This window comes from Gordonia crocea (assembly GCF_009932435.1).
In the GTDB taxonomy this organism is placed as follows: domain Bacteria; phylum Actinomycetota; class Actinomycetes; order Mycobacteriales; family Mycobacteriaceae; genus Gordonia; species Gordonia crocea.
In genome coordinates this window covers 1014542-1072212 of record NZ_BJOU01000001.1, presented here as the reverse complement: position 1 = coordinate 1072212, position 57671 = coordinate 1014542, and the positions used below count along the sequence as shown (strand labels likewise).

50 protein-coding genes, 1 tRNA gene and 1 pseudogene (2 of these 52 running past the window's edge) are annotated in these 57671 nt (G+C 68.9%); 13 read left to right on the top strand and 39 right to left on the bottom strand.

The window, feature by feature from the left end:
• The 4 genes from nbrcactino_RS05135 to nbrcactino_RS05120 all read right to left on the bottom strand — a co-directional run.
• Positions 1-266, bottom strand: partial view of a HAMP domain-containing sensor histidine kinase gene (locus tag nbrcactino_RS05135; RefSeq protein ID WP_161927599.1) — the 5' portion only. The gene continues 1153 nt to the left of window position 1, outside the view; the window shows 266 of its 1419 coding nt (coding positions 1-266); the start codon lies at positions 264-266; the stop codon falls past the left edge of the window.
• 62 nt (positions 267-328) lie between these two features.
• Complete coding sequence (locus tag nbrcactino_RS05130) at positions 329-1012, bottom strand: response regulator transcription factor (RefSeq protein WP_161926385.1); 684 nt, start codon at positions 1010-1012, stop codon at positions 329-331.
• Positions 1013-1060: 48 nt separating this feature from the next.
• On the bottom strand, positions 1061-1834 hold the full coding sequence (locus nbrcactino_RS05125; RefSeq protein ID WP_161926384.1) for a hypothetical protein: 774 nt from the start codon (positions 1832-1834) through the stop codon (positions 1061-1063).
• 104 nt (positions 1835-1938) lie between these two features.
• A complete protein-coding gene (locus nbrcactino_RS05120) occupies positions 1939-2823 on the bottom strand; it encodes a DUF2189 domain-containing protein (protein WP_161926383.1) in 885 nt (294 codons plus the stop codon).
• 219 nt (positions 2824-3042) lie between these two features.
• Between nbrcactino_RS05120 and nbrcactino_RS05115 the strand changes: the two genes are divergently transcribed.
• Positions 3043-3816 carry an SDR family oxidoreductase gene (locus tag nbrcactino_RS05115; protein WP_161926382.1) on the top strand — a complete coding sequence of 258 codons (774 nt, stop codon included), beginning with the start codon at positions 3043-3045 and terminating at the stop codon, positions 3814-3816.
• Positions 3817-3888: 72 nt separating this feature from the next.
• Here nbrcactino_RS05115 and rpmF read toward each other — a convergent pair whose 3' ends face one another.
• From rpmF to nbrcactino_RS05100, 3 genes are all read right to left on the bottom strand, one after another.
• Complete coding sequence (gene rpmF / locus nbrcactino_RS05110) at positions 3889-4062, bottom strand: 50S ribosomal protein L32 (RefSeq protein ID WP_161926381.1); 174 nt, start codon at positions 4060-4062, stop codon at positions 3889-3891.
• Between the two features lie 120 nt (positions 4063-4182).
• Positions 4183-4782, bottom strand: coding sequence for a DUF4190 domain-containing protein (locus nbrcactino_RS05105; RefSeq protein ID WP_161926380.1), 600 nt, complete (start codon positions 4780-4782; stop codon positions 4183-4185).
• Positions 4783-4830: 48 nt separating this feature from the next.
• On the bottom strand, positions 4831-5469 hold the full coding sequence (locus nbrcactino_RS05100) for a DUF4190 domain-containing protein (RefSeq protein ID WP_161926379.1): 639 nt from the start codon (positions 5467-5469) through the stop codon (positions 4831-4833).
• Positions 5470-5576: 107 nt separating this feature from the next.
• Between nbrcactino_RS05100 and nbrcactino_RS05095 the strand changes: the two genes are divergently transcribed.
• Both nbrcactino_RS05095 and nbrcactino_RS05090 read left to right on the top strand, forming a co-directional pair.
• Positions 5577-6521, top strand: coding sequence for an AEC family transporter (locus nbrcactino_RS05095; protein WP_161926378.1), 945 nt, complete (start codon positions 5577-5579; stop codon positions 6519-6521).
• A 151-nt stretch (positions 6522-6672) separates the two neighbouring features.
• Positions 6673-7026, top strand: a complete 354-nt coding sequence (locus nbrcactino_RS05090; protein ID WP_161926377.1) for a CD225/dispanin family protein — start codon at positions 6673-6675, stop codon at positions 7024-7026.
• A gap of 119 nt (positions 7027-7145) precedes the next feature.
• On the opposite strand, the gene nbrcactino_RS05085 is transcribed toward nbrcactino_RS05090, so the two are convergent.
• The 12 genes from nbrcactino_RS05085 to nbrcactino_RS05030 form a co-directional block, all read right to left on the bottom strand.
• The gene (locus tag nbrcactino_RS05085; protein ID WP_161926376.1) at positions 7146-9149 is read right to left on the bottom strand and encodes a vWA domain-containing protein; all 2004 of its coding nucleotides are present in this window, start codon (positions 9147-9149) and stop codon (positions 7146-7148) included.
• Positions 9150-9158: 9 nt separating this feature from the next.
• The gene (locus nbrcactino_RS05080) at positions 9159-10583 is read right to left on the bottom strand and encodes a sigma 54-interacting transcriptional regulator (protein WP_161926375.1); all 1425 of its coding nucleotides are present in this window, start codon (positions 10581-10583) and stop codon (positions 9159-9161) included.
• 22 nt (positions 10584-10605) lie between these two features.
• Positions 10606-12165, bottom strand: a complete 1560-nt coding sequence (purH, locus tag nbrcactino_RS05075; RefSeq protein WP_161926374.1) for a bifunctional phosphoribosylaminoimidazolecarboxamide formyltransferase/IMP cyclohydrolase — start codon at positions 12163-12165, stop codon at positions 10606-10608.
• Positions 12162-12764, bottom strand: coding sequence for a phosphoribosylglycinamide formyltransferase (gene purN / locus nbrcactino_RS05070; RefSeq protein WP_161926373.1), 603 nt, complete (start codon positions 12762-12764; stop codon positions 12162-12164). The genes purH and purN overlap by 4 nt, the downstream gene beginning before the upstream one ends.
• 31 nt (positions 12765-12795) lie before the next feature.
• Positions 12796-14202 carry a cell division protein PerM gene (locus tag nbrcactino_RS05065; RefSeq protein ID WP_161926372.1) on the bottom strand — a complete coding sequence of 469 codons (1407 nt, stop codon included), beginning with the start codon at positions 14200-14202 and terminating at the stop codon, positions 12796-12798.
• Between the two features lie 143 nt (positions 14203-14345).
• Positions 14346-15353 carry a hypothetical protein gene (locus nbrcactino_RS05060; RefSeq protein WP_161926371.1) on the bottom strand — a complete coding sequence of 336 codons (1008 nt, stop codon included), beginning with the start codon at positions 15351-15353 and terminating at the stop codon, positions 14346-14348.
• Positions 15354-15474: 121 nt separating this feature from the next.
• A complete protein-coding gene (locus nbrcactino_RS05055) occupies positions 15475-16320 on the bottom strand; it encodes an HpcH/HpaI aldolase/citrate lyase family protein (protein WP_161926370.1) in 846 nt (281 codons plus the stop codon).
• Positions 16321-16364: 44 nt separating this feature from the next.
• Positions 16365-18017 (bottom strand): AMP-binding protein, encoded by a 1653-nt coding sequence (locus nbrcactino_RS05050; RefSeq protein ID WP_161926369.1) that lies wholly within the window; start codon positions 18015-18017, stop codon positions 16365-16367.
• Positions 18010-18522 (bottom strand): MaoC family dehydratase, encoded by a 513-nt coding sequence (locus tag nbrcactino_RS05045; protein WP_161926368.1) that lies wholly within the window; start codon positions 18520-18522, stop codon positions 18010-18012. Before nbrcactino_RS05045 ends, nbrcactino_RS05050 begins: the two co-directional genes overlap by 8 nt.
• The gene (locus tag nbrcactino_RS05040) at positions 18519-19664 is read right to left on the bottom strand and encodes an acyl-CoA dehydrogenase family protein (RefSeq protein WP_161926367.1); all 1146 of its coding nucleotides are present in this window, start codon (positions 19662-19664) and stop codon (positions 18519-18521) included. The genes nbrcactino_RS05045 and nbrcactino_RS05040 overlap by 4 nt, the downstream gene beginning before the upstream one ends.
• Positions 19665-19680: 16 nt before the next feature.
• The gene (locus tag nbrcactino_RS05035; protein ID WP_161926366.1) at positions 19681-21747 is read right to left on the bottom strand and encodes an acetyl/propionyl/methylcrotonyl-CoA carboxylase subunit alpha; all 2067 of its coding nucleotides are present in this window, start codon (positions 21745-21747) and stop codon (positions 19681-19683) included.
• Position 21748: 1 nt separating this feature from the next.
• Positions 21749-23338: a carboxyl transferase domain-containing protein gene (locus nbrcactino_RS05030; protein WP_161926365.1), complete on the bottom strand. Its 1590-nt coding sequence runs from the start codon at positions 23336-23338 to the stop codon at positions 21749-21751.
• Between the two features lie 172 nt (positions 23339-23510).
• Here nbrcactino_RS05030 and nbrcactino_RS05025 point away from each other — a divergent pair, with 172 nt between their 5' ends.
• Positions 23511-27041: an indolepyruvate ferredoxin oxidoreductase family protein gene (locus tag nbrcactino_RS05025; RefSeq protein ID WP_161926364.1), complete on the top strand. Its 3531-nt coding sequence runs from the start codon at positions 23511-23513 to the stop codon at positions 27039-27041.
• Between the two features lies 1 nt (position 27042).
• Here the strand turns inward: nbrcactino_RS05025 and nbrcactino_RS05020 are convergent, their stop codons facing one another.
• The 5 genes from nbrcactino_RS05020 to sucC all read right to left on the bottom strand — a co-directional run bounded on the left by nbrcactino_RS05020 (position 27043) and on the right by sucC (position 32129).
• Positions 27043-27669, bottom strand: a complete 627-nt coding sequence (locus nbrcactino_RS05020) for a TetR/AcrR family transcriptional regulator (RefSeq protein WP_161926363.1) — start codon at positions 27667-27669, stop codon at positions 27043-27045.
• Positions 27663-28286, bottom strand: a complete 624-nt coding sequence (locus nbrcactino_RS05015; protein WP_161926362.1) for a nitroreductase family protein — start codon at positions 28284-28286, stop codon at positions 27663-27665. Before nbrcactino_RS05015 ends, nbrcactino_RS05020 begins: the two co-directional genes overlap by 7 nt.
• A gap of 39 nt (positions 28287-28325) precedes the next feature.
• On the bottom strand, positions 28326-29873 hold the full coding sequence (locus nbrcactino_RS05010; protein ID WP_161926361.1) for a DUF222 domain-containing protein: 1548 nt from the start codon (positions 29871-29873) through the stop codon (positions 28326-28328).
• Positions 29874-30017: 144 nt separating this feature from the next.
• On the bottom strand, positions 30018-30953 hold the full coding sequence (gene sucD / locus nbrcactino_RS05005; RefSeq protein WP_161926360.1) for a succinate--CoA ligase subunit alpha: 936 nt from the start codon (positions 30951-30953) through the stop codon (positions 30018-30020).
• A gap of 12 nt (positions 30954-30965) precedes the next feature.
• The gene (gene sucC / locus nbrcactino_RS05000; RefSeq protein ID WP_161926359.1) at positions 30966-32129 is read right to left on the bottom strand and encodes an ADP-forming succinate--CoA ligase subunit beta; all 1164 of its coding nucleotides are present in this window, start codon (positions 32127-32129) and stop codon (positions 30966-30968) included.
• 286 nt (positions 32130-32415) lie between these two features.
• Here sucC and nbrcactino_RS04995 point away from each other — a divergent pair, with 286 nt between their 5' ends.
• On the top strand, positions 32416-33468 hold the full coding sequence (locus nbrcactino_RS04995) for a M23 family metallopeptidase (RefSeq protein WP_161926358.1): 1053 nt from the start codon (positions 32416-32418) through the stop codon (positions 33466-33468).
• 22 nt (positions 33469-33490) lie between these two features.
• On the opposite strand, the gene nbrcactino_RS04990 is transcribed toward nbrcactino_RS04995, so the two are convergent.
• The 4 genes and pseudogenes from nbrcactino_RS04990 to nbrcactino_RS04975 all read right to left on the bottom strand — a co-directional run bounded on the left by nbrcactino_RS04990 (position 33491) and on the right by nbrcactino_RS04975 (position 38742).
• On the bottom strand, positions 33491-35893 hold the full coding sequence (locus nbrcactino_RS04990) for a UvrD-helicase domain-containing protein (RefSeq protein ID WP_161926357.1): 2403 nt from the start codon (positions 35891-35893) through the stop codon (positions 33491-33493).
• A 36-nt stretch (positions 35894-35929) separates the two neighbouring features.
• Entirely contained in the window at positions 35930-37768 is a 1839-nt protein-coding gene (locus tag nbrcactino_RS04985; RefSeq protein WP_228460685.1) for a hypothetical protein, read from the bottom strand.
• Between the two features lie 40 nt (positions 37769-37808).
• Complete coding sequence (locus nbrcactino_RS04980; RefSeq protein WP_161926356.1) at positions 37809-38198, bottom strand: PPOX class F420-dependent oxidoreductase; 390 nt, start codon at positions 38196-38198, stop codon at positions 37809-37811.
• A gap of 80 nt (positions 38199-38278) precedes the next feature.
• A pseudogene (locus nbrcactino_RS04975) lies at positions 38279-38742 on the bottom strand (MerR family transcriptional regulator).
• 64 nt (positions 38743-38806) lie between these two features.
• Here nbrcactino_RS04975 and nbrcactino_RS04970 point away from each other — a divergent pair.
• From nbrcactino_RS04970 to nbrcactino_RS04960, 3 genes are read left to right on the top strand one after another with little or no spacing between them, the layout of a single operon-like run.
• Positions 38807-39115, top strand: a complete 309-nt coding sequence (locus nbrcactino_RS04970; RefSeq protein WP_161926355.1) for a chorismate mutase — start codon at positions 38807-38809, stop codon at positions 39113-39115.
• Positions 39116-39146: 31 nt separating this feature from the next.
• Positions 39147-40793, top strand: coding sequence for a glucose-6-phosphate isomerase (gene pgi, locus nbrcactino_RS04965; protein WP_161926354.1), 1647 nt, complete (start codon positions 39147-39149; stop codon positions 40791-40793).
• Positions 40793-41452, top strand: coding sequence for a hypothetical protein (locus nbrcactino_RS04960; RefSeq protein WP_186343304.1), 660 nt, complete (start codon positions 40793-40795; stop codon positions 41450-41452). The genes pgi and nbrcactino_RS04960 overlap by 1 nt, the downstream gene beginning before the upstream one ends.
• On the opposite strand, the gene nbrcactino_RS04955 is transcribed toward nbrcactino_RS04960, so the two are convergent.
• Positions 41416-42159, bottom strand: coding sequence for an SDR family oxidoreductase (locus nbrcactino_RS04955; protein WP_161926353.1), 744 nt, complete (start codon positions 42157-42159; stop codon positions 41416-41418). The genes nbrcactino_RS04960 and nbrcactino_RS04955 overlap by 37 nt on opposite strands.
• Before the next feature lie 15 nt (positions 42160-42174).
• On the bottom strand, positions 42175-43053 hold the full coding sequence (locus tag nbrcactino_RS04950; RefSeq protein ID WP_161926352.1) for an Fpg/Nei family DNA glycosylase: 879 nt from the start codon (positions 43051-43053) through the stop codon (positions 42175-42177).
• Here nbrcactino_RS04950 and nbrcactino_RS04945 point away from each other — a divergent pair.
• Positions 43052-43840 carry a 3'(2'),5'-bisphosphate nucleotidase CysQ gene (locus nbrcactino_RS04945; protein WP_161926351.1) on the top strand — a complete coding sequence of 263 codons (789 nt, stop codon included), beginning with the start codon at positions 43052-43054 and terminating at the stop codon, positions 43838-43840. The two genes, nbrcactino_RS04950 and nbrcactino_RS04945, sit on opposite strands and share 2 nt — an antisense overlap.
• Here nbrcactino_RS04945 and cobF read toward each other — a convergent pair.
• The 5 genes from cobF to nbrcactino_RS04920 all read right to left on the bottom strand — a co-directional run bounded on the left by cobF (position 43814) and on the right by nbrcactino_RS04920 (position 48775).
• Positions 43814-44614 (bottom strand): precorrin-6A synthase (deacetylating), encoded by an 801-nt coding sequence (cobF, locus tag nbrcactino_RS04940; protein WP_228460684.1) that lies wholly within the window; start codon positions 44612-44614, stop codon positions 43814-43816. The genes nbrcactino_RS04945 and cobF overlap by 27 nt on opposite strands.
• A gap of 155 nt (positions 44615-44769) precedes the next feature.
• Complete coding sequence (locus nbrcactino_RS04935; protein WP_161926350.1) at positions 44770-46278, bottom strand: LGFP repeat-containing protein; 1509 nt, start codon at positions 46276-46278, stop codon at positions 44770-44772.
• A 247-nt stretch (positions 46279-46525) separates the two neighbouring features.
• Positions 46526-46598, bottom strand: a tRNA-Arg gene (locus nbrcactino_RS04930).
• Between the two features lie 25 nt (positions 46599-46623).
• Entirely contained in the window at positions 46624-48303 is a 1680-nt protein-coding gene (locus nbrcactino_RS04925; protein ID WP_161926349.1) for a VWA domain-containing protein, read from the bottom strand.
• Between the two features lie 28 nt (positions 48304-48331).
• Positions 48332-48775, bottom strand: coding sequence for a type II toxin-antitoxin system Rv0910 family toxin (locus nbrcactino_RS04920; protein ID WP_161926348.1), 444 nt, complete (start codon positions 48773-48775; stop codon positions 48332-48334).
• Here nbrcactino_RS04920 and nbrcactino_RS04915 point away from each other — a divergent pair.
• On the top strand, positions 48774-49340 hold the full coding sequence (locus tag nbrcactino_RS04915) for a DNA-3-methyladenine glycosylase (protein WP_161926347.1): 567 nt from the start codon (positions 48774-48776) through the stop codon (positions 49338-49340). The genes nbrcactino_RS04920 and nbrcactino_RS04915 overlap by 2 nt on opposite strands.
• A 128-nt stretch (positions 49341-49468) precedes the next feature.
• On the opposite strand, the gene nbrcactino_RS04910 is transcribed toward nbrcactino_RS04915, so the two are convergent.
• Positions 49469-51994 (bottom strand): HAD-IC family P-type ATPase, encoded by a 2526-nt coding sequence (locus tag nbrcactino_RS04910; RefSeq protein ID WP_161926346.1) that lies wholly within the window; start codon positions 51992-51994, stop codon positions 49469-49471.
• Positions 51991-53136, bottom strand: coding sequence for an MBL fold metallo-hydrolase (locus nbrcactino_RS04905; RefSeq protein ID WP_228460683.1), 1146 nt, complete (start codon positions 53134-53136; stop codon positions 51991-51993). Before nbrcactino_RS04905 ends, nbrcactino_RS04910 begins: the two co-directional genes overlap by 4 nt.
• An 85-nt stretch (positions 53137-53221) precedes the next feature.
• Here nbrcactino_RS04905 and nbrcactino_RS04900 point away from each other — a divergent pair, with 85 nt between their 5' ends.
• From nbrcactino_RS04900 to nbrcactino_RS04890, 3 genes are read left to right on the top strand one after another with little or no spacing between them, the layout of a single operon-like run.
• Positions 53222-53857 (top strand): TetR/AcrR family transcriptional regulator, encoded by a 636-nt coding sequence (locus nbrcactino_RS04900; RefSeq protein WP_161926344.1) that lies wholly within the window; start codon positions 53222-53224, stop codon positions 53855-53857.
• A 23-nt stretch (positions 53858-53880) separates the two neighbouring features.
• On the top strand, positions 53881-55131 hold the full coding sequence (locus tag nbrcactino_RS04895) for an alanine racemase (RefSeq protein ID WP_161926343.1): 1251 nt from the start codon (positions 53881-53883) through the stop codon (positions 55129-55131).
• The gene (locus nbrcactino_RS04890) at positions 55128-56441 is read left to right on the top strand and encodes a D-arabinono-1,4-lactone oxidase (protein WP_161926342.1); all 1314 of its coding nucleotides are present in this window, start codon (positions 55128-55130) and stop codon (positions 56439-56441) included. The genes nbrcactino_RS04895 and nbrcactino_RS04890 overlap by 4 nt, the downstream gene beginning before the upstream one ends.
• A gap of 19 nt (positions 56442-56460) precedes the next feature.
• Here the strand turns inward: nbrcactino_RS04890 and nbrcactino_RS04885 are convergent, their stop codons facing one another.
• Together nbrcactino_RS04885 and nbrcactino_RS04880 are read right to left on the bottom strand one after the other, a co-directional pair.
• A complete protein-coding gene (locus nbrcactino_RS04885; RefSeq protein WP_161926341.1) occupies positions 56461-56904 on the bottom strand; it encodes a hypothetical protein in 444 nt (147 codons plus the stop codon).
• An 88-nt stretch (positions 56905-56992) separates the two neighbouring features.
• On the bottom strand, positions 56993-57671 hold the 3' portion of the coding sequence (locus tag nbrcactino_RS04880) for an enoyl-CoA hydratase (protein ID WP_161926340.1). 53 nt of this gene lie beyond the right edge of the window; only the last 679 of its 732 coding nucleotides appear in the window; the start codon falls outside the window, past its right edge — the gene reads right to left on this strand; the stop codon is at positions 56993-56995.

Genomic DNA, 57671 nt, shown 5'->3' with positions numbered 1-57671 from the left:
AGGGCCACCGAGATATTCGTCGAGAACACCGCGCCGGACACCACCCGCTGCGGGTCGCCGCGCAACGCGCCGGTGCGCGACAGAGCCAGCATGCCGTCCGCGCGGCTCTCCAGCTGCCGGTCGACCTCGTTGTACATCGCCCGGTAGACGACGAAATAGGCGGCCGCGGCCATCAGCGAGACCGAGACCGCGACGACGGTGGCCGACAACAGGGCGACGCGGGTGGTCAACGACGCCGAGCGGGTCAGCGCGAACGGCTCCCGCATCTCGCGGTGCGCGACTTCCTCCCGGTGGCGCTCCGACCACCGGCGCACATCAGTCCAGAGACTCAGGGCGGTGTCTCCCGCAGCACGTATCCCACCCCGCGCACGGTGTGGATGAGCCGAGCCTCGCCGTCGGCCTCGGTCTTGCGACGCAGGTAGCCGACGTACACCTCGAGGGCGTTGCCCGAGGTGGGAAAGTCGTAGCCCCACACCTCCTCGAGGATCCGGCTGCGGGAAAGCACGCGCCGCGGGTTGGCCATCAACATCTCGAGCAGCGCGAACTCGGTCCGGGTGAGGCTGATCGCACGCTCACCGCGGGTGACGTCGCGGGTCACCGGGTCCAGGCGCAGGTCTTCGAACTCCAGCGCCTCGGAATCCTCCTCGTCGGGGGTCGCCCGGCGCAACAGCGCCCGCAACCGCGCCAGGAGTTCTTCGAGCGCAAACGGCTTGGCCAGGTAGTCGTCGGCACCGGCGTCGAGGCCGGCGACCCGCTCGGAGACCGAGTCCCGCGCGGTGAGGACGAGGATCGGCAGGTCGTCGCCGGCCGACCGCAGGCGCCGACAGACCTCCAGACCGTCCATCCGGGGCATCATGACGTCGAGGAGCAGGACGTCGGGCCGCTGCGCGACCACCTTTTCCAAGGCCTCCAGGCCGTCGCCCGCGGTTTCCACGGCGTAGCCGTTGAAGGTCAGCGACCTGCGCAACGACTCGCGCACCGCACGGTCGTCGTCCACCACCAGAATCCGCATGGTTAATTCTTAGCGCAGTACGCCTGAGATTTGTCGAAGGCCGACCGATCAGACCGCGACCGATTGTCCCGAGAAGCGGCGGTAGGCGAAGACGGTCAACAGTTGCACGAACGGGGTCGCGAGCACGCCTATCACCATGGTGAGGGCGGTCACCACCAGGAAGAGCACGAAAGCGTCGCCGAGATGGCCGCGCACCAGTGAGACGCTCGTCTTCATCGCCTCGATCGCCCCGACGCCTTTGTCCACCACCACCATGACCGCATAGGCGAGGAAGAACGACACGATGATCCCGCCCACGCAGAACACCACCGAGCCGGCGAGGACCGCCAGAGTCTGGAGAAGGACGAGGGCGAAAACGGTCCCGAAGTACCGGGGGCGCAGGAAGGAACTGGTCGTCGTCGGGACGCCGTTGGCGATGTCGATGAGGCCACCGGTGTAAGCGCTGGCGAAATACGCCGAGACGCCGACGTAGGCCAGTATCCCCAATACGAGTAACACGATGCCGACCGCGATTCCCGCGCCTTCGCTGTCACTCGCACTGCCCATCAGGACCACGAATCCGACGATCGTGAACAGCATGGCGACCGTGCTGAGCGCCATCAGCACCAGCACGCCGACGAACAGGCCGGCGACGTTGTCGGTGAACTTGCGCCATGCCCACCGTGCTCCGGTGTCCAGGCTGTACGGCACCGTGTTCGGGTCCACTGGAACCGGCCGGTACCCGCCGGGCGGGGGCGGGAAGGCGCCGGGCGGCGGCGGATACGCACCGGGCGGCGGCGGGAAGGCGCCCGGCGGCGGCGTGGGGATTTGCGGTTCAGTCACGGCGTCGACCCTACGGCGCGCCCGGTCGGCCGGCGACTCGGGTGGGTCGAACAATCAGGCCCCCGCCGAGAACGGCGGGGGCCCGATTGATGATGCGGCGGGTGCTACTGCGTCGCGGGTGCGACGAAGCCACCGGTCAGCTTGCGCCATGCGTAGGCGGTCAGCAGACCGGCCACCGGACCGGCGACCAGCAACCCGATAGCGCAAATCGCGCCACCGATCGCCAAGGCGATGCTGACGACCAACCAGGTCAGGATGGCCGGACCGAAGTTCTCCTTGACCAGGTTGAAGCTCGCCCCGAGACCGGCGGTACCGCTGATATTGCGGTCGACGACGGCGACGACGGTGAAGAACAGGAAGATCGCGGCGATCAGGCCCGGCAAGACGCACAGGGCATAGCCGATACCGATGATGATGCCGCTGAGCAGCGTCGCGATGATCACGTTGCCGACGTTGCGCGGCTGGAAGAACGAGCCGACGCTGACCTGCTGGCCATCGGTGATCTGCAGGATCCCGTTCCAGAAGGACGACAGGACATAGCCCCCCACGACGAGGGTCACGAGGTATCCGATGATCCAGACGGCGAAGGTGCCCGCGCCGAAGCTGACGGTCGTCGTGCCGTAGACCGTCTCCTTGTCGGCGAGTGCGAAACCGATGCCGTAGAAGATGCCGTAGACGACGCCGACGATGATCAGGTAGATCAGCGTGGCGATGATCAACGGTCCGGCGTTCTTACCGAACTTGTTGAACGCCCAGCTGAATCCGTCGCCAATGTTGTACGGCTGGCCCGCTGCCGGGCCCTGCGGGTAAGCACCGCCGGGAGGCGGCGGCGGGTAGGAACCCGGCGCTCCCGGAGGCGGCGGCGGGTAGGCGCCCGGCTGCTGTCCGGCCGCCGGCGGGTACGCGCCCGGCTGCTGTCCGGCCGGCGGGTAGCCCGGCTGGCCCGGGTTGTTCGGTTGCTGGCCCGGATCGATGGGCGGTTGAGTCATTTAAGGGGCTCCCCAAATCGTTTTGATAGATGGAACAGGCAGAAACTACCAATATCGACCCGTCCGCGCACGCCATAAGGCGCAATCGTGATCCCCTTGAATGAAACTCGCGGTGCTCGGTGGTGCGACCCGGTCGCAACTTACCGGCGGGTAATGAGAGAATGGGGCCGGCGCGTCACGCGCCACACGATCCCCGCGCAATCGGAAAGCAGGCAGAGAATGCCATCAATCTTCATCTCCGGCGGAGCCGCCGGAATCGGGTTGGCCACCGCAACGCGCTTTGCGCGCGAAGGCTGGACCGTCGGCGTCTACGACGTCAACACCGAGGCCCTGGAAGCCGTTCGGGCCGAGCATCCCGACTTCATCACCGGCACCCTCGACGTCCGCAAGGCACAAGGCTGGGCCGACGCCCTCGCCGACTTCACGTCGCACACTGACGGCAAGCTCGACGTGCTCGACAACAACGCCGGCATCCTCGTCGGCGGGCGCCTCGACTCGATCACCGCCGAGGCGGTGCAGGCGCAGATCGACATCGACGTCCTCGGCGTCACGCTGGGCGCACAGGCCGCCTTCCCCTACCTCCGGGACACCCCCGGGTCGCACCTGGTCAATATCGCGTCGGCCTCGGCCATTTACGGTCAGCCCGACATCGCCACCTACTCGGCGGCGAAGTTCTACGTCGCCGGGTTGACCGAGGCGCTGGAGTTGGAGTGGCAGCGCGACGACATCCGCGTGGTGGCCATCTGGCCGCTCTGGGCCAAGACCGCGCTCGCCGACGCCGACACCAAGTCGGCGAAGACCCTGGGCATCCGGATCACCCCGGAGGAGATCGCCGACCGGGTGTGGACCTCGGTCCACCCGAATGCCGCGGACAAGTTGATCCACCGCACCCACTACTCGGTGGGCGTGCAGACCACGGTGCTCAACAATGCCAGCAAGGTGGTGCCGAACTTCGTGTCCCGCCTGGTGAACAAGGCGATCGCACAGAACTGATCGCCGGCCGGTTGTACCGACGCCGAAAAGGGGCGCCCGCATCGCGGGCGCCCCTTTTCGGTCTGAGCCGGACTAGCGGCGGTCGATGTCGATCAGGCCGAGCTCGGCGGCCTTCACGAGACGACGGGGAAGCCGCTGCGGCACCCCGTTGACCTTGACTTCCTGCAAAGCCGGGTTGTCCGCCTTCCACTGCGAACGACGGCTGTGGGTGTTGGCCCGCGACATGCGGCGCTTCGGTACGGCCATGGGTCTGCCCTTCTTTCCTTCAAGTTCTCTGGTGTGCGCCTGCGTCCCGGTTCGGCACCGGTGGGCGCGCAACCCGACCAGAATACAGTCCCGGCACCGCCAGGACCAAAACGAGCCCCGCTACACCCCGGCGGCCAAGCCGATGATGAGCATCACCACATAGGCGACGATGATCAGGGTCGTGATGGCGCCGAGCACGATGCCGGCAATCGCCATGCCCCGGTTACTACCGCCGTCCACCCCGTCGCGATTCATGTTGCGCAGGCTCATGATGCCGAGAATCAGGCCGATCGGCCCGGGGATACAGCACATCAGCCCCAGGACCCCGCAGATCAGTGCGGCGACGGCCAAACCGTCGGTTCCCGAGCCGGGTGCCGCGTACGCGGGATACCCGTATGCGTTCGCGTACGGATCGGGCTGCCCGACCGGGTATCCGGGTTGGGGGTATCCCGGCTGTGCGTAGCCGGGCTGCACATACCCCGGTTGCGCGTAACCCGATTGGGGTGCCGGGTACCCCGGTGGCGGAGTGGAGCTGCTCGCCGGATCGACATACCCGGTTTCGGTGCCCGGCACCGACGGAGGGGCCGGTACCTCGGGTGGAACAGGGTCCGTCGGCGGAACCGGGGATGCCGGCTTGTTCAGGTTCACCGACGACCATTCGTCGGCGTCGGAGGCGCCGAACTGGCCTTCGCCCGCGGTTCCGTCGTTCGGTTCAGTCATTGATGTCTCCGGTTTCTGCTTGCGGAATGTGACGTCTGCGCTGTGGGATCAGCCGGAAACCGAGGCAACGATGAGCACCACGATGACCACGATGGACCCGAGCAACTGAAGGCTGCCCAAAACGAGGCCGACGATGGCCATGACTTTGCTACCGCCATCCGACGTGCCTCCCGGAGAGTTGTTGATCTGCTTGAGCGCGACGGCACCGAGAATCAGTGCGATCGTCCCGGTGATGACACCGCTGAAGACGAAACAGATCGTGAGAACGAAACCGACGAGGCCCACGATCAGCGCGGCAATCGCCATGCCGTTGGTCGACGACCTGGTCGGATAGGCGGCGCCGTAGCCCGAGTAGGCCGGTGTCCCGTACGCGGACCCGTAGGCCGCTGCGTATTGGTCCGGAGCGGGGGCATAGGAAGCCGGGGCGCCGTATTGGGCGGGTTGCGGTTCAACGGGCGGGTAGGAGGCCTGCTGCTGCGGACTGCCGGCGGGATACCCCTGGGCCGGGTAGCTCTGCTGATCGGAGTAGTAGACGGCCTCGGCCGGCGTCTGCACAACCCCCGCGGCGGCATCGCCGGGGATCGGCACCGATGCCGTCGCGGCGTCGTCTTTGGTGAGGCTGATCGGCTGTGGCGCGGCGGCCGCAGTGGAGTTCGCCGACTCTTCCGGTGTCTCTGAGGTGGTCACTGGTGTCCTTGTACAGCAGGGTGCATTTCTCAAAAAACTACCGTAAACCGGCATCTGGTGCCGATCGGCGTCGGTTCAACGATCACCGCCGCACTAGGCTGTTCGGAGTGTCCGGCGTCGTTTCAGGTTTCACCGTCATCTTCTTGGTGATCGGTATCGGACTCGCAATCGGGCGCCTCGGCACGTTGGGATCGGGTGCCACCGAGGTCTTGTCGCGATTGGTCTTCTTCGTCTGCACCCCGGCGCTGTTGTTCCACGCCCTGGTCACCAGCGACTTGCGCGCCGTCTTCTCTTCCACGCTGGTGATCGCCGGCGGCACTGCGCTGACCATCGGACTCGTCTATGTCGTCATCGCCCGGCTCTGGTTGCGCCGAGACACCGGCGAACTGGTGATCGGCGCGCTGTCCTCCTCATACGTCAACAGCGTCAACCTCGGCGTGCCGATCGCGATGTACGTCCTCGACGACCGGTCGTTCATCGCTCCTCTGCTGCTGTTCCAGATCCTCATCTACTCGCCCATCGCCTTGGTGGCGCTCGACATGTCGAGTGCGCAAACCTCGGGTCGACGGGTGTGGCGCGACGCCATCGTGGCACCGCTGACCAATCCGATCCTGTTGGGCGGCGTGGCGGGCATGGCGGTATCGGCTCTCGGCTGGCATCCACCGCAGGCGATCCTCGACCCGTTCCGGATGCTCGGCGACGCCTCGGTCCCGTTGGCACTGCTGGTCTTCGGGCTGTCCCTCGCCGCGGGCCGCAGCGGTTCCGCAGATCCGCAGGGGTCCGGCGACCCGCGTCTGGATGTCGCGCTCGCCTCCGTGCTGAAGATGGCGGCCATGCCCGCGCTGGCCTACGCGGTTTCCCGGTGGGGTTTCGGTCTCACCGGGCACCACTTGTTCGCCCAGGTCGTCATCGCCGCATTGCCGACGGCACAGAACGTCTTCGTCTACGCGCTGCGATATCAGCGCGGCCAGACCGTTGCTCGCGATTCGGCTCTGGTGACGACGATTCTGGCGATTCCGCTTATCACAATTATTGCGATTACGCTTGGTTGATCAGACCTTCTTCAGCCGAACGAACGAATAATATGCACGGCCTTGGACTTTGGATATACTCACCGCGTTACACCCTCACCAACATGGAATTGTCAGCGCGGACCCTCCGTGCCCCACGGCCGGGTGTGATCAGACCATAACAGGAGTAAATGTGACTTCCCCCTACGACCCGCAGAACAACCCCGGCGCCACTCCTGGTCAGCCGTTCCCCGGACAGCCGGTTCCCGGACAGTACGGCGCCGCGGGACCGGAGCCCGACAACAACCTCGTCTGGGCGATCCTGTCAACCGTGTTGTGCTGCCTTCCCCTCGGCATTGTTGCCATCATCAAGTCGACCTCGGTGTCCAAACTGTGGGCGCAGGGTGATGTCGCTGGCGCCCAGAAAGCCGCCGAGGACGCTAAGAAGTTCGCCATCTGGGGCGCCATCGCCGGTGTCATCGTCCTGGTCATCCTGGTCATCCTGAACGTCGCACTCGGTCTGGCAGCCAGCAGCAGCGGCTACTGACAGTCCCCGAGCGGGAGATCCAACCTGCCAGATAAGAGCCCTCGCCGCGCACGAGCGCAGCGGGGGCACTTTTCTATTGGCTTGTATTGGCCGACACCTCTCTACCGTTCCTCGTGGAACTAACGCTGACGGCCACGGCCGCGCAGATAGTCGCCGACGACGGCGGCACCGAGGCCGTCGACATCGGGAGCCACCACCCGGCCACCAACGCGGCGGGCGATCCGGTCGATGAACATGGCCAACCCCGGATCCTCGCCCAGACGGAAGATCGTGATCTGCGCACCCATCCGCGACAGGTGGTCGAGCTCAGACACGGTCAGCCCGATGGTCTGCGGATGCGGCGGATAGTAGAAGAACGACTCCCCCGACGGTTCCAGGTGCGCAGTCGGCTCGCCGTCGGTCACGATCAGCACCACCGGAGTCGCGTGCGGGAACCGCCGCAGGTGTCGTTGCGCGAGTAACAACGCGTGATGCAGGTTGGTGCCCTGCTCCATCCGGGGCGACAGCCCGGCCAACTCTCCGACGTCGATGGTGCGGGCCTCGCGGCCGAATGCGATGATCGCCAGCTCGTCGGTGCGGAACCGCGTCGAGATGAGGTGGTTGAGTGCGATCGCGGTCCGCTTCATCGGCGTCCACCGCCCCTCCATCTCCATCGAGAAGGAGGTGTCGACGAGGAGGACGACCGCCGCCTGGCTGCGCGCCTCGGTCTCGGTGATCTCCACGTCGCCGATCTCCAGCCGCACCGGCCGACCGGGACTGAACTCCCCCGCCCCGGCTCCGCGCACGACGGCGTTGGTGATGGTGCGCGGCACATCCCACGGTTCGGTGTCGCCGAAGGCCCACTCCCGGGTGGCTCCGGTCGGTTCGCCGAGGCGGCCCGACAGCCGCGTTTCCCGTTCCCCGCGCCCGGTCAACCGCTCGGCGACGTCGGCGAGCACCGAATGGCCCAATTGGCGCATCGCCTTGGGACTCAGGCGCATCTCGCCGTCGGCGCCCCGCTCGAAGAATCCCTGGTCGCGCAACGCCTGTTCCAACCGCTGCAACGTCCGGGCGTCGACGGCCGCGTCGTCGCCCAGTTGTCGGGCCAGCGCGTCCAGATCGATGTCGGCCAGGTCCGCACCGGCGTACTGCTGGCTCATCGCCTCACTCAACTCGTCGAGCTCGGCCAAGTCGGCCATCGCCGTGGCAGCCTCCCCCAAACCCATGGGGCGCTCGCCGGAGAACTCGCGCGAACCATCCCAGTCCAGGTCTGGGCGGGCCATCTGCAACTGCGAGTCGACCTGGGCCAGCGCGTTCATCAGGTCGGGCGACCCGAAGGCCTGCTGGGAGAGCTGGTCGAGCTCGGCACGCTGCTCGGGCGAGAGCGAGTTGTAGAACTGTTGCGCCGCGGCACTGCGCTTGGCCAACGACTCGACGAGCTCATCGGTGTTGCGCGGGTTCTCCGGGAAGAACTGCCCGTGCTTGGCCATGAAGTCGGCGAAGGCGTCGGTGGTGTCCTCGCCGCGGTTGTGTTTGGCGAGAAGGTCGTTCAGATCCGACAGCATCTCGGTGATCGCCTGGCGATCGTTCTCGTCGGCGCCCTCCAAGGCCGACTTCACCCCGGCGAACCGTTGCTCGAGCAGCTCGCGCCCGAGTAGGTCGCGGATCTTCTCGTAGTCCTGGCGGGCCTGCGGACTGCGCCACTGGTATTGCGCCAACTCGTTGACCGCCGCGGCCGTCGAGGACGGGAGGTTGCCGATCTGCATCTCGGCGAACCGCGCGTCGTCGTCGAGGTCGCGCGCCAACTGCTTGCGCTCCTCGAGGACGGCGCGGTCGAGCAACTCCCGGATTTCGGCGAAGGTGCCGTCGAGGTTGCGCTGCTTCAGAATCTCGTTGCGGCGGCGGTTGATCCGTTCGCGCAGTTCGTCAAGGCCCCGCATGGTGGGCGTGCCCCGCCGCAGCAGTTCGCGCAGCGCCCGCTGCGGCGACGACCCGGCCATGACGTCGGCACCGATCTCGTCGAGCGCCTCGCGCAGGTCCAGCGGTGGCGCCAACGGGTCGGGGCCGCCCTGATACCGGTCGTAGCGCGAGCGGTGGAAGTTCCGCCGGCTGCGCCCCTCGGCGTCGGAAACGGGCTCGGACATCGCTGGTCGCTACCCGTAGACCGTCTGCCCCGCGTCATCGGCTTCCTTGCCGATGCGCCGGGCGAGGAACAGCCCCTCGAGGGCCAGTTCGACGGCGGCCGCGCGCTCCCCGTCGGTGTCGGCGTCGAACCGCGCGGCAATCGCCTCGACCGTCTTGCCGACCGGCTCGTCGGCGGGCAAGGACCCCAACAGGTCGGTGGCGGAGACACGGTCGCCGGTCACCACCGGGTGCCCGTCTTCGAGGGCGACGACCAGCGGTGCGAGATCGATCCCGCCGAAATGCTCGCGCACCGTGTCGGCCACCGACTTGCGCAGCAGGTGGGCGAGGATCTCCAGTTCGCGCCCCTCCTCCCCCGATTCGAACTCGATCTTGCCGCGCAACACCTCGACCACCGACTCCAGGTCGACGACCCGCGCCACCGGGGCCTCCTCGTCGCCGCCCACCACCGCGCTGCGGTGCAGGGCCGCGGCGGCCACCGTCTCGGCACCGGCGATCGCGAACCGCGCGGACACGCCCGACCGCTGGTCGATCGCCGGGTTCTCCCGCGCATAGCGGGTGAAGCGCGCCAGGATCTCCAGCAGGTGGTCCGGGACCGTGGCCAGCAGGTCGGCCTCCTGCTCGATGACGCCGACCTCGTCGTCGAGCTCGAGCGGGTAGTGGGTGCGGATCTCGGCGCCGAACCGGTCCTTGAGCGGGGTGATGATGCGCCCGCGGTTGGTGTAGTCCTCCGGGTTGGCACTGGCCAGCACGAGGACGTCGAGCGGGAGGCGCAGCGAGTAGCCGCGGACCTGGATGTCGCGCTCCTCCATCACGTTGAGCATGGCGACCTGGATCCGCTCGGCCAGGTCGGGCAGCTCGTTGATCGCGACGATGCCGCGGTGCGCGCGCGGGATGAGTCCGAAGTGAATGGTCTCCGGGTCGCCGAGGCTGCGGCCCGCCGCAACCTTCATCGGGTCGATGTCGCCGACCAGGTCGGCCACCGACGTGTCGGGGGTCGCCAGCTTCTCGCTGTAGCGCTCGCTGCGGTGCCGCCACGCGATCGGCAGCTCATCGCCCAGCTCGGCCGCCCGGCGCTTGGACTCCGGGGTGATCGGCTCGAACGGGTGCTCGCCCAGCTCCGAGCCGGCGATGACCGGTGTCCACTCGTCGAGCAGGCCGACGATGGTGCGCAGGATGCGGGTCTTGCCCTGGCCGCGCTCGCCGAGGAGGACGACGTCGTGACCGGCCAGCAGGGACCGCTCGAGTTGCGGAATCACCGTCGACTCGAGGCCGACGATCCCGGGCCAGGGATCCTCGCCGGCCCGCAACGCGGTCAGCAGGTTGTGCCGGATCTCGTCGCGGACGCTGCGCTGGACGTGGTCGGAAGCGCGCAGCTCTCCGACGGTCGCAGCGGCGGGTGGACGGGGTGCGGTGGATTCGTTGGAGGTCGCCACGACTCCACGCTACCCCCAGAAATCAGTGCGCGAAGTGGCGCGCCCCGGTCAGGTAGAGGGTGACCCCGGCCTTCTCCGCGGCGGCGATGACCTCTTCGTCGCGGATCGACCCGCCCGGTTGCACCACCGCACGCACGCCGCCGTCGATCAGGACCTGCAGCCCGTCGGCAAACGGGAAGAAAGCGTCGGAGGCCCCCACCGATCCCGCGGCCCGCGCCCCCGCCCGTTGCACGGCGAGGTGCGCGGAGTCGACGCGGTTCACCTGGCCCATGCCGACGCCCACCGAGGCGCCGTCGACGGCCAGCAGGATCGCGTTGCTCTTGACCGCGCGGCAGGCGCGCCACGCGAACTCCAAGTCCGCGAGGGTGGTGGCGTCGGCCGCCTCGCCGGCGACCAGGCGCCAGTTCGCCGGGTCGTCGCCCTCGGCGTCGAGGACGTCGCGCTGCTGGAGCAACACACCACCGGAGACGGGCCGCAGTTCGGTGCCGGTCTGCGTCGGCGTCTGCGCGATCAGGATGCGCAGATTCTTCTTCTTGGACAGCACCTCGACGGCGCCCTCGGCGTAGGACGGCGCGATGATCACCTCGGTGAAGATCTCGGCAACCTGCTCCGCCATCGCCAGGCTGACCTCGCGGTTGGCCGCGATGACCCCGCCATAGGCGCTGACCGGGTCGCACTCGTGCGCCTTGCGGTGCGCGGCCGCGATGTCCTCGCCGACGGCGATGCCGCACGGGTTCGCGTGTTTGACGATCGCGACCGCGGGGGCGGTGAAGTCGTGCGCGGCGCGCCAGGCGGCGTCCCCGTCGGTGTAGTTGTTGAACGACATCTCCTTGCCGTGCAGCTGGTCCGCCTGCGCGAGACCCGCCGCCCCGGAGTTGTCGGTGTAGAGCGCGGCGGCCTGGTGCGGGTTCTCGCCGTAGCGCAGCACCGCCGACCGGCTCCACGTCGCACCGGCCCAAACCGGGAACTGCGACTCGGTGTCGGGAACGACGACGCTGGTCATCCACGAGGCGACCGCGACGTCGTAGTCGGCGGTGTGCCGGAACGCCTTGGCAGCCAGGGCCTGCCGCTCAACCAAGCTGAAGCCGCCGCCCGACACCGCCGCCCCGATGCCCTCATAGTCGGCGGGGTCGACGACGACGGCAACCGACGGATGGTTCTTGGCCGCCGCCCGCACCATCGACGGGCCGCCGATGTCGATCTGCTCGATGCACTCGTCGGGAGTGGCACCCGAGGCGACCGTCTGGGTGAAGGGGTACAGGTTGACCACCACCAGCTCGAAGGGGGCCACCCCCAGCTCGTCGAGTTGGGCCAGGTGGTCGTCCTTGCGGGTGTCGGCCAGGATCCCGGCGTGCACGCGCGGGTGCAGCGTCTTGACGCGGCCCTCCAGGCATTCCGGGAATCCGGTGAGTTCGGATACCTCGGTCACCGGAACACCGGCGGCGGCAATGGTTTTCGCCGTCGAGCCGGTCGACACGAGTTCCACGCCGGCACCGTGAAGGGCGGTCGCGAGCTCGGTCAGGCCGGTCTTGTCGTACACGCTGACGAGTGCACGGCGGATGGGGCGCTTGGTATCGGTCACGGAATCTGGGCCTTTCGTCCGTCGGTGACCACCCCACGGGTGGCAAGGGCTGTGACGACGTCGGTGAGCAGCACGCGTTCGACCTGCTTGATGCGCTCATGCAACGTTTCTTCGGTGTCGTCGGGCTCGACGGCCACCGGGGTCTGGGCGAGAATCGGGCCGGTGTCCACGCCGCCGTCGACGAGGTGCACCGTCGTACCGGTGACCTTCACGCCGTAGGCGAGGGCGTCGGCCACGCCGTGGGCGCCGGGGAACGCCGGGAGCAGCGCCGGGTGGGAGTTCACCACGCGGCCGGCGAACCGGTCGAGGAAAGCGGGGCCGAGGATCTTCATGAATCCGGCGGTGGCCACCCACTCCGGCGCGAAGGCGGCGGTTTGCTCGGTCAGGGCGCGGTCCCAGGCACCCCGGTCGGGGTAGTCGCCGAGCCGGCAGGTGATGACTGCGATCCCCCGCTGCGCGGCCAACTCGGCCGCCCGGCAGTCGCGGTCGACGGCGACGGCCACCACGTCGAAGGCAGCCGAATCCGCCTCGGCGGCGTCGAGCAGCGCGGTCAGGAGGGAGCCGGTGCCCGAAGCCAGTACGGCAACGGGAACCGTCACCTGATCTCCTCGGACTTCACGATCAGCGATTCTAGTCGGCGGGCAGATCGTCGACGAACATGAGGTCCTCGAGGTCGTCGATGACCGGCGCGTCGTCGTCGGGCCGGTAGAAGACCGGGGTCGGCTCGGCCGGTGCCGCGGCAGGCTTCTCCGCCTTGGTCTCGGCCCCGGTCGCGTCGTCGGTCCCGGCCCCGTCGTCGGCATCGGCCGCCGGTGCGGCGGCAGCGGCAGCGCGCCGGGCCTCTTTGGTCTCGCGCCGCAGTCCGTTGGCCAGCGCGGTGACGACGCCGATCACCGCGACCCAGGCGAAGGCGAGTGCCGCCGCGAGAGGCGCATCGGCACCGGCGCGCCCCAGCTCGCCGACCGATCCGCCGGCCACCGCGGTGGCCACCAGCATCAGCACGGCGACGGTGGCGGCGCTGATCGCGACGCGCCGCACGTTGCGCGCCAGGTCGATGTGCCTGGTCCGCAGTGCCGCCCACACCCCGATGGCCAGCGGTACCGCCAGAGCCGTCGCCCACAGGAAACGGATGGGCGGTGCGCCGGGAACGATCGCCAGAATCGGCAACGCCGGCACCGCACCGGTTTGCGGGTTGAACACGTCGACAATCGCCGTGCCGATCGGCACCGGGGTCCCGAGTAGGGCCGCGGCAGCATCCACGACCACGTTGGGCAGGTAGAGCAGCGAGACCACCACCAGCCCGAGGTAGCCGTCAAAGCGGTTGCCCTCGGCCACCACCGCGGCCACCGACTGCCAGTTGAGGATCAACAGGGCACACACCGCGACCGCCCCGGCGCCGATGAGCATCAGGGCGGCCAGCGCGCCGGTCCGCAAACCGACCACGAGGTCGTCGAGCCGCGCGCCGCCGATCCCGAGCCGGCCGCACCACTCGCGCCAATCACGGCGGGCGATTCCGGCCACGGTCCCCCCGCCGTACACCGCGACGGTCGCGAGGAATGCCCACAGCGCATTCGGCGGGTTGACCGGGAGCACCGAGCTTCCGTCGAGCACCACCGCCAGCGCCAGGGCCATGATGAGCAGCGGTCCCCCGACGGCGGCGCCGACGAGCGCGGCGAGGTCCGACGGTGTGGTGCGCAGGCGGGCCGACGGACCGGTGTAGATGAAGACGGCGGCGACCAGGGCGATCGTGGGAAGCATCGGCAGCGTCGAAAGCCCGACCCCGCCGATGCTCAACGGCACCTGGTGCAAACTCAGCCAGGCCGATCCCAGTGCGGTACCGAAAGCACCGAATCCCGCGCCGGACAGGGCGAGCGTGATGGCCACGATCACCGTGAGCACCAGCAGCGTCACCAACGGCACGGCAAAGGCGACGATGACCAGTTCGCGTGCCGTTCCGGCGGAGTTGAGGGCGTGTTCGCGCTGGGTCTGCCGCACCTGCCGCAGACGCGTGGCGAGGGATCCGTTCTGTCCTTTCATCGCTGTTCAGCGTCTCAGCCATCGTCGGCGGCGACACGCAGGCGCGCCGGGGCGAGGCCAAAGTCACGGCGGACGCACGAACCGCCCGGGATACGCAGCAGCCCCGGCCGAATCCGGCCGGGGCTGCTGGCGATGGGTGCGTGCTACTGCTGCTGCTCGCCGGTGTTGATGACCGACGTGGCGCTGTCGCCGGCCTGCTGTGCGGCACCGGCTGCGGTGTCCACGACCTGGGTCGTCGCCGACGAGGCGGCATCGACGGCGGCCTGGGCCTCGGTGCCGGCCGCGGCGGCGGCGTCAGCCGCGGGAGCGGTCGCCGCCGGGTACGAGTAGGCGCTGGCGGCCGGAGCGGCCACCGTGGTGGCGGCCGACGGGGCGGTGGCCGACGAGGCGGTGGTGCCCCCGGTCGCAGCGGCAGTCGCCTCGGCCGACTCCGCGGCCGCCTCGGCCTCGGCCGAGCCCGGCTCCGGGGCGACCTTGACCTTGCCCAGCGTGACGAGCAGCCAGAAGATCGCCACGCCGAGGGTGACAAGACCGAAGAAGACGCTGACGTAGGCGATCACCTTGCCGCCGTCGTAGAACAGCGAGCTGATGAGGAGCGATCGCACGAGACCGCCCAGGAAGGCCACGGCGGCCACCGCGGTCACGACCGTGGCGAGCACCTTGTCCTTGGCGATCCCGGCACCGCCGGCCACCGCGCTGAGCACGATCAAGATGAGGGCCCACTCAAGGTTGAACGCGTCGGCGAACAGGCCGAGGAGGAAAAGAATCACGCCGAGCCCGAGTGTGACGAAGGCCAGAATCTGGGCGATGTTCGACGGCAGGCCCTGGCTCGGCGGCTTCGGCAGAGTGTAGGCCTGCTGTTGGCCGTAGTAGGCCTGCTGGCCGTACTGCTGCTGGCCGTACTGCTGCTGGCCATAGGCCGGCTGCTGCCCGTACTGCTGCTGGCCATAGGCCGGCTGCTGCCCGTAGCCCTGCTGGCCATAGGCGGCCTGCTGCTGGTCGTAGCCCTGCTGGCCGTACGCGGCCTGCTGGCCCTGCTGGTCGTAGCCCTGCTGGCCATACGCGGCCTGCTGGCCGTAGGCCTGCTGCCCATAGGCGGAAGGATCCTGGGCGGCCGGCTGCTGCCCGTAGCCGCTCGGTGGGTAACTCATGTGGTCTTGACTCCTTCAATCGTTCTGGCGCCCGGGCGCGAGTGTGATCGCACGCACCAAATTGCACCCCCACGCTAATACATGTCCAGCACCGGCGTCGGCGGCGATGTCCCCGGGACGACTATCGGCCCGCCCTCAGCAGCACCGCGCGGGCCTGGCTCAACACCGGCCCGTCCACCATTCGACCGGCAAAGGTGAACACCCCGGAGTGCTCGTCGGAGGCTGCGATGACCGCGGCGGCCCACTCGACTTCGTCGGGGGTCGGGCGATAGGCGTCGCGGATGGTGGCCACCTGCGACGGGTGGATGCAGGCGGTGGCCTGGTAGCCCAGCGCCACCGCGTCGAGTACCTCGTACCGCAGGCCCTCGACGTCGTCGATGTCCAGGTGCACCGCGTCGACGGCGAACCGGTCGTGGGCAGCCGCGGCCAGTCGGACGGTGGCCCGCACGGTGCGGGCCACGTCGCGGTAGGTCCCGCTGCGCGGTTCGTCGGGTCCGAAGCGCGACGACGAGCCGCCGAGGCCGGCGACGAGGTCCTCGGCACCCCACATCAGCCCGATCACGTTCGGCGCCGCGGCGATGTCGTTGACGTTGACCGCCCCGAGTGGCGTTTCGATCAGTGCGATCGATTGCATCTCGGTGCGCGCGACCTCCTCGGCGGTCTGCGCCTTGGCCACGAGCACCACCCGGTACATCGTCTCGGAGATGGCGGCCAGGTCGCGGCGCGCCTCCCCGGTCGACGCGGAGTTGATCCGCACGATGGTCCGGTCCGGGTCCAGTTGGTTCGCCACAAGTGCCTCGCGGGCCGCCTCGCGCCGGTCCGGCGCCACCGCATCCTCGAGGTCGAGGATCACCACGTCGGCACGCTCGGCGGCCTTGGCGTAGCGGTCGGGCCGGTCCGCGGGACAGAACAACATCGCGGGCCCCGGAGGGCTCCACCGGAAATCGGAACCACCGCTTGCAGACATAGTCGAACCGTACTTGATCATCACGACGCCGGTGCCCGGGTGGACTAGGCCAGCCCGAGCAGTTCGATCGCGGATGCACGCATGTCGACCTTGCGGACCTTGCCGGTCACCGTCATCGGGAACTCGTCGACCACGTGGACGTACCTGGGGATCTTGTGCCGGGCGATCTTCCCCGCGGCGAAGGCCCGCAGGTCGTCGGCGGTGAAGTCGGCCACCCCGTCGCGCAGCCGGATCCAGGCCATCAACTCCTCGCCGTAGCGTTCGTCGGGGACGCCGATCACCTGGGCATCGAGGACGTCGGGATGGGTGTAGAGGAACTCCTCGATCTCGCGCGGGTAGATGTTCTCCCCGCCGCGGATCACCATGTCCTTGATCCGACCGGTGATCTGCACGTAGCCGCCGTCGCCCATCACCGCGATGTCGCCGGTGTGCATCCACCCGTCGCCGTCGATCACCTCGGCCGTCTTGTCCGGCTGGTTCCAGTACCCGGTCATCACGCTGTACCCCCGGGTGCAGAACTCGCCGGCCTGTCCGCGCGGCAGCGTCTCCCCGGTCGCCGGGTCCACGACCTTGATCTCCAGGTGTGGTCCCACCCGGCCGACGGTGGCGACGCGCAGGGCCAGCTCGTCGTCGGTGCGGGTCTGGGTGGAGACCGGCGAGGTCTCGGTCATGCCGTAACAGATCGACACCTCGGCCATGTGCATGCGGTCGACGACTTCGCGCATGACTTGTTCGGGGCAGGGCGACCCGGCCATGATCCCGGTGCGCAGCGAGGACAGGTCGTAACCGTCGAAGTCGGCCAGTGCGAGCTCGGCGATGAACATCGTCGGGACGCCGTACAGGCTCGTGCAGCGGTGTTCGGCCACGGCGCGCAGCGTGGCCGCCGGGTCGAAGGCCGGTGCCGGGATGACCATCGCGGCGCCGTGGGTGGTGGCCGCCAGGTTGCCCATCACCATGCCGAAGCAGTGGTAGAAGGGCACCGGGATGCAGATCCGGTCGGCATCGGTGTAGGCGAGCAGTTCGCCGACGAGATAGCCGTTGTTGAGGATGTTGCGGTGCGTCAGCGTCGCCCCTTTGGGCGCGCCGGTGGTCCCCGAGGTGAACTGGATGTTGATCGGGTCATCGGCGTCGAGGGCCGCAGCCGCCGCGGCGACCCCGGCGAGCTCGTCCTCGGTCGGTTCGGCCAGCAACCCGTCCCACTCGGGGCTGCCGAAGACGACGAGTGACAGCGGCGAGGACAGCGACCGCGTCGCGGCCTCGATCATCGCCGGATAGTCGGAGTCCTTGAACGCCGGCGAGGCGAGCACCAGCGAGATGCCGGCGTGGCGCAGCGCGAAGTCGAGTTCGTGTTGGCGATAGGCCGGGTTGACGTTGACCAGCACGGCGCCGATGGCGGCGGTGGCGTACTGGGTGAGCACCCACTCGGCGCGGTTGGGCGACCACACCCCGACCCGGTCGCCGCGGCGCACCCCGCTGCGCAGCAGACCGGCGGCCAGGGCACGGACGTCGCGCAGCATCTCCCGGTACGTCCACCTGAGCCCGGCGGCGGCGTCGGCGATCGCGAGGTTGTCGGCGAAACGTTCGGCGGTGGCGGTGAAGTTGTCGTAAACCGTGTCATCCAGCAGCGGCGGCGACGGCTCGCCCCGGGCATAGGACGGGTCGGCGATCGTCGCGTCGGCGGTCGGGGAATCACTCATTGTTCGCACCTTTCTGCTCGCGCAGACGCACCAGGGTGGATCGCGACGCCCGGGCGACGACGACTCCGTGTTGGTTGCGGCCGATGTGGGTCAGGTTCACCACTCCTTCGCCGGGCCGCGAACGGGATTCGCGCTTCCCGGTGCACTCGGTCTCCGCGTAGATCGTGTCCCCGGCGAACAACGGCGCCGGAAAGGCGATGTCGGAGAATCCGAGGTTGGCCACGAGCGTGCCCTGGGTCAGTTGCGCCACCGACAGCCCGACGATCGTCGACAGCGTGAACATCGAGTTGATGAGCCGCTGGCCGCCGAACCCCGGCTGGGTCGCCGACCAGGCCGCGTCCAGGTGCAGCGCCTGCGTGTTCATCGTCAACGTGGTGAACAGGACGTTGTCGGCCTCGGTGACCGTCCGCCCGGGCCGGTGCTCGTAGATCGTGCCGATCTCGAACTCCTCGAACCACAGCCCCCGCTGGGTGACCCGTGGCGCATTCCCAGCGTCGGTGCTCATGACAGTCCCAGCGAGCGGGCGATCAGCATCAGCTGCACCTCGGTGGTCCCCTCGCCGATCTCCAAGATCTTCGAGTCCCGGTAATGCCGCGCCACGGGGTATTCGTTCATGAACCCGTATCCGCCGTGGATCTGGGTGGCCATGCGCGCGTTGTCCATCGCCGCCTCGCTGGAGATCATCTTCGCGATCGACGCCTCCTTCTTGAACGGCTTGCCCGCGAGCATCTTGGCCGCGGCGTCGTAGTAGGCGACCCGGGCGGTATGGGCCCGCGCCTCCATCCGTGCGATGGCGAAGGAGACCGACTGGTATCCGGCAATCGGCTGCCCGAAAGACTTCCGCTCCTTCGCGTACCGCACGCTCTCGTCGACGCAGCCCTGCGCGGCACCCGTCGCCAGCGCGGCGATCGCAATCCGCCCCTCGTCGAGGATCGACAGGAAGTTCGCGTAGCCGCGGCCGCGGTGGCCCAGCAGGTTCTCCGCGGGTACCCGGGCATCGGAGAAGCTCAGCGGATGGGTGTCCGAGGCATTCCAGCCAACCTTGTTGTAGGCCGGCTCGGCGGTGAACCCGGGGGTCCCCGACGGGACGATGATCGTCGAAATCTCTTTTCCGCCATCGGGTTTCGTCCCGGTGACCGCGGTGACCGTGACCAGGGAGGTGATATCGGTACCGGAGTTGGTGATGAACTGCTTGGACCCGTTGATCACCCAGTCGCCGCCGTCGGCGACCGCCGTGGTGGCCGTGGCGCCGGCGTCGCTGCCCGCCCCCGGCTCGGTCAGCCCGAAGCCCGCCAGCCGCTTGGCGGTGACCAGGTCGGGCAACCAGGTCTGCTTCTGCTCGTCGGTGCCGAATCGGTAGATCGGCATCGCGCCGAGGCTGACCCCGGCCTCCAGCGTGATGGCCACCGACTGGTCGACCTTGCCCAACTCCTCCAGGGCAAGGGCGAGCGCGAAATAGTCGCCGCCCATCCCGCCGTACTCCTCGGGGAACGGCAGGCCGAACAAGCCCATCTCACCCATCTGGGCGACGACCTCATACGGAAAGCTGTGCTCCTCGTCGTGTTTGGCCGAAACCGGTGCGACCACCGAACGCGCGAAGTCGCGCACCGTGTGGACCAGGTCGGTGTACTCCTGTGTCAGTTCCATTCCCGACGTTCCTCCATTACTCGCCGGACTCGGCGTCCGGGGTGACGTGTGCCAAAACCTGTGCCGCATCGACCTTTTCGCCGACCCGCACCGCAATCGAGCAGGTTCCGTCGATGGGCGCGCGCAGCGTGTGCTCCATCTTCATCGCCTCGACGACGACCAACGGGTCGCCGGCGCAGACCGCGCCGTCGGCTCCGGGCACGTCGACGATCGTGCCGGGCATCGGCGAACGCACCTCCCCGGCGGCTTCCGCGTCGTCGGCGGCGGCCAGCGCGTGCGCCGGGCGGATGATCCAGGTGCCGTCCTCACCGCACACCCACCGCTCGCGGCGCTCGGTCTGGTCCACCACCCACCGGGACCCGATGCCGTCACACCGCAGGGTGACCGCGCGGGCGCTCGACGCACCCACCGTGCCCCGTGGCTTGAGGTAGACCGGACCGGTCCACATCACCTCGTCGTCCTCGTCGCGGACCGTGGCCTGGCCGTGCAGCGTCCGGGTGTCTGATCCCGCGACGAGCACCGCGACCGTGTACTTGTGCCCGTCGCAGACCAGCCGTGCCGTGACCGGTGACGGTGCGCCGATGCGGAACGCGACCGCGCTGCTCCACACGTCGTCACCGGTCCCGAGGTCAAGGGTGCCGAGGGCACCCGCGATCAGGGCGGCCGGCGTGGGTGCCGCCGCGGCATAGTCGACGACGAGGCGGTCCAGCAGCGCGGTGTCCAATTCGCCGGCCCGCACCGCCGGGTGAGCCAACACCGAGCGGCAGAAGTCGATGTTGGCGCCGACCCCGACCAGGACCGTCTTCGCCAGCGCCTCGTCGAGCCGGTCCAGCGCCTCGGTGCGATCCGCACCGTGACAGATGACCTTGGCGAGCATGGGGTCGTAATCGGTGCCGACGACCGAGCCGGTGTCGATACCGGCGTCGACCCGCACGCCGGCCCCGTCCGGCCAGTGCAGCGCCCGAACGGTGCCCCCGGTGGGCAGGAAGCCCTGGGCCGGGTCCTCGGCGTAGACCCGCGCTTCGATCGCGTGCCCGGTGAGCACCACGTCGTCCTGGGCGATGCCCAGCCGTTCGCCGCGGGCGACCCGGATCTGTTGCTCGACCAGGTCGACGCCGGTGACCATCTCGGTGACCGGGTGCTCGACCTGCAGGCGGGTGTTCATCTCCATGAAAAAGAACTCGTCGGGGCGGTGGGCCGACACGATGAACTCGACCGTCCCCGCGCCGGTGTAGCCGACGCTGCGCGCCGCGTCGCAGGCCGCGGCGCCGATCCGTTCCCGCGTCGCCGCGTCGAGCAACGCCGACGGCGCCTCCTCGATGACCTTCTGGTGCCGCCGCTGCAGCGAGCACTCGCGCTCGCCGAGGTGGATGACCGTCCCGTGCTCGTCGGCGAGTACCTGCACCTCGATGTGGCGCGGGGTGTCGACGAAGTGCTCGAGGAACAGCGTGTCGTCGCCAAACGCGGCGGCCGCCTCGCGCCGCGCCGAGACCAGCGCCTCGCGCAGACCGGCCGGGTCGTCGACGCGGTGCATGCCCTTGCCGCCGCCGCCGGCGCTCGGCTTGATCAGGACGGGGAAGCCGATCCCGGGGGCCGCCTCGACCAGGTCGTCATCGGTCAGCCCGGGCCGCGACAGCCCCGGCACCACGGGGACCCCGCGTTGCGTGACCGCGTCGCGCGCGGCGATCTTGTCGCCCATCGTCGCGATCGCCGTGGCGGGCGGGCCGATGAACACGATGTCGGCCGCCGCCAGCGCCGCCGCGAAATCCTGGTTCTCCGAAAGGAATCCGTATCCGGGGTGGACGGCGTCGGCACCGGTCCGCACGGCCGCGTCGACCAGCTTGGCGATGTCGAGATAGCTCTGCGCGGCCGGTGCCGGCCCGAGCCGGACCGCGACGTCGGCGGCGCGCACGTGCGGCGCGTGCGCATCGGCGTCGGAGTAGACGGCGATCGAGCGGATACCCATGCCGCGCAGCGTGTCGATCACGCGGCAGGCGATCTCGCCGCGGTTGGCGACCAGCACGCTGCGGATCGGACGCGTCGGCGCCGTCGTCGGGGTCGGTGATGTCGTTGCTGTAGTCATGTCACATCCGGAAGACGCCGTTGTTGACCTCGGTCAGGGGCGCGTAGCGGCACGCCTCCAACGCCAGGCCGAGGACCGTGCGGGTGTCGGCGGGATCGATGATCCCGTCATCCCACAGACGCGCCGTTGAGTAGTACGCGTCGGACTGGGTTTCGAACTGCTGCCGGATCGGCGCCTTGAACTCCTCCTCGGCCGACTCCGACCAGTCCTCCCCGGACCGGGTGAGTTGGGCGCGGCGAACGGTCGCGAGGGTGTCGGCGGCCTGGGGCCCGCCCATCACCGAGATGCGGGCGTTGGGCCAGCTCCAGAGGAAGCGCGGCGAGTAGGCCCGGCCGCACATCGAATAGTTGCCGGCGCCGAACGACCCGCCGATCATGACCGTCAGCTTGGGCACGCGCGCGCAGGCCACGGCGGTGACCATCTTGGCCCCGTTCTTGGCGATGCCGCCCTCCTCGTACGCCCGCCCGACCATGAAGCCGGTGATGTTCTGCAGGAAGACCAGCGGGATGCGGCGACGGTCGCACAGTTCGATGAAGTGGGCACCTTTGAGCGCGGATTCGGAGAACAGCACCCCGTTGTTGGCCACGAAGCCGACGGGATGACCGTGCACCCGGGCGAAAGCGGTGACCAGGGTGGTGCCGTAGTTCGCCTTGAACTCGGTGAACTCCCCGCCGTCGGAGAGGATCTCGAGGACCTCGTGCACGTCGTACGGTATGCGCGGGTCGGTGGGCACGACGTCGTAGAGATCGTCCTGTGCGCGCTGCGGTTCACGGGTGGGTACGGTCTCCCACTGCGCGGACTCGCGCGGGCCGAGTGTCGCGACGATGTCGCGCAACGCGATCAGCGCCTGCTCGTCGTTGTCGACGAGGTGGTCGGTCACGCCGGACACCGAGGAGTGCATGGCCCCGCCGCCGAGGTCCTCGGCGCTGACGTCCTCGCCGGTGGCGGCCTTCACCAGCGGCGGGCCGGCGAGGAAGATCGTGCCCTGGTCGCGCACGATGACGTTCTCGTCGCTCATCGCCGGCACGTAGGCCCCACCGGCGGTCGAGGAGCCGAGGACGGCGGCGAGTTGAGGGATCCCCGCGGCACTCATGTTGGCCTGGTTGAAGAAGATCCGGCCGAAGTGCTCGCGGTCGGGGAAGACCTCGTCTTGCTGCAGCAGCATGGCGCCGCCGGAGTCGACGAGGTAGAGGCACGGCAGCCGGTTGGCCGCGGCGATCTCCTGCGCGCGCAGGTGCTTCTTGACCGTGACCGGGTAGTAGGTGCCACCGGACACCGTCGCGTCGTTCGCGACGATCATGCACTCGCGCCCCGCGACCTGGCCGATCCCGGCGACGACGCCGGCGCTCGGCGCCTTGTCCTCATACATGCCGTGGGCGGCGAGCGGCGCGACCTCGAGGAAGGGCGATCCCGGATCGAGGAGCACGTCGATGCGATCGCGCACGAGCAGCTTGCCGCGCTCCAGGTGGCGCGCCCGCGCCTTGGCCCCACCGCCTGCCGCCGCGACGGCCAGCCGCTCGCGCAGCACGGCGACATTGGCCCGATGCGCTCCGCGGCTACCCTCGGGTGCCTCGTCGTCTGTGCTGGTCACGCTGAATCCTTCAGTTAGCGCCTATTAACTGAACCGAGTGTAGGTGACGCCCGACACAGTTGTCACCCCGCTCCTCGATTCTCCCACCTTGCGTGACGCAGCTCACAAGATTGCCTAGTCTTGGGGTAGGCCCGCACACCCCCGCGGACCGAAACGAAGGTTGGGTGATCCCATGACCCTCGCAGATGACCGAGCCCACCGCGTCGAGCAACGCACGGTGGCGCCGCCGACTGCCGAGTTCTCGCTCGACGACCGCTACCGCCGGGAGTCGGGCACCGTCTATCTGACCGGCATCCAGGCCCTGGTCCGCATGATCGTTGACCGCGCCGTCGTCGACCGCCGCGCCGGGTTGCACACCGCGTCCTTCCTCTCCGGCTACGAGGGTTCCCCGCTGGCCGGCTACGACCTGGAACTCGCCCGCCGGCACGACCTCCTCGCACCCTTCGACGTCGAGCACCGGCCCGGCCTGAACGAAGAGATCGCGGCCACCTCGGTGATGGGCTCACAAGTCGCGGCCCGGGTCGGGCACCTCGCCGCCGACTCCGCCGGACACCGCCGCGACGGCATCGTCGGGTATTGGTACGGCAAGGCCCCCGGGCTCGACCGGGCGACCGACGCCCTTCGGCACGCCAACCTCGTCGGCTCCCATCCCACCGGCGGCGCCGTCGCCCTCGTCGGCGACGATCCGGGCGCGAAGAGCTCCACCGTGCCCTGCGCCTCGGAAATGGCACTGGCCGACCTCTACATGCCGATCCTCTACCCCGCCGACAGCGCCGACATCCTCGACTTCGGCGTCCATGCCGCGTTGATGAGCCGGGTTTCGGGGCTGTGGACCTCCCTCAAAATCTCCGCCCACGTCGCCGACGGCGCCTCCACCGCGACCGTCGGACCCGGCCTGGTCATCCCCGACTACGGCGGTCTGGGTACCAGCCCGCACATCCCCAGCGGCCACCTGCTCGGCGCCAACCTCATGGAGCTGGAGCAGAACCAATTGACCATCCGGCTGCCCCGCGCACTCGAATACGCCCGCCTCAACGGGCTCAACCAGATCGTCGCGCACACCGCTGACGACCGGATCGGCATCGTCGCGGCCGGCAAGACCTATCTCGACGTTCGAGAAGCCTTGCGGCACATTGGGATCGGCGACGCCGATCTGGGCCGGAGGGGTATCCGCATTCTGAAACTCGGGCTGGTCTACCCGATGGAGACCGGCATCCTGGACCGCTTCATCGACGGACTCGACGAGGTGATCGTGGTCGAGGAGAAGCGCGACTTCATCGAGACGATGATGCGCGACATCCTCTTCCGCCGGCCCGGGGTGCCCGCCATCGTCGGCAAGGCGCACGAGGACGGCTCGACGCTGTTCTCCCGCTTCGGCGAACTCGACGTCGACGCGGTCACGCGCGGCCTCGCCGAACGGCTGGGCCGGCACCATCGGATCGAATCGGCCACGCGATGGCTCGACGACCACGGCCGCCATCACGACCGGGTGTTACTGCCGCTGGCGGTCCGCACCCCGTACTTCTGCTCCGGTTGCCCGCACAACAGCTCCACCAAGGTCGGGCCCGACACCCTCGTGGGCGCCGGGATCGGCTGCCACGCGATGGTGCTGCTCATGGACGAGCACCAGGTGGGCGACGTCACCGGGATCACCCAGATGGGTGGCGAAGGAGCCCAATGGCTGGGCATGGCACCGTTCCTCGACGAGGCGCATTTCGTCCAGAACATCGGCGACGGCACCTTCGCCCATTCCGGCTCGTTGGCCCTGCGCGCGGCGGTCGCCTCCGGGGCGAACCTCACCTACAAGCTGCTCTACAACGGCACCGTGGCGATGACCGGCGGCCAGGACCCGGTCGGTGCGATGGACCTGCCGCGCCTCGTCGGCCTACTGCTCGCCGAGGGGGTGTCGCGGGTCGTGGTCACCACCGACGACGTGGCGCGCACCCGTGCCCTCGGCCTGCCCGCCGAGGCGGCAGTCCGCCACCGCGACGAAATGCTCGAGGTCCAGCGCGAACTGGCCGCCGTCCCCGGCGTGACTGTCCTGGTCCACGACCAGTACTGCGCCGCGGAGAAACGCCGCAAACGCCGCCGCGGCACCTACGACACCCCGGCTCGGCGGGTCATGATCAACGAGCGCCTCTGCGAGGGGTGCGGCGACTGCGGCCAGAAGTCCAACTGCCTGTCGGTCCACCCGGTCGACACCGAGTTCGGCCGCAAAACACAGATCGACCAGAGCTCCTGCAACCTCGACTTCTCCTGCCTGACCGGCGACTGTCCGGCCTTTGTCACGGTGGTTCCGGGGCACCGGCGGGCGCAGACGGTGTCCCCCCTGGCGGCCGACGCGGTACCCGAGCCCGCCCGCCCGGCCACCGCGCGACGGGACTTCACCCTGCGGGTGACCGGCATCGGCGGCACCGGCGTGGTCACCGTCTCGCAGATCCTGGCCACCGCCGCGGTCTGCGACGGCGCCGCCGCCCGCACCGTCGACATGACCGGGCTCGCCCAGAAGGGCGGTGCCGTCGTGAGCGACCTCAAGGTGTCGGCGCATCCGGTCGAGCAGGCCGCGAAAGTCGCGGCCGGCGACTGCGATGTCTACCTGGCCTGCGATCAACTGGTGGCCACCGACCCGGTGCACCTCAAGGTGGCGTCGCCGACCAAAACCGTGGCCGTGGTGTCGACGACCCGCGTGCCGACCGGGTCGATGGTGACCTCGACCGCCGTCGGCTTCCCCGCGCCCGAACAGGTCCACTCAGTGATCGATGAGACAGTCGCGCGCGCGGTCTACCTCGATGCCGGCGCATTGTCCGCGGAGCTGTTCGACGACGAGCAGTACGCGAACATGATCGTCGTCGGCGCGGCCTATCAGACCGGCGCCATCGGCATTTCCGCCGCCTCCATCGAACGCGCGATCGGCCTGAACGCCGTGGCCGTCGACGCCAATCGGCAAGCCTTCCGGCGCGGTCGGCAAGCCGTGGCCGACCCCGATGCCCTGCACCGCGACATGGCCGCGATTCACCCGGCCGCCCCTGACCCGGAACCCAGCGACGCCGCACGTGCCGCGGTCGCCGAGTTGGCCGGGATCTCCGACGAGCTGGCCGCCGTCGTCGCATGCCGCTACGACGAACTGGTCGCCTATCAGGACCGGGCGTATGCCCGGACCTACCTCGCCGACCTCGACCGCGTCCACGCCGGCGGGCTGGGTGAGGAGTTCACCGGCGCGGTGGCGCGCAACCTGTACAAGCTGATGGCCTACAAGGACGAGTACGAGGTCGCCCGGTTGACCGAGGACCCCGGTTTCGCCGCCGCGGTCGCCAACGCCTTTGGCGACGATGCGACCACCGCCGTCCAACTGCATCCACCGACACTGCGCGCAGTGGGCAGACGGGAGAAGATCGGTTTCGGCCGCCGCACCCGGCCGGTCCTGCATTGGTTGGCGAAGGCAAAGCGGCTGCGCGGCACGGCGCTCGATCCCTTCGGGCACACCGCGGTCCGCCGGACCGAACGGGAACTCGTCGTCGAGTATCGGGCCGCCGTGGCCCGGGTGCTGGACCGACTCGGATCCGATCGGTCGGCCGCGGCCCGGGCCACCGCGATCGCCATCGCCGAACTGCCCGACCTGGTGCGCGGCTACGAATCGGTCAAGATGGCCAGCGTCGCGCGCTACCGCGCCGAGCTGGCCCGCCTGCTCGCCGACTTGGGTTGAGTCACTCGTCGGCCCGGGCGCCGAGCGCGGCCAGCGCCATCGCGGTCAAGACCGGGCGCAACCGCGAGGAGGGGAACGGCGGCAGCCGCGGTGAGGAGTTGAGCAGCCCGAACATCGCGTGAACCCGCACCCGCGCCTCGTCCCGCCCCATTTCCGGCAGTTCTCCCTCGGCGGCACACTCGAGCACGACATCGATCCAGCGCTCGACATACCGGCGCTGCAGCAGGCGCACCCGGTGGTTGGCGGCCGGAGTCAGCGAGGGCAGGTCCCGGTCTTGCACGACGATCACGTCGGGTTTGGAGACCAACACCTCGATGTGGAAACCGATCAGTTCGACCAGCGTCGTCGTCGGCGCCAGCCCCCGCTCCACCACCTCGTTGCCGCCGGTGAACAACCGCTCGCTGATCTCCAGGAGCAAGGTGTCCAGGACGTCGGTCTTCGACGAGAAGTGCCGGTACACCGCCGGTCCGCTGATCCCCGCCTCGGCGCCGATGTCTTCGAGCCGGACGGCGGCGAAGCCGCGCTCCGCCATGAGTCGTGCCGCGGCGGTCAGCAACTCGGCCCGACGTGCCGCCTTCGCCCGGCCGCGCTGGGTGCGCGGGGGCGGTGAGGACGGGACGGTCACCATCCGTTGACGTGCAGCACGTCGTCGAGTGGGCGGCGCGGGGCGGGTTGGAAACCGGTGCCGGTGTAATAGGCGACGGGGAGCAGGACACCCTGCACGACGCCGTCGGGGATCCCGAGGAGCTCGGCGACCTCGCTCTCGTATTGCAGGTGCAGCGTCGTCCAGGCGGACCCGAGGCCGCGGGCACGCAGGGCGAGTTGCAGGCTCCACGCGGCCGGCAGCAGCGAGCCCCAGACCCCCGCCTGGTTGCCCGCCGGCAGTCCTTGCCGACCGACGTAGATCGCGCCGATCACCAGGACGGGCACCGTTTCGAGAACCTCGGCGAGGTAGGTGGCGCTCGAGGCCACCCGCTCCCCGGTCGCATCGGTGCGCTTCTGGGCAGCGATATAGGGCTCGAACGCCTTCCGGTAGGCCTGTGCGATCCCCCGCTTCTTCTCCGGGTCGTCGACGACGATCCAATGCCACGTCTGCGAGTTGCTCCCACTGGGCGCCTGCAGCGCCACCTTCAACGCCTCGCGGATGAGCTCCAGCGGTACCGGGCGCGTCAGATCGAGCCGCTTGCGCACCGACCGGGTCGTGGTCAACAGCTGGTCGGGGTCGAGGGGCAGCAGTTCACTCATGCCTTGAACTGTAACCAGCACCGCGCCTCGCCGTGCGGATCAGGCGGCGAGCACCAGCGCCAGTGCTCGCTCCACGGCCGAACCCGGGTCGACGAACGTGCGTGGCCGGACATCCGGCCGGGTGCGAAGCATCGTGGTTCGGCGCGGCGGCTCGGGCGGCGGTTGTGGATGCCCACGCAGAAAGGCTTGCGGATGGTGGACCGGATTGGTGCGGTAGGGCCCGTCCGTGCCGGCGAGGCGCCAACCGACGCGGCCCTCATCGGGCCCATCGGCGATGATGGTGGTCTCCCATTGCCCCGGCCGGGTCCCGACGTTTCGGTTGTCGGTCCCACAGGCGGCGGCCAACTCGTTGATGTCGGTGTTCCCACCGTCGGCCCAGTCGCGCTGACCGTGGTGGGCCTGGGTCCGCGCGAATGGCTCGGTGCACATCGGCCGCGTGCACCCGCGATCGGCGCCGAACATCGCCAGTCGTTGCGTCTTGGTGGCAAACCGGCGGCCGCGGCGGAAGTCGAGGACGGTCCGCGTGCTGGTCTTGAACACCTCCAGCCACGGGGTGGCATCGGCCGCGAGGGCGACCAGGTCGGGGATGGGCACCAGGGTGCCGGTCGCGGTCAGCGCAACACCGGCACGGCGCGCCAGGTCTGCCTCGTCGACGGTGATGACGACCTCCGCCGGAAGCCGGTCCGGACGACCCAGCCCCTCGTGTCCGAGGATCCAGTCCAGGCCGTGTTCGATGGCGTCGTGGTTGCGTTGCGAGGGTGTCCGGGTGTCACGACGGACCGCGTCCCCCAGCGCCTCCCGATCGGACCCGTCGAGTTCGGCCTTCGAGCCCGACATGCTGCTCTCGTCGTCCGGGTTGTTCATCCCCGGTGCGGCCCAGTTGTCCAGCAACACCTCCAACTTCGCCCGCAGCGCCGGGGTGAGGTAGCCGGAGATCTTCGACATCATTCGACTGTCCTGGCGGCCGATGGTGATCCCTCGGCGCCGTTGCCGGTCAATGTCGTTGCCGAGCGTCCCGTCGGGGTCCAGGTGCGCCAACAGTCGCTGCCCCAGCGGGCGCAGGTCGGCCGGTGCCAGCTCGCGTGCGGCGTTGGCCAGGACTTCCACCGCCGTGGTGACCTGGTCGGGGTCCGCCATCATCGGCACCTTGGCCATGATGTGTTCGACTTCGACGACGTGGTCGGCCGAGACCTGGGCTTCGGCCACACCGGCGGCGAGGGGCTCCCACTTCGGCGGCAGCTTGTCACCGGTCATCGAGGTGAAGACGCCGATCGACGCGGCCACCGCGAGGCGGCGCTTGGCCTCACCGTCACCGAGGCGCAGGTGCTGCGCGTAGAACCGCTTCACCGTGGTGTGACCGACGTGCGAGTACAACTCTCGGTCGCTGATCTCGACCAACAAAGCCGCATTCACCGCTGCCGCGCGGCGCCACGCACCTTCGACGGCTTCCACCGTCTCGAGGACGTCGGCGTCGGCGGTCAGACCCAACGGTGATTCGGCGAGCTTGGCGACCGCGGCATCGATCAGCCTCGCCAGTTCCGCCGGCGAATCGGGTAGACCCGCGTCCGCGAACTCCTCCCCGGCCATCGGATCCCCCTCTCAACTAGAACGTACGTTCATACTACCTCGTCAATGTGACTCACGCAACAGGTATGGGCTCCCCCACGCACACAGCCCCGCACCCGGGTACCGGGTACGGGGCTGTGTGGTGGCCCTGGATGAGGACTGCCGTCAGGCGAGGCCCTCGAACAGCTCGCGGGCGAGCTTGGCCGTCTCGCTCGGCGTCTTGCCGACCTTGACCCCGGCCGCCTCGAGGGCTTCCTTCTTCGCCTGGGCGGTGCCCGAGCTGCCGGAGACGATCGCGCCGGCGTGGCCCATGGTCTTGCCCTCGGGCGCGGTGAAGCCGGCGACGTAGCCGACGACCGGCTTGGTGACGTTGGCCTTGATGTACTCGGCCGCCCGCTCCTCGGCGTCGCCGCCGATCTCGCCGATCATGACGATGAGCTTGGTCTCCGGGTCCTTCTCGAACGCCTCGATGGCGTCGATGTGGGTGGTACCGATCACCGGGTCGCCGCCGATGCCGATGGCGGTCGAGAAGCCGAGATCGCGCAGCTCGTACATCATCTGGTAGGTCAGCGTGCCCGACTTCGACACCAGACCGATCGGGCCCTTGCCGGTGATGTTGTTCGGCGTGATGCCCACGAGGGCCTCACCCGGGGTGATGATGCCGGGGCAGTTCGGGCCGATGATGCGGGTCTTCGGAACCCTCGCTCCATCATTGTCGCTCGCCGAGGCTCGCTCCAGGTTGTAGGCCCACGCGTACGCGGAGTCCTGCACCGGAATGCCCTCGGTGATGACCACCAGCAGCGGGATCTCCGCGTCGATGGCCTCGATGATGGCGTCCTTGGAGAAGGCCGGCGGCACGAAGGCGATGGACGTGTCGGCACCCGTCTTCTCGATGGCCTCGGCGACCGACGCGAACACCGGCAACTCGACGGGGTTGCCGTCGGCGTCGACGTGGCTGACGGTGGTCCCCGCCTTGCGCGCGTTCACGCCGCCGACCACGTTGGTGCCCGCCTTGAGCATCAGTGCGGTGTGCTTGGTGCCCTCGCCGCCGGTGATGCCCTGGACGATGACCTTGTTGTCCTTGTTGAGGTATATCGACATTGTCTGCGTCTCCTACTTGCTCGCCAGCTCGGCAGCCTTGTCGGCGCCCGCGTCCATGGTCTCGGCCAGGGTCACGAGCGGGTGGTTGGCGTCGGCGAGGATCTTGCGGCCCTCGTCGACTTTGTTGCCGTCGAGGCGGACCACGAGCGGCTTGCTCGCGGCGTCGCCCAGCTTGGCGAGGGCGCCGACGATTCCGTTGGCGACCGCGTCACAGGCGGTGATGCCGCCGAAGACGTTGACGAACACGCTCTTGACCTGGTCGTCGCCGAGGATGACGTCGAGGCCGGCGGCCATCACGTCGGCCGAGGCACCACCACCGATGTCGAGGAAGTTCGCGGGTTTCACACCGCCGTGGTTCTCACCGGCGTAGGCGACCACGTCCAGCGTGGACATGACCAGTCCGGCGCCGTTGCCGATCACGCCGACCTGACCGTCGAGCTTGACGTAGTTGAGGTCGTTCTCCTTGGCCTTGAGCTCGAGCGGGTCGGTGGCGTCCCGATCCTCGAACTCGACGTGCCCGGGCTGGCGGAAGTCGGCGTTACCGTCGAGGGTGACCTTGCCGTCCAGCGCGAGGATCTGATCGTCGGGGGTGCGCACCAGCGGGTTGACCTCCACCAGCAGGGCGTCCTCGCCGACGAACACCTCCCACAGCTTGGCGATGGTGACCGCTGCGGCGTCGAGCACCTCGGCGGGCAGGTGGCCCTGCTCGGCGATCGACCGGGCGGTGGCCAGGTCGACGCCCTTGACGGCGTCGACGGGCACCTTGGCGAGGCGATCGGGCTTGGTCGCGGCGACCTCCTCGATCTCCATGCCGCCCTCGACCGAGCACATGGCCAGGTAGGTGCGGTTGGCGCGGTCGAGCAGGAAGGAGATGTAGTACTCCTCCGCGATATCGCTGGCCTCGGCGACCAGCAGCTTCTTCACGACATGGCCCTTGATGTCGAGGCCGAGGATGTCTTGGGCGTAGCGCTCCGCGTCATCGGGAGTCGCCGCGTACTTCACGCCGCCGGCCTTTCCGCGGCCGCCGGTCTTCACTTGGGCCTTGACCATGACGGGCTTACCGATCTCCTCGGCAATCACTCGCGCATCGGCCACACTGTCGGTCACCCGTCCCTGTGAGGTGGGCACCCCGTGCTTGGCGAAGAGTTCCTTCGCCTGGTATTCGAAGAGGTCCATCGATTCACCATTCCTATCGGCGCCCGTCATCTCGGATGTGACACGGGCGATACTTCGGACTTTAAACCCCGGCCAAACGAAGCGTTCGCTCGGCTCCCGATCGCCTACGTTAGGACACACTGCGTGCCCTGGTTCGCGCACCGGTATCACGTGTGGAAATTGTCACTCACTTCCAAGAACGTTGGTCGATTGTTGGACTTGACGCCTCGACTCCGATACCTTCGTTGGGGTGCCAAGTCACGAATTGGTTACGAAGACCGTGTGAAGTAGGTAGTTAGGCAGGATTGTGGCCCAGAAACGAACCGGGGTAATCGAGCATGCCGGGCGTCGCTTTGTCGCCCCCCTCGATGCCTCTGCCGTCGTCGCTGCTCGAACCGCGACCGCTGACCCCGCTGACCTCGAGGACGACTTCCTCGACCTTGATCGGCAGGCGTGGTCCCGGACCGTGCGCCGCAGCGCAACCCTCGACCCCGACACCGTCACCAGCTCGGAAATCACGCAGGACCTGGCGATCTCGGAGACCGAGTACCGCACCACCTACCAACAGCCCGCGCGCCGCACGCCGTCGACCCTCGTGGAGTCCGGTGAGATCGACGAACTTCCGATCAAGCGGACCGCAACCCCGTCGCGCACCCCCGGCAAGTCCGGCAAGCACCGTGTCAGCGCCCCGCCCACGGCACTGAAGGGCGGCCGGGCCGCTCTCGTCGCGCTCGCCGCCGGCGCCGCCGTGGCCGCCGCCGCGCACGCCTCCTCGGTCGACAACTCCAGCACCGCGGCCACCGCCGCCGACGGCACTCCGGATCAGGGCCCGGGCGTCGTCAACGGCACCGCGGACACCGACATGTCCTCGTTCACCCGCGGCCTGAGCCAGGGCAAGGCCCTGGCCGCCGCGGAGCAGGCCAAGGAGAACCTCAAGCGCCGCCCGCTGTTCACCTCCCCCATCCCGTTCGGCGTCTACAGCTTCACCTCCGGATTCGGGTCCCGTTGGGGCTCGTTCCACGGTGGCCTCGACATGGCCGCCCCGCTGGGCACGCCCATCCACGCCGCGACCGACGGCGTCGTCATCGCCGCCGGCCCCGCCTCGGGCTACGGCAACTGGGTCCAGGTCCGGGCCGACGACGGCACCGTGACGATGTACGGCCACATGTCCTCATCCGGCGTCTTGGTCCAGAAGGGCCAGCACGTCACCGCCGGCGACGTAATCGCACTGGTCGGCAACGAAGGCTTCTCCTTCGGCCCGCACGTCCACTTCGAGGTGTGGAAGAACGGGACCACCAAGATCGATCCGATGCCGTGGCTCGCGCAGCACGGTGTCCGCGTCTCGGCCTACACCGGCTGACGACGGATAATCGTCGCGAGACTCAGAGCTTCTCGCCGGGCAGCCCGCCCAACGTCATGAACGTCATGCGGCCGATGCTGCCGCCGAAGTCGAACGTGATCCGCTCCGTCGGCCCCGACCCCTCCTTGGCGACCGCCTTGCCCAACCCGTACTTCGGGTGGTTCATGCGGTCGCCGACGTCGTAGTGGACCGCCTTGTTGCGGCCGCGGGTGGGTGCGCCGAACGATTCGCGCCCACGCCCCGAGGATCCGAAGCCGCCGGAATCGGCTGAATCGAAACCGAAAGCGCCAGAGGCGCGGTGGCGCGAGGCCGAGCGCCGGGGTTCGGTGCGGCGCCAGTCGAGCAGGTGTCCGGGGATCTCGGTGAGGAACCGCGACTCGGGGTTGGACACCGGTTGACCCCACGACGCCCGCGCCAACGCACGGGTGAGGTAGAGGCGTTCCTTCGCCCGCGTGATGCCGACATAGGCCAGTCGGCGTTCCTCGCTCAACTCCGTGGGATCGCCGAGCGACCGCATGTGCGGAAAGTGCCCGTCCTCCCAGCCGGTGACGAAGACGACGGGGAACTCCAGACCCTTCGCGGTGTGCAACGTCATCAGCGTGACGACACCGGCCTCGGAATCGGGCACCTGATCGGCGTCGGCGACCAGCGATACCCGCTCCAAGAAGGCGGCCAGCGATCCCGGCTCGGGCTCACCCTCGCGATCGGCTTCACCCTCCTCCCCTGTGGGCGGTGCTTCCTCGGCCGCCGTCGCGCTGAACTCTCGGGCGACCGCGACCAATTCGTTGAGGTTGTCCAACCGCGCACCGTCCTGCGGGTCGCGACTGGCCTCCAATTCGGCGCGGTATCCGGTGCGGTCGATGATGGCGGCGACGAGCTCGCCCACATCCCCGCCCTCCGCGGTCGCGTCGACGACGATCTCGTCGGCATCGTCGGCCGACCCGAACGTCGCCAGGTACTCGCGCCGCAGTTCCTCGATCAGTTCGACGAATCCGCTGATCTGGTTGACCGCGCGGGTGTTCAACAACGGCACGGTTCCCTGCGTCGCCTCGAGCAGCGCCTGGTAAAAGCTGATCCCCCGGTTTTCCGCGTGGACCGCGACGCAGGCCTCGGCCCGGTCGCCGATTCCACGTCGAGGGGTGTTCAGGATCCGCCGCAGGCTCACCGTGTCATCGGGGTTCGCCACGGTGCGGAGGTAGGCGATGACGTCGCGGACCTCTTTGCGTTCGTAGAACTTGGTTCCGCCGACGACCTTGTACGGGATGCCGTGGCGGACGAACACCTCTTCCAACGCCCGCGACCCGGTGTTGGTCCGGTAGAACACGGCGATGTCGGCGTAGGCCCGGCTCGACGACCCGCCGATCGAATAGTCGGTCAGCGCGTCGATCTCGCCGGCGATGAAGGACGCCTCGTCGCGGTCGGTGTCGGCGACGTAGCCGACGATCAGCTCCCCGTCGCCGGAGTCGGTCCACAGCCGCTTGGGCCGCCGGTTGGGGTTCTGTGCAATGACCGCGTTGGCCGCGGAGAGGATCGTCTGCGTGGACCGGTAGTTCTGTTCGAGCAGGATGGCCTGGGCCTTGGGGAAGTCGCGCTCGAACTCCTCGATGTTGCGAATCGTCGCACCGCGGAAGGCGTAGATGGACTGGTCGGCATCACCGACGACGCAGAGTTCGGCCGGCGGCAGGTCCGGGTCCTCGTCGCTGCCGGTCAACTCCCGGATCAACACGTACTGCGCGTGGTTGGTGTCCTGGTACTCGTCGACGAGGATGTGGCGGAACCGGCGCCGGTAGTACTGCGCCACCTGCGGATGGCGCTGCAGCAGGGCCACCGTCTCGCCGATCAGGTCGTCGAAGTCGAAGGCATTCGCCGCGCGCAGCCGCCGCTGGTAGAGGTCGTACACCTGGGCCACGACGGCCTCGGCGCTGCCCTCTGGACCCGATTCGGCGTCGGCCGGGTCGATGAGCTCGTTCTTGAAGTTCGAGATCGCGACGGCCAGCCCGCGAGCGGCATACTTCTTGGGGTCGAGCTCGAGATCGCGAATGATCATCCCCAGCAACCGTCGCGAGTCGTCGGCGTCGTAGATGGAGAAGTTCGAGTTCATCGTCTCGCCCAACAGCCCCGACTGCGCGCGCAGGATCCGCACACACATCGAGTGGAAGGTCGACACCCACATGGCACGACCCCGGCCGCCGACGAGTTCGACGACCCGCTCGCGCATCTCGGCGGCGGCCTTGTTGGTGAAGGTGATCGCCAGGATCTGGCCCGGGTTCACATCGCGTTCGGCGAGCAGATAGGCGATCCGGCGGGTCAAGACCGCAGTCTTACCCGATCCGGCGCCCGCAACGATCAGCAACGGAGACCCGGTGTGCACCACCGCCTCGCGTTGCTGTGGATTCAGTCCGCGCAGCAGTTCCTCAGCACTCATCTCGACGACCAGGTTACCGGGCCCCTCGGACAGTCCCTACTTGAGCAGCGCCGCCTCGGCGACCTCGCCGACCCGACCCTCGCCGGTGTGCAGTCGCAGCCCGGCCGTCAGCGGGCGCAGCGCGATCGCCGTCCCGCGGCCGACGCTTTGCACATAGACGACGTGCAGGCCCGCCCGCACGTCCACGACAACGGGTTCGCCGCCGGCCAATTGGACCGACATCCGCCCATCCCGGTTCGCGCAGTAGCTGAGGGCGACCGTCCAGCGCCATTCGATCAACGGCCCGGACAGCGGTATCCGGGTGATGCTGCGCACCTCGGGATCGGTGCAACTGCCGCGGCCCGCCGCGAACGTCCGGGCCGGCGTCACCCCGCCGGGCACGAGCCGCCCGCGCTGGTCGAGCACCTTGAGGTCGTCGGTGACCGCACCGAACCGCACCGTCGGCCGGATCCGGCCGAAGGTGTGGCTGATCTGGTTCTCCGGATAGGCGACCGGGGTGAGGATCTCCAACGGCAGGGCCTGGTCGAACATGATCCGATCGGGATCCGACGCCAGCGACGCCCGCGCCGTCGCCAGATAGTCCGGCGTCGGATTGTTCCGCCACGACCGCTGGAAGTTCCACAGCCCCCACCCCGACGACGCGACCAGCACCACGACCACCGCCGCCGCGATCGGCAGGACCGGCCTCCGGCGCACGACGGCCGGCCGCGGACAGGCCAGCACGAGCGCCAGGCCGAGGGTCATCACCAGCGCCGCATCCGGCAGGTACCGCATCGTCTGGGCCAGTTCGAGCGCGGTGTTGGCGCTGGACCGGTTCCACATCACCGGGAACTGGGCGGCCACCACGTAGACGGCGGCCGCGACGATGACCGGCCAAGCCCCGCGCCGCAACCGGACCATCACGACCACCGCCACGGCGAGGAGTACCCATCCCGCGACGATCTGCCACACCGGCGCGAATCCCATCGGCGGGCTCGGAATCCACCGGTCCCAGTTCCACGGACCGCCGACCAGCGACGGGATCACGGCGTTGTTGACCGAACGCCAGGTCAGATGCAGCGCCTGGACCATGCTGTGCCGTCCGGCCGCCCCCTGGCCGCCGGTGACCGAGAGGAAGACCACCGCCCAGACGAGGGTCAGCGGCGCCAGCACCTGCCACAGCGGCTTGGCCCCGACGAAGGCGGCCGCCAACGGACCGGGCACCGACGATTCCCGCTCCCGGGCGAGCGCACCGAACCGACACCACAGCACCGTCGCGGCGAAGACCACCGGCACGATGTAAAGCGCCTTCTCGAAACAGGTGAGGGCCACGAGGTAGATCAGCGCGCTGCGCCACACGATGATCCGCGTCTGGCGATGAGACACCCCGGCGCAGAGCAGGACCGCATCGCCGACCAACCACGCCATCGCGAACTGCATGGGCAGGGTGTTGAGGCCCGCCGCCCACCACACATACGAGGGCACCGTCATCGGGGTGAAGAGGAAGAAGGCGAGCACCACGACCTGCGCCCACCGCGGCCGGCCGCTCGCGACGATCGTGATCATCCGCCACACCGCGACCGCGACAGCCGTCGCCAACACCACGAGGGTCACCGCGGCCGGCCACCACTGGGTGGGGGCGAGCAGGGTCGCGAGTCCGGCGAGGAAGAACGCACCCGGCATGAAGTGGCCGTCGTGGTTGTGGGCGAGATAGTCCCAACCGAACACGTTGTGGGTCGACGCGCGGCCGATGAGGATCAGGTCGTCCCAGTAGAAGCCGCCGGTGGCGGCGAGCACGATCCGCACCACGACGTACACCGCGATGAGTGCGACGGCCGCACCGGCGATCGTTCGAGTGCCGCCGAGAATCCGGCGGTCGGGATTATCACCGTCCACGCACCGAATCGTACGGGGCGCAGCGGCGTTCGGGGGCGGGCTACTGCTGACTGGTCGCGGTCGGCCGCACCACGTAGACGACGCGGAACTCCGCATCGCCGGGCGGGCCGTCCATCGGCAAGCCGTAGCGCTGCGCCAGGTCCCCGAACAGCGCACCGTCCGGATCGGCGTCGATCCGCTCGACCAGGCCCCGCACCTCGAGGTAGCGATACGGCTGATCGGGGTCGTTCACCGAGAAGGCGACCTGCGGATGCGCGGTCACATTCTTGTATTTCTGCCGCACCGTCGTGTTGGTGAAGTAGACGAGCTCACCGTCGAAGACAAACCACATGGGGTTGACCTGGGGTGTCCCGTCGGGCCGGATCGTCGCAAGGTGGGCGTAGAGGGGCCGGTCGAGCAGATCGCGGTGGGAGTCGGGAATCACGGACACGGTGGTGCGCCTTTCGTAGGGTTGGTTCATTCGCGGCCGGAGGAGCCGAGGATCGTCGAATACACGGAAACCCGGTCCTCTCAACGGTGGTCGTCGGTGCGCCGCTGCTGCGCGAGTTCGTCCGGATCGGTGATCGCACGCTCGGTGCAGTCGAGCCCTTCGTCGATCAGCCGCCGATAGTGCGCGATCTTGCGGTCGACGGCGTCGAGGTCGTCGACGAGTTCCCTGATACGGGACTCGACCTCCTCTCGATGGTTCTCCAGCAGGCGCATCCGGCGGCCGTGGGTGCGGGCCCCTGCGCCATCAACGTCACGAAGTCGCGCATCTGGGCGACCGGCATTCCGGTGCGCCGCAGGCGGACCAGCAGCTCGATCATGGCGATGGTGGCGTCGTCGTACCGGCGCACGCCCGCCGAATTGCGGGGAACCGCTGGGATCAGCCCCTCGGACTCGTACCAGCGCAGCGTGTCTCGGGTGAGGCCGGTCCGGGCGGACACGTCGGCAATGGACAGGTGGCGGGCGGGACCGCGGTCGTCGTCGGACATACCAACCACGCTAGGACTTCGAGTGCACTCCAACGCAAATATCGGCCGTGGCAAAATCGTCGGGGTGAGTGACCAATCCCAGCCCCGCGACCCGGACTCCGCCGACCTGTCCGACGACGTGAGTGCTCTGCCCGACGACATCGACGCGCTGCGCGGCGAGATCGACCGGCTCGACGCGATCATCCTGGCCGCCATCAAACGACGGTCGGCGGTGTCGAAAAAGATCGGCGCCGCGCGGATGGCGTCGGGCGGTCCACGCCTGGTCCACAGCCGCGAGGTGAAGGTCCTCGACCGCTTCGCCGACCTCGGCCAGGAGGGCCACACCCTGGCGATGCTGCTCCTGCGGCTCGGCCGCGGACCGCTGGGACGGTGACCGCGGGCCGCTGACCCCATAGGGTGGACCCATGAGCGACGATGTGACCGCAACCGAGTCGTGGCACGCGCTCGCGGCCCACCAGCCGCACGTGTTTGCCACGACCCTGCGCGAACTGTTCACCCTCGATCCCGAGCGCGGCCACGACCTGGTCGTGCAAGCCGGTGACCTGCGTATCGACTACTCCAAGAACCGTGTCACGCGCCAGACGCTGGAGCTGTTGCTCAGTCTCGCGCGCGAGGTGGGTGTGGAGGACCGTCGCGACGCGATGTTCGCCGGCGAGCACATCAACACCTCCGAAGACCGCGCGGTTCTGCACACCGCGCTGCGGCTCCCGGCCTCGGCAAGCCTGCTCGTCGACGGCGAGAACGTCGTCGCCGACGTGCACCGCGTCCTCGACGCGATGGGCCGATTCACCGATGACATCCGCGCCGGCCGGTGGCTGGGTTTCACCGGCAAGCCAATCACCGACGTCGTCAACATCGGGATCGGCGGCTCCGACCTCGGCCCGGCCATGGTCTGCGGTGCCCTGCGCGACTTCCACGACGGTCCGCGCACCCACTTCGTGTCCAATGTCGACCCCGCCGATCTGCTCGCCACCCTCGACGCGGTGAACCCCGCGACGACACTCTTCGTCGTCTCATCCAAAACCTTCACGACCCTGGAGACCCTGTCCAATGCTCGGGCGGCGCGGCGCTGGCTGGTCGATGCCCTCGGCGACGACGAGGCGGTGGCCCGTCATTTCGTCGCGGTCAGCACGAATGCCGAGGCAGTCACCGGATTCGGCATCGACACCTCGAACATGTTCGAGTTCTGGGACTGGGTCGGCGGCCGGTACTCGGTGGATTCGGCGATCGGGCTGTCGGTCATGCTGGCGATCGGCAAGGCCGGATTCGACGAGTTCCTCGGCGGATTCGCCGCGATCGACGAGCATTTCGCCACCGCGCCGCTGGAGCGCAACGCACCGGTGCTGCTCGGGCTGCTCTCGGTCTGGTACGACAACTTCTTCGACGCCGGCAACCGCGCCGTCCTGCCGTATTCGAACGACCTGGCCCGGTTCACCGCCTATCTGCAGCAGCTGTCGATGGAGTCCAACGGCAAGTCGGTGACCCGCGACGGGCGACCGGTCTCCTGCGACACCGGACAGGTGTGGTGGGGCGAGCCGGGGACCAACGGTCAGCACGCGTTCTTCCAGTTGCTCCATCAGGGCACCCGGATGATCCCGGCCGACTTCATCGGCTTTGCCGAGCCGTTCCGCGACGTCCTCACCGAAAACGGGACGTCCATGCACGACCTGCTGATCGCCAACCTGCTCGCCCAGACCAAGGTGTTGGCCTTCGGGAAGACGGCCGAAGAGGTGGCCGGGGAAGGCGTGGCCCCGGAACTCGTCGGGCACAAGGTGATGCCCGGCAACCGGCCTTCGACGACGATCTTCGCGCCCAAGCTGACCCCCGGGACACTCGGCCAACTGATCGCGCTCTACGAGCACCAGGTGTTCGTCGAGGGGGCGGTGTGGGACATCGACTCCTTCGACCAATGGGGTGTCGAACTCGGCAAGAAGCAGGCCCTCGAACTGCTCGACTCCATTGCCGCCGCCGACCCGCCTGGACCGCTCGGCGACTCCTCCACCGATGCCCTCGTGCACTGGTATCGCGGCCAGACGGGACGGGAGTCCTGATGACGCGCCGCGGGGTACCCGTGACCGTCGCGCTCGCCGCCGTCCTCGCCGCCGCGGGGACGGTCGGCGCCTGCTCGACCGGCGACCCCGACGCACCGGGACCCGAGGTGCCCACCTCGGCGTCGTTGAGCATCCCCGCCGATACGACCACCCGCACCCAGCCCGGCCGCCAATTGCGCTTCGGCCAGACGGCACTACTGCCGGCCACCACCTTCCACCCCCACCAGCTGGCCGCCTACACCGTGACCGGGATCCGCCGCGCCGGACGGCTGCCCGATTCGATCACCAAGGACGGCAGCGGCTACTTCCTGCACCTCACGGTGATGTCGCTGGCCGACAAGCCCGCTCCGGCACCCGACGTCATCGGCTTCGCCGGTAGCGCCGACGGCGTGACCGCGGCGCTGACCATCCGGTCCACCGCCGAGGTCCCCGACTGTGTCACCCGGACCCCACCCCGGCTGATGAAGCGCGGCGAATCGTATGCGACCTGTCTGATCACCGTCGTCGACAAGGGCCAAACGGTGCGCGCCGGCATCTACTGGGCCGACACCGCCGGCGACCCGGCGCTCGACTTCAAGCGCAACCCGATCGTCTGGACCGGCGACGGAACGCCGCCGACCAGTCAGACCATGCGGCGCGAGACCGGCTCGGGCAGGTAGCGCATCGCCGCGGCGAGCGGCTCCCAGGGCCAACGCGGTACCGCCGCGTGGGCCTTCTCCGCCTCGATGGCCGCCACCATGGCCGCCACCCCGTCCTCGGTCTTGGCCATGAGCCGGGTCTTCACACCGCGGTTGATGTCGGTCTCGATGTACCCCGGCTCGATCACGGTGATCTGGATCGGCTTGCCGGCGAACTCGGCCTGCAACCCCTGTCCCAGCGCGGTCACCCCGGCCTTGGAGGCGGCATAGGCGGCCTGCGCCTTCGGCAGGCCCCGGTTGGCGCTTACCGAGCTGATCAGGACGAGGTGCCCGGCACCCTGCTCGCGGAAGATCTCCAGCGCCGCCTCCGCCTGGGCGAGCGCACCGGTCAGGTTCGTCTGCACCGTCTCCAGGTTCGCCCGGGCCTTGCCGGTCCCGATCGGCGCGCCTTTGCCCAGGCCCGCGTTGACGATCACCCGGTCGAGCCCGCCGAGCTGGTCGCGCAGCGCGCCGAAAACACCGGGGATCGAGTCGAAGTCGGTCACGTCCAGTTCGGCGACCTCGATCTGCGCCGCATCGGGCCGCAGCTCGGCCGCCAAAGCGGTCAAGCGGTCGAGTCGTCGGGCACACAACCCCAGGCTGCGGCCCCGCTTGGCGAACTCGCGGGCCATGCCCTCGCCCAGCCCGGAGCTGGCACCGGTGATCAGAATCTTCTCGCGCGTAGTCACGGGGTCCAGCCTAGGTCACTTCAGCAGGCGGGACATCCGGCGATCGGCCAGCTTGCGACCACCGGTCTGGCAGGTCGGGCAGTACTGGAACGAACGGTCAGAAAAGGACACCTCCGCGACGGTGTCACCGCAGACCGGGCACGGGAGTCCGGTGCGCCCGTGGATCTGCAACCCGGAGCGCTTCTCGGCTTTCATCGTCGACACGCCGCCGGGCCCCTCCAGGCGGTTGATCGCCTCACGCAGGATCCCACCGGTGGCCTCGTACAGCGCGTCGATCTGCGCGTCGGACAAGTGTTTGGCGGTGGCGAACGGGGACAGTCGCGCCCGGTGCAGGATCTCGTCGGAATAGGCGTTGCCCACACCGGCGATCACCCGCTGATCGGTCAGTAGGTTCTTGATCCGCGCCGAACTCCCCGCGAGGATCTGCGCCAGCGACTCTCGGCTCAGCGAGAGCACGTCGGGCCCGAGGCCCGCGATCCGCGGAACCTGCTCGGGATCGGTCACGAGCCACACCGCCAACCGCTTCTGGGTGCCGGCTTCGGTGACGTCGAACCCCTCCCCCGGCAGCCCGCAGTGGACCCGGAGCGCAATCGGCCCCTTGCCGCCCGGGCGGGGCGGTGTCGGCGACAGGTTCGCACTCCAGCGGACCCATCCCGCCCGGGACAGGTGGATCACCAGGTACAGCGGTTCGTCGTCGTCGGCGCCGGTTGTGATGACCAGGTACTTCCCGATCCGGCCGACGGTGCTGACGATGCGGCCGGCCAGCGCGGTGTAGGGCGGATCGGCGGTTTTGAGGACGGCCAGCGAGGCGACGTCGACCCGACGGATGGGCAGCCCGGCGGCGCGCTCGTCGAGGAAGTTCGCTATCGCGGTGACCTCGGGAAGCTCGGGCATGGATCCAGTGTGCTCTAGTGGAGAGGTGAGTTCCATACCTGCGCCATCGGGTTCGAGGCTGTCCGACGACGAGTTGGCCGCGCAGATCGCCGAGGGCGCGGGACGACTGCTCCTCGGGGTCCGCCACGGCGGGCTGCTCGACGGTCGGCTGATCGGCGACGCCGGGGATCAGCTGGCGCAGGCGTGGATCGGCGCGGTACTGCGCCGCCGTCGCCCGCGCGACGCCGTCCTCTCCGAGGAGGCCGAGGATGTCGGTGACCGGTCCACGGCCGAGCGGGTCTGGATCATCGACCCGCTGGACGGGACGAGCGAGTTCTCCTACGGCACGGCAGACTGGGCGGTGCACGTCGCGCTGACCGAGGGCGGGCGGCCCACGGCGGCTGCCGTGTCCATCCCCGCCCGCGGCGAGTTGTACCGCTCCGATGAGGTCGACACCGTCGGCGGACCGCTTACCGGCCGGATCGCGGTGTCGCGGTTCGGCGGCAGCTACGAGTCGGCCCATGTCGCCAATCAGCTTGGCCTGCAACGCGTCTCGATCGGGTCCGCCGGCGCGAAGGCGATGGCGGTAGTCCGCGGCGACGTCGACGCCTATGTCCACTCGGGCGGACAGTACGAGTGGGACAACTGCGCACCGGTCGGCGTCTGCGAGGCTGCCGGACTGCACTGCAGCCGACTCGACGGCTCGGAGATCCGCTACAACCAACGGGTTCCGTACATGCCGGACTTTGTGATCTGCCGCCGCGAGATCGCCGACGACGTGTTAGCCGCCCTGGACGCCGTCTGGTGAGCGGGACGAGCGGAGCAGGTAGATGTCCATGACCCAACCGACCCGTCGTTTCAGTTCGTCGCGCGCGGCACCGATGTCGTCGGCCACCTGCTCGACCGGTCCGGCGATGAGCACCTCGTCGGCGGTACCGAGGTTGGCCCCCCAGTAGATCTCGTCACCGGGACGGGCGGCGGCGCGGAACGCCTCCGTCCCGTCGAGCATCACGATTTGATTGCCGGCCGCCCCGTCCGGTGTCGAGGCGAGTCGCCGACCGGTGGTGATGTGGATCGGCTCGCCCACCCGGTTGGCGGTGATCCGGTGCGCGGCGGTCAGGGCCGAGGCGCTCGTGACCCCGGGGACGACGACGAGGTCGACCGTCCAACCCGGCAAACCGGCGAGACCGTCGACCACGCGCAGCGTGCTGTCGTAGAGAGAGGGGTCGCCCCAGACGAGGAAGCCGACCCGGCTGCCGTCGGGGAGGTCCGCGATCGCCGCGGCGATTGCCTCGACCCGGGCCGCATGCCACCGGGCCACCTCGCGCGGGTAGTCGGCGGGCCGGCGGTCCCGCGGCGGATCGGCGACGACGAGGACCTGCGCCGTCGGGGCGTAGCGGTCCACCAACCCGGTGCGCAGCCGGCGCATGGATTCGGTCGACTCCCCCTTGTCGAGCAGGACCACCGCGTCGAGACCACCGAGTTCCTCGACGGCCTCGAGGGTGATCTGGCGCGGGTTGCCCGGGCCCACGCCGATGACCTTGATCTGCACGGCGCGCGACGGCGGCTGGGTTCGGGTCACGACCACCACGCTATCTCCCCTCCCCCGCCCCTGGGACGGGCCGCCTGGAAAGCAATGACCCCGAGAAAGCACTGATCCCGAGAAAGCACTGATCCCGAGAAAGCACTGGGGCCCAACACCTTGCGGTGTTGGGCCCCGGGCCTCGTGCTTACCGGCTACTGGTACTTCTTGAAGCCGGCGGCCTCGGCATCCGCCTCGGTGGCGAACCAGATCTCCGCGATCGTCGCCTTGTAGGCGCTCGATGCAGGGGTGTGGAACAGACCCGAGTCGGCGTTGCCCTTGATCGGGAAGCCCTTGGGCTCCGCGTCGCCGGGCAGCGGGAGGTGGGCACCCTTGGGCAGCGGGACGGTCTTGCCGTCGCGCACCCAGGTACCGGCGGCACCCGCGGCAGCCGCGGCACCGGCGGCCGCAGCCGCACCCTTGCCGGTGGCGTCACCGACCAGGCCGGACACCTTGTCGCCGGCGGCACCGGCAGCGTCGCCGGCCTTGCCGGCGGCACCGGAGGCACCACCCTTGACCTTGTCGATGGCGTCCTCGGCGGCATCCTTCACCTTCCCGCCGGCGCGCTCTGCCGCGTCGACGGCATCCTCGGCGGCATTCTTGACCTTGCTGCCCGCGGCACCCGCGGCAGCACCGGCGGCCGCAGCCGCACCGGCCGCACCGGCAGCGACCTTGCCGCCGGCACCCTTGACCGCGCCCACGGCACCGTCGAGGTTCGGAGCCTTCAGGTCGGGAGCACTCAGGCCATGGCCCTTGCGACCCTTACCGGTCAGCAGACGCCACAGCCATGCGAGCAGCAGCAGGCCGCCGATGATCAGCAGCGGAAGCAGCAGCCACCACCAGTTGAAGCCGTCAGCCTTGGGCAGGCTCACGTTCGGCGCGTTCACGTCGGGCAGGTTCACGTCCGGCGCGGTGACCTTCGGCAGGTTGATGTCGGGCACGTTGATGCTCGGCCAGCCCGGCAGGCTGATCGACGGCCACTTCAGGCCCGACAGCTTCGCGTTCAGGTCCGGCAGACCCGGCAGGTTCGGGAGATCGATCCACTTGCCGGTCTTCGCGTTGAAGCTCAGCGTGCCGTTGGCAAACTTCTGGGTGATGACATCACCGTTGACGACGGCGTCACCCAGCGGGAGACCCAGCGCGCCGGCGATGTCGTTATCGCCCAGCGCCGCGGCGAACGGACCACGAACGACCCAAGCACCGGTCTGCGGGGTCCAGTAGATCCGCGGGTTGTCCGCCGCCGACAGCTCGGCGAAGCGGGCACCCTCGGGAGCCTGCGCCACACCTTCACTCGTCTTGGGGAAGCCGAGGCTGCCGGTCGGGCCCTGTTCGGCGATGAACTTCTCGTTGATGGCACCGTAAAGGACGTGCGCACCGGTCTTTTCGGACCAGTAGACCGCACCGCCGGCGAACTTCTGCTCGAAGCCGTCGCCGACAGAGGTCACATCGCCCTCTTTGGCACCGAGGCCAGTGTCGCGGAAACCGCGGTCAGCGGTACCGCTCTCGATTTCACCGACCACCTTGTCGATGGCCGCCCGAGCATCATCCTGTGGTGCTGCGGATGCGTGCGGCGCGACCAGCATCAGCGACCCTGCAACGGCGACAGCGCCGACTGCCAGGCGGCGCAATGCCACGAGCCCTGACTTCTTATTGACGGGTTTCACTCCGTGAACTCCTTGTTTCATGGCACGATCGGATCCATGCCTAATTGATAGCTTGCTACACCACCGCTGGAGGCGCAGCGCAATCGCGACGCCGACTTATCGAAGTATCGTGAAGATCACCAAAGTCGACCGCCACCGACCACCCTAACTGGATTGGCGGCACAACGAAGTACTTCCGCGTCGCGGTGGGTGCAACTATCGAAACCCTGGACGGAAACGCGCAGGTAGGGGCGGCAGAGATGGGTTGTGCTCCCGGTAGGATTCGAACCTACGACACCGGCTTTAGGAGAGCCGTGCTCTATCCCCTGAGCTACGGGAGCGGTGCGCGCGAACGCGCGGTGACAGCTATTTACCAGCCGCCTCGATCCGCGCGGCAATCGCGTCGACGAAAACCGAACGGATATCGGCCGGAGTCTTCGCGGTGTAAGACGTGCCACCGGTCGCGTCGGCAATCGCCTTGAGCGCGTTGGCATCTGCGTTCTCCGAGATACCAATGGTCAGAATGAGAACCGGCCGCGCCGGATCCTGCAGCTTCTTCAACTCGGCCAGCAGTTGTTCGAGCGTGATGCTGTTGGGATCCTCATTCTCCCCATCGGTCAGGATGATGACCGAATTGGAGAAGTTCGGGTCATAGGTGCTCTGCACCTTCTTGTACGCAGCCAACGTGGTGTCGTACAAACCGGTGCCGCCATGCACATTGGCCATTGCCTTGCGAACGGCGTCGGCGAGCACATCGCGGTGCGTGCGACCGCCGGCCGCCCGCGCATTCAGCGGGCGGATCGGGGCCACTTCCAGATAGTCGACACCAGGGCCGCCACGGTCGATGCTGAACATCCAGGCACCGATCTCGGCGTTGTTCGGGAACATCTTCAACCCCGACAGCGAGGCCTCGCGCAACAGGTCGGCACGCGTCCCCGACCCCGAGCTGGCCACCATCGAGCCGGAGACGTCTTCCACGACGAGGGTCCGGATCGGCACGGCCAACACCTGCCACTGACGCAGCGCACGGTCGACCTGGGCTTGGTCCTGCGCGGGCAGCGGCTTGACTGCTCCGACTCCCGCCCCGTTGGCCAACGGCTGGCCCTGTCCGTCGCGCAGATACCCGGCGGCGAGGATCTTGCGGCCCTCCTCCGACGCGGCGATCTCGGCCAACACCTGGCCGGCCTTGGTCGCGGTCTCGGTGCGTTCTGGCGCCGCGGTGTTCACCATCGGGTAGTCGAGGAACACCGAGCCGTCGGCCGGCGTCGCCGCCTTCAACGCCGAACCCTTGTGGGTGCTGGTGAACAGCAGGTACTGCTGCTCGGTCGTCAAGACCGGAATGTCCGGGGTGGTGTTGGCCAGGTTCAGGCGGGTGCCCTCCCGGTCGTTCCCGGTACGCGCGTTGTTCTGCTGGACGGCCAGGACTGTCATCGCATCCACCAACTGCTTCTGCGTGATGCCACCCGATTTGACCTCGGCCAGTGCACCGAGGATCGGCGCGTCGCCGATCGTGGTGTCGACCGGCGAGCCCATCCGCAGGTTCGGCAGCTTCATCACGTCGACCCAGCTCTTCAGCTGCGGAACCTGCTGGCCCACCGCCACGACGGGGCTCTGCGCCATCGAGGCCGCGACCGTCGGCAGTTCCCGCTGGACCTGCGCGCCCACCCGGCGCGCCTGGGCGCCCGAGTCGGCCACCCACAGATCGGGAGTCTTCGTCGGATCGGTGAGCGCTGCGGGGACGTCGGGTCCGGGCAGCGCCGTCACGGTGAAGGCGTAGCACTTCCCCGCCGCCGCGGCGGCCATCTCCTTGAGCGGTCCCGCGATCGCCGGATCCGCGGCAACGGCGACCGGCTCGTCCTTGCAGCCGAACACGCCGCCGCGCCAGGCCACGAATCCGCCGACCAGCGCCAACACGATCAACAACGTCGCCAGCGACCAGATCAGTCCGCCGCGGCGCGGCTTGCTCGTATCCGCATGCTCGAATCCGAAGTCGTCCTTGGTGGCCGAGTGTCGACTCGCCATCACATCCTCCACTTCCGGCGCCATGGCGCAACGGTCTTAAGACACATGAGTTTTATTGGGCGGCGAAGACGTCGCGAAAGTTCGCCAGAGACGTCCGCAGGTCCTTCTTCGTCGCCCGGGCCGCGGCCATCCCCGCAGGTCCGATGAGCGGCAAGCCGCCCAGATCGACCTCAAAGGTTACCGTCGAGCCCTTTCCCTTGGGTTTGATTGACAAATCGAGCTTTGCCTTCACGCCGCCCTTGCCGTCGCCGACCAGCCGCACCTCGTTCGGCGGGTCGAACCGCTCGATCGTCCAGTCGAATCGAACCCGCGCCCCTTTAAGCTTGATGACTGAGGACACGTTGACGCCGACGGCCAGCTCATCGACGCCGGGGAGCTCGCTGCGCCACCCGTCGTGCAGCGTGAGCCACTCCTCGTAGCGGGAGAGGTCCCGGGCATGTTCCCACGCCTCCTCCACCGACAAGTCGACATCCACGGAGTCTTTCGCCTTGGCCATGAGCAACAACCCTACTGTCACTGTCCGCGCGCAAGAACTGCTGGGCGCCGTTCTGGTCGGACACGGCGCCTCGGTGATGATTACCGAGGTCGAGGCCTACGACGGGGTGAACGACCCGGCGTCGCACGCCTTCACCCGCACCCCCCGATCCGAGATCATGTACGGACCGCCGTGGCGGTTGTACGTGTACGCCATCCACGGCCACCACGCCGCCAATGTGGTGACCGGGCCGACCGAACACGCCTCGGCGGTCCTCATCCGCGCCGGCCGGGTCGTCGACGGCCTCGCGACGGCGCGGGATCGGCGGCCGACGGCGCGCGACGACGACGCGTTGGCGCGCGGGCCCGGCAACCTCACCCGCGCCTTGGGAATCACCCTCGTCGACAAGGGCACCGACCTACTGACGCCGACCCCGGTGGCCTTGGAACGACGGGCGGGCTTGCCACCGGCGACAATCCGGAGTGGTCCCCGGGTCGGTGTCCGGCTGGCCGCGGACAACCCGTGGCGGTTCTGGCTCGACGGCGAACCGTCGGTGTCGGCCTACCGGCGCCATCCCCGCGCCTGATTCTTGCCGATCACCCCAGTTCAACGGGATTCCGGCGGTAGTAACCCAGCGCAGCACATTCGGCCCACGCGCCACCCACGTACCTTGAGAAGGTCATGGCGAAAACGCCACGGCCCCTGGGCAACCGGCTAGACGGTCAAGGCGACGTCCTCATCCTCGTCGTCGGCCGCGTCCTCTGGGACAAATCTGGGCAGTACACGGTTGACCACTTCAATGGCGACCATGCCGATGACCGCCGCGATCAGGGCCACCGAGATGTTGCCCCAGTTGGACGAGTCCAGGTTGAACCAGCGCTGCGGGTCGAACCATCCGCCGCGCGGCCAGAAGAAGATGACGACGTACGCGAGCGCCGACACCACCAGCAGGAGCGTCTTCCACCAGTTGTATGGCCGGGCGACGACCACCAGGACGTAGAACGCCGAGGCGATCAGCGCGATCAGTGTCGCGGTGGAGGCCTGTGCGGCCGCCGGCGACAGTTGGTCGACCTCGACGCCGAGCTTGGGTCCGTCGTCGCCGCCGGGGTTCACCAGCACGAAGGTGATGAAGGCGACCAATCCGACGATGATCCCGTTGGGCACCGCGTGGGTGAGGACCCGCTTGACGAAACCGGTCCGGGCCCGCTCGTTGTTCGGCGCCAGCGACAACACGAACGCCGGCACCCCGATGGTGAACCAGGCCGAAATCGTGATGTGGATCGGTTGGAACGGATAGGCCAAGGACTCGAATCCGAAGATCTTGCCCGCCACTCCGGCCAGCCCGACCAACAGCGCCAACAGCACCGCGTACACGGTCTTGGTGAGGAAGAGGTTCGCCACGCGCTCGATGTTGCCGATGACGCGGCGGCCCTCGCCCACGACATAGGGCAGGGTGGCGAACTTGTTGTCCAACAACACGATCTGGGCGACCGAGCGCGCCGCCGAACTGCCCGATCCCATCGCCACGCCGATGTCGGCATCCTTCAGGGCGAGGACGTCGTTGACACCGTCACCGGTCATCGCGACGGTGTTGTGGCGCGACTGCAGCGCCTTCACCATCGCCCGCTTCTGGTCGGGCCGGATCCGCCCGAACACGGTGCCGTCGGTGACGACCTCGGCCAACTCGTCGCCACCGGACGGCAACTGCCGCCCGTCGACCGCGTTGTCCACCGAGCCCAGGCCCAGCGACGCCGCCACCGCGCCGACCGACCGGGCGTTGTCACCGGAGATCACCTTGACGTCCACATGCTGGCGGCCGAAGTAGTCCAACGTGTCCTTGGCGTCGGGCCGGACCCGCTGCTCGAGCAGGACCAGGGCCACCGGTGTCATCTGGTCGGTCGCCCCGGGCTGGTCCACCGCGACGTCGGTGCGGGCCAGCAACAGCACCCGCAGCCCGGTCTCGCCGATCTGGGTGGCGCGCGCGGCGACGTCGGTGGCCGGGTCGAGGAGGATGTCGGGCGCCCCGATCAACCAATTCCCCGCGTCCGAGCCGGAGGCATCGGCGAAGGAGATCCCACTCCACTTGAGCGCCGAGGAGAACGGCTGCACCGCGGTCGTCGACCAGTTGGGCGCGTCGGCGAAGGCCTCCTTGATCGCCTCGATGCTCGCGTTGGGCCGCGGATCCGCGGCGGCGATGGCCGCCAGCGCCGCATGCATCTGCTCCTCGTCGATACCCGAGCCGGCCACCGGCTCAACCTCCGACAGGCGCATGCCGTTCTCGGTGAGGGTGCCGGTCTTGTCGGCGCACACGATGTTGACGCGGGCCAGCCCCTCGATGGCGGGCAGTTCGTTGACCAGGCACTGCCGCTGGCCGAGGCGGACCACGCCGACCGCGAACGCGATCGAGGTCATCAGCACCAGGCCCTCGGGGATCATCGGGACCAGCGCGGCGACCATGCCGAGGATGCCGGGCTTCACCGACTCCCACGCCAGCGAGCCGTCGCCGGCGATGAACAGCTGGTTGATGATCGTGAGGATGCCGGCCGGGACGAGCAGGTAGGTGATGACCTGCAAGATCTTGTTGATGCCGGTGCGCAATTCGGAATCGACGAGGGTGAACTTCGACGCCTCCGCGGCGAGCTTCGCGGCGTAGGCGTCCCCGCCGACCTTGGTGGCGCGGTAGGCGCCGGAACCCGCGACGACGAAGCTGCCGGAGAGGATCTGGTCCCCGGCGTTCTTGTCAACCGGGTCCGCCTCACCGGTGAGCAGCGATTCGTCGACGTCGAGGGAGGCAGACTCCACCGTCTCGCCGTCGACGACGATCTGGTCGCCCGGCCCCAGCTCGATGATGTCGTCGAGCACGACCTCCTCCGGCGCCACCTGGACCGCGACACCGTCTCGGCGCACGGTCGGCGTCGCGCGGCCGACGATCGAGAGGCGGTCCAGCGTCCGCTTGGCGCGGATCTCCTGGATGATGCCGATACCGCTGTTGGCGATGATGATGAGGCCGAACAGCCCGTTCTTGAGCGAACCGGTGGCCATCACCAGCACGAACAGCACACCGAGCATCGCGTTGATGCGGGTGAAGACGTTGGCCCGCACGATCTGGCCCACCGTGCGGCTGGCCTTCTCGCTGGAGACGTTCGCCTGTCCGGCCGCCTTGCGCTGGGCCACCTGCGCGGCGGTCAGCCCACGCGCCGGATCCACCGGGTCGGTCCGCTCGGGTGCTTCGACGGTCACGCCGACTCCTTCCACCAGTCCGGCGCGACGATGGCGGTCCCGGTGCGGCCGATGACGTCGAACTCTCCCCCGGGTTGGGGGATGACGATGTCGACCGGCGCCTGACCCGGCGAGCCCTGCGCGGCGTGGGAGAGCCGCGCGGCGGGTTCGCCCCACGTGTGTCGCGCGAGGTTGAACGTACCCCAATGGATGGGGACGAGCAGTGCATCGGTCCCGCGCGTCAGCATCCGGTGGATCGTGAGCGCCTCCTCCGGGTTGACGTGGATGTCGGGCCACAGCGGATCGTAGGCGCCGATCGCGACGAGGGTCAGCTGGAACGGGCCGTAGGCGGCACCCACGTCGTCGTAAGACTCGCTGAACCCGGTGTCGCCGGAGAAATAGGCACGGTGGCGGGGGCCGAGCACCGCCCACCCGGCCCACATCGTCGAATCCCGGTCCAGACCGCGACCGGAGAAGTGCCGCGCGGGCACCGGGACGAACCTCGTGGCCCCGACGACGACCTCGTCGTGCCACTGGGCGGTGCGGATGGACTCGGCGGGGATGCCCCATGCCCGCAAATGCGCCCCCACGCCGATCGGGCACACGAACACCGCGGCCGGTTGGCTGCGGGACAACCCGACCACGCTCGCCATGTCGAGGTGGTCGTAATGGTCGTGGCTGATCAGGACGACGTCGATCGGCGGCAGATCGTCGATGTCGCAGGGCATCGGGTGCATCCGTGCCGGACCGACCAGTTGCGACGGGGAACACCGCCGGGAGAACACCGGGTCGGTCAGGATCCGCACCCCGTCGACCTCGACCAGGGCGGTGGCGTGCCCCAGCCAGGTGACCGCCAGGTCCCTGGCCCCGCCGATGAAGTCGGGCGTGCTGACCATGATGCGGCGGGTGGGCCGGCCCGGTCGGCGAAGCATGTCGCCGAGGGCGGCCGCCGGATTGCCCGACATCGGCGACGCCGGATCGGCATTGACGAACCGGTCGCCGACGAGAAACCGGGATCCGGCCACCTCGGCGGCGATCTGATCCAGGGTCGCGCCGAGAGCCCGCGCGCCGGGCAACCCGGCGTCGGCCAATCGGCTCGTCGTCGACGTCACCGCCCCGCGCACGACCGTCGAAGTCCGCTGAAGCCTCGCTTTGCCCGTCACCGCCTCCAATCTAGCGATCGATGGGGCATAGTATCGACTGTCTTGGAGCCGATCCGACGACGAGTTCAGGTCTGAAAGGTGGAACATGGCGCGGATGACGGTCGAGCAGCGCAGGGACGCGCTGGTCACTGCGGCCCACCGGGTCATCGCCGACCACGGCGTGGAGGGCGCGACGACGCGCCGGGTATGCGCCCAGGCGCAGATGCCGTTGGCGAGTTTCCACTACGCCTTTGAATCGCGGACCGCGCTCCTGGCCGCGGTGATCGACCAGGCGGTCCCCCGGGATCTGACCTCGCTGGCCGACGAGATCCGTGAGGACACCCCGCCGGGCGGCCTCGTCGGTGTCGAGCGAGAAGTCGCCCAGTCCTTCCAGAACATGTACAACCTCCTCGTGCTGGACCCGGGGCGGTTGCAGGCCACCGTGTCGCTGGCCCTCTACTCGCACAACCACCCGGAGCTGCACCAGGCCGGCCGGCAGATGTGGGACCGGCTTTGCGCCATCGCCTCGAACACGCTGAGCACCATCGCGGCCAAGCACGGCACCTCCTGGTTGAAGACCACCGACGAGCTCGGGCCCCTGCTGATCGCCGCGACCAATGCGATCACGATGACCTATCTGACGACCGGCGATGAGGCCATGACCCAGGACGTGATCGCCGGCTCCTCCCGATGGATGATGTCGTACGCCTCCGCCGAGGCCGAGCCCGACACCGCGCCATAGCGCCGCCGACTAGATTTGGTGCCATGAGCACCGACCGACCCGTCTGGGTCGACGATCCACAGTCCTATTGGGCGGCGATCGACGCCGCCGTGCGCGCCGCGCGGTTGCCGTCGCCGGTGCTGGCCGTCGACGCGATCGCCCTCGAACACAACATCGCCGACCTGGCCCGCCGGGCCGGCGGGGTGCCGATCCGCGTCGCCAGCAAATCGCTGCGGGTGCGGTCGGTGATCAGCGACATCCTGCGGCGCGACGGCTTCGCCGGAGTGCTCGCCTACACCGTCGACGAGGCGCACTGGCTCGCCACCGCGGCCGAGATCCCCGACGTCCTGCTCGGTTACCCGTCCACCGATCTCGGCGCCATCGAGCGGCTGGTCGCCGACGACACCGCCCGGTCCCGTGTGACCCTGCTGGTGGACTCCGTCCAGCACCTCGACCTGATCGACCGGGCCGTGCCCCCCTCGGCCCGCCCGGAGGTGCGGGTTGCCATCGACCTCGACGCCTCGCTGCGCTACGCCGGCGGGCTGGTGCACCTGGGCGTCCGGCGCTCCCCGGTGCACTCGGTGGCCCAAGCCCGCGACCTGGCCCGCACGATCACCGGACGGCGTGGATTCCGGCTGGTCGGTGTCATGTCCTACGAGGCACAGGTGGCCGGCCTGGCCAACGACGCCGAGGGTTCGGCGTTGCGCAACAAGGCAGTCGGGCTGATCCAGACTCGGTCGATGAATGAACTGCTGCAGCGGCGGGGCAAGGCCATCCGGGCGATCGGCGAATACGCCGAGTTGGAGTTCGTCAACGCCGGCGGTACCGGGTCGCTGGAGGCGACCTCGGCCGACCACTCGGTCACCGACATCGCCGCGGGCAGCGGGTTCTTCGGCGGGCACCTGTTCGACGGCTACGCACACTTCCGACCGGCGCCGGCCATGGGATTCGGACTCGACGTGGTGCGCCGACCGGCCCGCGACATCATCACCGTCCTCGGCGGCGGATGGATCGCCTCGGGACCGCCGGCGGACGATCGTCTCCCCAAACCGGTCTGGCCCCAAGGGCTTTCGTATGTCGGCAGCGAGGCAGCCGGCGAGGTACAGACCCCGCTGCGCGGTGCGGCCGCTCGATCGGCCCAGATCGGCGACCGGGTATGGTTCCGCCACACCAAGTCCGGCGAGCCGGCCGAACACGCCAACGAAGTGGCCATCATCGACCGTGGCGCCGACGGCGGCCCGCGCGTCATCGACGTCGTCCCGACCTATCGGGGAGAGGGGAAGTGCTTCCTATGACCGGAACCACCGCGCACTGGCAGAACTGGGGCCGTACCGAGTCCGCCGACCCGACCGTGCAGACCCCGGCGACCGTCGACGAGGTGCGCGCGATCGTCGCGCAGGCCCGCGCCACCGGGCACCGGATCAAGCCGATCGGCGCCGGCCACAGCTTCAGCGGCATCGGGGTGCCCACCGATATCCAACTCCGGCTGTCGGGGTTGCGCGGCATCGTCTCGGCCGATCCCGACGCCTCGCGGGTCACCCTCGCCGCAGGCACCCACCTGCACGAGATTCCGGCCCTCCTGGCACCGATGGGCCTGGCCATGGCCAACCTGGGAGACGTCGACCGGCAGACCATCTCCGGCGCCACCTCCACCGGCACGCACGGCACCGGCCTGGCCTTCGGCGGCATCAGCACCCAGATCGTGGGCGCCACCCTCGTCGACGGCCGCGGCGAAACCGTCACCGTCGCCGAGGGCGAACCCGACCTGGCCGCGGTTGCCCTGGGCCTCGGGGCCCTCGGCGTCCTGGTCGACATCACCCTGCGGGGCGTCCCGGCCTTCCACCTGCGGGCCGACGAGGCCCCCGGCCGGTTCGACGACGTCCTCGCCGGTTGGTCCGATTCAATCTCCTCGATCGACCACTACGAGTTCTACTGGTTCCCCCACACCGACTGCTGCCTGACCAAGACCAACACGCGGCTGCCCACCTCGGCGGCGCCCAGCGGGCCGTCCCGGGTACGGCGCTACATCGACGACGAGGTGCTGTCGAACAAACTCTTCGGACTGCTCTGCGCCGTCGGGCGGTCGGTGCCGACTGTGGTCCCCGCCATCAACCAGCTCAGCGGCCGCGCACTGTCGGCGCGCACCATCGTCGACTCGTCGACCAACGTGTTCATCTCCGACCGCGCCGTGCGGTTCCGGGAGATGGAGTACGCCATCCCCGTGGCCGAGGTCCCCGAGGCGCTGCGCGAGATCCGAGCCATGATCGACCGGCGCCGCTACCGCGTGAGCTTCCCGATCGAGGTGCGCGCGGCCGCCGCGGACGAGCTGATGCTGTCCACGGCGGCCGGGCGCGAGAGCGGCTACATCGCCGTGCACCGCTATTACCGTGATGACCCCGCCGACTCGGCGGCCTATTTCGCCGACGTCGAAGAGATCCTGACCGGGCACGGCGGCCGCCCCCACTGGGGCAAGATGCACACGCGCGATGCCGAGTACCTCCGCACGGTGTACCCGCGGTTCGACGAGTTCCGCGCGGTGCGCGACCGGTATGACCCCGAGCGCGTCTTCACCAACGACTACCTCGCCCGCGTGCTCGGCGACTGACCGCCGTGCGACGGTCGGGTCAGCGCTTGGCGAAGGCGATCAGCGCCGCACCGGCGGCCGCGATGACGGCACCGGCGGTGACGACGTACACGCCGGTCGTCGTCGAGAACCCCTCACCGGCGGGGGCGAACAGGGCGTAGCCCGCTCCGACCAGCGCCGCCGCGGTGGCGAAGACCGTCGCCTTCTGCCACTCGTCGGTGTACTTGCCGATCAGTCGTGCGACGGCGACGATGATGAGCACGATCGCACCCGCGAGTGCCGCCCAGTGCAACTTGCCGGAGTGGAACTCATAGGTGTGCGGCGACACGTTTCCCAGCCCGGAGACCGTCACCCCCTCGTCGGCCTTCTCCCACCAGGTGAGCAGGTAGGACGCCAGGGTGATCACGGCACCGATCAGCACGACGATCGCACCGATGGAAAACCCTTGGTAGACGGCTGGCTTGGACTCGACCTGATCGGTCATTGACGATTCCCCTCACAACGTGGCCGGCCCGGGCGGACGCCCGGATCCCGACGCGCCCCCTCGGGCGCGCCGGCCAGGTTACGACAGGTCAGCGACCGTGGAAAACCGGCGTCCGTCGTTCGGTTCGTGCGGTGCGCCCTTCGGCGAGGTCCTCGCTCGACCACGCCCGCATCATCGCCTCGAGCCGGTCCTCGGGCGCCGCGTCGCGCGCCCCGTCGCCGTTGAGCACGAGCTTGTAGTGCTGCAGGGTCAGCGGTGCCAGCGCCGCGATCGTCGCCGCCCACTGCTGCGCCTGCTCGAGGTCGCCGATCCGGTTGGCGAACCCCACCGACAGCGCACGGTCCGCGGTGAGCGGCTCACACCCGATCAGCATGCCGCGGGCGTGGCCGGCACCGACGAGGGAGACCAGGCGGCGAATCGTCCACTCGTCGACGGCGACGCCGATCTTCGCGGCCGGGATACCGGCCAGCGCCTCGGGGACCATGACGCGCAAGTCGGCCGCCATGGCCAGCTGCAGGCCCGCACCGAGTGCGGCGCCGTTGAGCGCGGCGATCACCGGAACCGGCGTCGACTCGATCTGCTGCAAAGTGATGACGAGTTGATCCAGGAAGTCCTTGTCGTAGACCGGCCCCGACAAGTCCGCACCCGCACAGAAGACCGAGCCCCGTCCGGTGAGCACGATGGCGCGCGCACCACCGTCGACTGCGGCCGCGAAAGCCTCGGCGAGTCCGCTGACCATCTGCTCGTCGAGCGCGTTGCGCTTCGAC

Bases quoted from the DNA above. Each gene is read 5' to 3' on its own strand.
- nbrcactino_RS05130 (WP_161926385.1), bottom strand. From the start codon at position 1,012: ATGCGGATTCTGGTGGTGGACGACGACCGTGCGGTGCGCGAGTCGTTG.
- nbrcactino_RS05120 (WP_161926383.1), bottom strand. From the start codon at position 2,823: ATGACTCAACCGCCCATCGATCCGGGCCAGCAACCGAACAACCCGGGC.
- nbrcactino_RS05115 (WP_161926382.1), top strand. From the start codon at position 3,043: ATGCCATCAATCTTCATCTCCGGCGGAGCCGCCGGAATCGGGTTGGCC.
- rpmF (WP_161926381.1), bottom strand. From the start codon at position 4,062: ATGGCCGTACCGAAGCGCCGCATGTCGCGGGCCAACACCCACAGCCGT.
- nbrcactino_RS05105 (WP_161926380.1), bottom strand. From the start codon at position 4,782: ATGACTGAACCGAACGACGGAACCGCGGGCGAAGGCCAGTTCGGCGCC.
- nbrcactino_RS05085 (WP_161926376.1), bottom strand. From the start codon at position 9,149: ATGTCCGAGCCCGTTTCCGACGCCGAGGGGCGCAGCCGGCGGAACTTC.
- nbrcactino_RS05065 (WP_161926372.1), bottom strand. From the start codon at position 14,202: ATGAAAGGACAGAACGGATCCCTCGCCACGCGTCTGCGGCAGGTGCGG.
- nbrcactino_RS05060 (WP_161926371.1), bottom strand. From the start codon at position 15,353: ATGAGTTACCCACCGAGCGGCTACGGGCAGCAGCCGGCCGCCCAGGAT.
- nbrcactino_RS05055 (WP_161926370.1), bottom strand. From the start codon at position 16,320: ATGTCTGCAAGCGGTGGTTCCGATTTCCGGTGGAGCCCTCCGGGGCCC.
- nbrcactino_RS05050 (WP_161926369.1), bottom strand. From the start codon at position 18,017: ATGAGTGATTCCCCGACCGCCGACGCGACGATCGCCGACCCGTCCTAT.
- nbrcactino_RS05045 (WP_161926368.1), bottom strand. From the start codon at position 18,522: ATGAGCACCGACGCTGGGAATGCGCCACGGGTCACCCAGCGGGGGCTG.
- nbrcactino_RS05040 (WP_161926367.1), bottom strand. From the start codon at position 19,664: ATGGAACTGACACAGGAGTACACCGACCTGGTCCACACGGTGCGCGAC.
- nbrcactino_RS05035 (WP_161926366.1), bottom strand. From the start codon at position 21,747: ATGACTACAGCAACGACATCACCGACCCCGACGACGGCGCCGACGCGT.
- nbrcactino_RS05025 (WP_161926364.1), top strand. From the start codon at position 23,511: ATGACCCTCGCAGATGACCGAGCCCACCGCGTCGAGCAACGCACGGTG.
- nbrcactino_RS05020 (WP_161926363.1), bottom strand. From the start codon at position 27,669: ATGGTGACCGTCCCGTCCTCACCGCCCCCGCGCACCCAGCGCGGCCGG.
- nbrcactino_RS05015 (WP_161926362.1), bottom strand. From the start codon at position 28,286: ATGAGTGAACTGCTGCCCCTCGACCCCGACCAGCTGTTGACCACGACC.
- nbrcactino_RS05010 (WP_161926361.1), bottom strand. From the start codon at position 29,873: ATGGCCGGGGAGGAGTTCGCGGACGCGGGTCTACCCGATTCGCCGGCG.
- sucD (WP_161926360.1), bottom strand. From the start codon at position 30,953: ATGTCGATATACCTCAACAAGGACAACAAGGTCATCGTCCAGGGCATC.
- sucC (WP_161926359.1), bottom strand. From the start codon at position 32,129: ATGGACCTCTTCGAATACCAGGCGAAGGAACTCTTCGCCAAGCACGGG.
- nbrcactino_RS04990 (WP_161926357.1), bottom strand. From the start codon at position 35,893: ATGAGTGCTGAGGAACTGCTGCGCGGACTGAATCCACAGCAACGCGAG.
- pgi (WP_161926354.1), top strand. From the start codon at position 39,147: ATGAGCGACGATGTGACCGCAACCGAGTCGTGGCACGCGCTCGCGGCC.
- nbrcactino_RS04960 (WP_186343304.1), top strand. From the start codon at position 40,793: ATGACGCGCCGCGGGGTACCCGTGACCGTCGCGCTCGCCGCCGTCCTC.
- nbrcactino_RS04945 (WP_161926351.1), top strand. From the start codon at position 43,052: ATGGATCCAGTGTGCTCTAGTGGAGAGGTGAGTTCCATACCTGCGCCA.
- nbrcactino_RS04950 (WP_161926352.1), bottom strand. From the start codon at position 43,053: ATGCCCGAGCTTCCCGAGGTCACCGCGATAGCGAACTTCCTCGACGAG.
- nbrcactino_RS04925 (WP_161926349.1), bottom strand. From the start codon at position 48,303: ATGGCGCCGGAAGTGGAGGATGTGATGGCGAGTCGACACTCGGCCACC.
- nbrcactino_RS04915 (WP_161926347.1), top strand. From the start codon at position 48,774: ATGAGCAACAACCCTACTGTCACTGTCCGCGCGCAAGAACTGCTGGGC.
- nbrcactino_RS04920 (WP_161926348.1), bottom strand. From the start codon at position 48,775: ATGGCCAAGGCGAAAGACTCCGTGGATGTCGACTTGTCGGTGGAGGAG.
- nbrcactino_RS04900 (WP_161926344.1), top strand. From the start codon at position 53,222: ATGGCGCGGATGACGGTCGAGCAGCGCAGGGACGCGCTGGTCACTGCG.
- nbrcactino_RS04895 (WP_161926343.1), top strand. From the start codon at position 53,881: ATGAGCACCGACCGACCCGTCTGGGTCGACGATCCACAGTCCTATTGG.
- nbrcactino_RS04890 (WP_161926342.1), top strand. From the start codon at position 55,128: ATGACCGGAACCACCGCGCACTGGCAGAACTGGGGCCGTACCGAGTCC.
- nbrcactino_RS04885 (WP_161926341.1), bottom strand. From the start codon at position 56,904: ATGACCGATCAGGTCGAGTCCAAGCCAGCCGTCTACCAAGGGTTTTCC.